Source organism: Propionicimonas sp. T2.31MG-18, assembly GCF_964266745.1.
In the GTDB taxonomy this organism is placed as follows: Bacteria; Actinomycetota; Actinomycetes; order Propionibacteriales; family Propionibacteriaceae; genus Propionicimonas.
In genome coordinates this window covers 512,197-567,784 of the sequence record NZ_CAXWGX010000023.1, presented here as the reverse complement: position 1 = coordinate 567,784, position 55,588 = coordinate 512,197, and the positions used below count along the sequence as shown (strand labels likewise).

Sequence of the window (55,588 nt, the reverse complement as noted above, 5' to 3'; positions counted from 1 at the left end):
CGGATGTGCTGCACGGCCTGGTCACGGGTGATGCCGAACGGCAGGACGGCATCCGGCACCGCGCCGTTGGGCACCTGTTCGTTGATGGTGAGGACGTGCCGACACCAGTGGCAGCGCGACGACATCGCCGCGGCCGTGTTCACCACGACCTCGGAGCCGCAACCGGCGCACTTCAGGGTGATGACACCGGAGACCTCCGGGGAGATGTCGGTGGCGCCGGAGGCGACGACCGTCCCGGTGAGGTCCTGCAGCGGCGCCTCACCGGACACCTTCGGCTCGATCATCGCCTCGGACCACTCGTAGCGGCAGAACAGGCAGACCAGCATGCCGGCCGAGACCCGCAGCTGGATGTCGGTCGAGCCGCACTTCGGGCACCGGTTGACGCCGTCGCGCAGGGCCTCGTTCGAGGTGTCGACGGTCTGCGGCCCGGGCGCGTCGGCCGGGGGCTGGGCTGCGGCCGCCACCTCCGCGGGCATCGCCTCGGAGTCGCTCATCCCGCGTCCCTAGAGCCCCAGCGCCTTCGCCTTCGCGGCGTCGTAGTCGGCCTGGGTGATCAGCCCGGCGTCGAGCATCTCCTTGAACTTCGCCAGCTTCGCCACCGGATCCTCCGCCGGAGCCTGCGGGGCGGGCGCCGGCGCCTGCGGGGCGGGCTGCACCGGCTGCTGCAGGGCCCCGATACCGGTCGTGCCGGCCGCCATGCCCATGCCCACCAACCCGCCGGGGCCCTGGTTCTCGCCTGCGGCCTCGAAGCCGGCCGCCACCGAGGCCTGAAGGTTGGAGTTGCCGCGTCCGCCGGAAAGAGCGTCGGCGCGCTGCACGTTGCGAAGCAGCTCGCGGGTCATCTCGTCGTACTCGATCGAGATGATCGCCGTCGACACGATCGCGAGGCCGCGCTCGGCGCGCCACTGGTAGTTCTCCTCGACCGCCGCGGAGAGGCTCCTCGCGAAGCCGTCCGAGTCCTGCTGGATCTTGGTGATCCGGCCCTTCGCGGGATCGTTGGTGTACATCGAGAAGGCGGGCGCGAGTGAGCCGACGACCTCGTTGAACAGTTGGGCCGCCGCGTCGTTCTCGATGTCGGTGAAGTCGAAGACACGTCCAGGCTCGAGGTAGGTCGCGGGGACGAACGACTTGATGAAGAGGATCGGGTCGACGATCTTCAGCGTGTAGGTGCCGCGGGTGATCGCGCCCACCTGGGCGTTCATGTAGGCGTCGTCCCAGTAGATCTCGGACTGGGTGCCGAAGCGGTTGTTGGGCAGTTCCTTGAGCGTGACGAAGTAGGCCCGCTGCTGGGTGCCGGGGCGGCCGCCGAACTTGAATCGCTCCCAGGACGTGACCACGGTCGAGCTCACGATGTCGTTGCCGGCGAAGATCGACTGGGAGTCCTGGGCCTCGGAGTTCCACTCGTAGGCGCCCGCCTGCGCGGCGAAGCCGGTGATGGCGCCGTCCTGCATCAGGACCAGGCCGTAGCCCTCGGGGACGAGGATGCGGCTGCCGTTGCTGATCACACCTTCAGAGCCGTGCGTGTTCGAGCCGCGCCCGGCGTTCTGCCCCTGCGGGACCGCAGCGAACAGTGCTGCCGTCGGGGCCAGACCGCCCGGGACGGTGTAGAAGTCCTTCCACTGATCGGCCAGCGTTCCGCCGAGTGCTCCGATCGCCGCCTGAATAAGTCCCATCAAAGGCTCCTTCGTCTGTGGGTTCCTCGTCTGCCGCCGCTGGCAGGTCCGGGTAGGTGCCGCCTCTCCCGCACACGCTCACCCTACTGACCCTGACGGCGAGCGCGGTGAACGTCGGGCAACCTAGCTGCCCGTCGGCGGGCTGGTCGTCCGGGCAACGGCCGACTCGGGCTCCATCATGAACTCCCACGTCAGGCCATGGGCCATCACCACCAGCAGGATCAGCGCGACCGAGGCGAGCTGCAGCGGCGTTCCGCCGGTCGCCGTCGCCACCCCGGGCACGATTGCGACGAGCAGGATCACGCCGTAGACCACGGCGACCAGCCAGCGGAACCGTCGAAACGGGCCGCGGTAGCCCGTCCCACGCTCCACCGACACCAGCCGGAGGGTGGTGACCGCGCCGGTCAGGGCCGCGACCGCGAAGCTGCTGCGCCAGACCAGCGGATTGCCCGCGTCCACCTGTGCGAACGTGCTCATCAGGCCTGGCAGCAGGAAGGAAAGGTACACACCACCGGCCAGCCTGCGCCGGGTCGGGTCCGCCTTCCACTCGGGGTGCCGCTCGACCACCGTCCACCACAGGCCGACCAGGGTGAAGCACGTGATCGCCATCAGCGAGTAGAAGTCGGCCAGCTGCATCTCCCCACCTTCACCCGAGGCGAACGGCGCGTCCAGACTGCACTCTTGCCCAAGCCCGTCGCCGCACGCAGGCCGGCAGGGAGTTCGCGTGGTCAACTTCTCCGAACCGGTCAGGGCGGATCGGTCTCGAAGCTGCGGTAGTAGGCCTCGAGACCGTCCCTGGTCGTGCCCGAGCGCCGGGCGGCCAGCTTCGCGGCGTCCAGGGAGGGCCCGAGCCGGGCGAAGCCGGGCTGCTGGGCGACGGCGTCCACGCGGGGCTGGGCGGCGCCCCGGCGGACCCCGTCAAGGACCTCGTTCTCCCACGGTCCCGACACCGAGGGTGCGACCGGGCGCAGGTAGAACCGCAACAGGGAGTCCCAGTCGAGCCCTTCGTTGAGGGGCGCGGGCGAGTAGACCCGCTTCAGCAGCGTCGTGACGACGCTGGCTGCCGCGTGCTTCGCGAAACCGACCGCCTCGGCGCGCATCGGGTCGGATCGGCGGGTGTCCTTGGACATCAGCGAGTGCGTTCCGATGTTCTCCGCCGTGGCCCCGTTGGCGCTCCCCTCCTCGTACATCGACGCGGCGCGCCCGTCCAGCCGGCTCTTCGCGCCGGAACTGGCATCGCGTTCGCGCTGCACCTGCTCGAGCATCGTGATCAGGATCGCGCCGGGCCCGGGGAAGGTGACGAAGTTCCCACTGTGCCGGTTGCTGATCGTGAGGTCCCCCGCGAACGCCGCACGGAGGCGGTCGGCGGCGTGCGAGCACAGGAGCCCTGCGCCCTGCCACCTGGCGATCTCCCGCGGATAGTCACCTGCCCGGAGCTGGGCGAGATGTGTGGTCCGCATGGCCTCCAGCGTCCCCCCGCTGATCATCGCCTGGCGCGCGCTCGCGCTCAGCAGCAACCTGATCAACACCAGGTGGGTGGTTCGGGGATCCACGGCACTGGGCAGCGCCGCGATCTTGGCCTCGATGGCCTCCAGTGCCCCGCCGAGGGTGTGCGAGACGTCGGCGTCACCGAAGCCGCCGGTGAAGACGAGGTCGGCGGCGTCCTCGGACGCGGTGGTGGACAGGGCCGTGTTGGTGGACCAGACCGGGTAGCGAAGCCGACGATGAAGGATGCGTCGCAGCGGGACCGATCCTGACGAGAGGCTCGTCCCGGCGAGGCTGCGATCGATCAGGGTGTTCAGCTCGGCCGGGACGGACGGGCTCAGCGCCGGGTTGGCCGCCCGGACGTCGCGCCATTGGTACAGGTCGAGCAGATTGGCGTGGAAGTAGTAGTCCTCGATCGGATGCGACAGGTGTCCCAGCCGGATCAGGAAGTCCTGCCGTGCCGCCGGGGTGATGCCGCCGGCCTTCGCCGTCGCCCACTCCGACTCCAGCTTGGACAACTCCTCCGACACGTACTGCAGGTACCACTCCAGGTAGCCGATCAGACCGCGTGACTGCCGTTGGAAGATGCGGTCGGTCCGGTGGGTCGGCAGGGGCCGGTGCGTCGGCGGGAAGTCCAGGTGCTCGTGCGGGAAGTACTGGGTGAAGTGGGCGGTGATCGCCCTGCTCACGTCGGCCGGGGGGATCCCGTGGGCAGGGATGAGGGCGGGACGGCGTCCCGTTCCGAGCAGGCCGAGGCCGGCACCGAGCACCGGGAGGCCGTCGTCGTCGAACAGGAGTTGGGTGAACGCCTGCATCAGCCCGGCCATCAGGTCGGCCAGCCCCCCGTTCACCGGGCCACTGCGCCGCCCGAAGACGTCCCTCACCCAGTCGTCGGCGCCTGCCATGCCGGCGAACACGCTCTGCGACTGCGCCTGCGCCCTCGCCCGGTCACGGGCCCGGTGGAAGGCCGGAGGGTCCCTGAACTGGGAGACGTCGGTGAGGAAGTTCCCCAGCTCAAGGAAGGTGTACTCCGCGTCGGGAATGTCGGTCGTGCTGATGAACCGCTTCGCCTCGGCCACCGTGTGCTCGGTGATCTCGGCGTGCGTCGAGATGTCCCCCATGGCTCGGCTGCCCTACCCGTCGTCATCCTCGGTGTCGTCCTCGTCATGGTCGTGGTCGGTCTCCTCGTCCTGGCACGGACACGGGAGCCCGGTGCCGGGGACGCAGCCGGACTCGCACTGCAACACGGTCAGCGTGGTCGGGAGCTTGATCTCCCATGGTTCGATGTCGGGGTCGACCACCCCGACCGGCTCCTTCAGGTCGTTCTCGATGGCGACGTACATCGGGTCGTCCACGCCGGGGGTGGCGCCGCCGTCCCAGATGCTGCCGTCGGCGAGGAACCGGAGCGCTGCCTTCTCGTAGCCGGGCCGCACGGGCACGACGACACGGGCGAACCCGGAGCGCAGGAACGACCGGAAGATCGGGTCGACGTCATCGAGGTGATACAGCTCCACCCACTTCGCCTTCCGGCCCCAGAAGTACGGGTAGAACGAGTAGGTGATCAGCGGCCACTCGAACAGTTGCTGGAAGAACTGCACGATGCTGCCGTCGCGGATCGCCTCGCAGCAGTCGAACTCGGGGTACCCGTACTCCCCGCCGTCCTTCATGGCGTCCGAGGGCAGGTCGACGCAGCTGGTCAGAAGGCGAAGGCACCCCTTCTGGAGTTCCTCGGCTTCGGTCTGGCGGTTGAACGCGGGGTTGTTGCCCTGGATCTCGACTCCGGCTTGGGCCTTCAGCTGTGCCAGGGCGGTCTCGTAGGCGGCGAGCTGGGACGTGTAGCCGTCGATGATCGCCCGGAACGTCTTCTGCTTCCACGCCAGGTACGCCTCGGGACGCCGGGTGCAGTTGACCTCGACGTTGAGGGCGTAGAACCGGGTGCGGCCGACGGTGTTGACCGGCACCAGGTCGTCCTCGCCGTCCAGGAAGCCGGAGAACGACCCGCCGGTCGTCGTGAACTTCGACTGCCGGCCGATCATGGTGGTGATCCAGTTGTTGCCGCCGCTCTGGTTCTCGCTGTGCAGCGCGTAGCTGCAGAAGAAGGTCGACGCGTCGTAGCCGGCGGGCATCGCGAGGTCGGTCTTGGAGTCGGCGAACTGGACGGTCTGGTCCATGTCCGCACGGCTGTACGCCTTCGAGGTGGTGACCGTGATCGCCGGTGGCGGCTCCACCAGGGCGCCATAGGTCGCTGCCCAGAACGCGTAGTTCGTCTCGCTCACCACGCTGAAATCGGCCAGCTTCGGCCGGCCGTAGGCCGAGGCCGCCTCATCGGAGCGCGGGTCGATCGGCTTCACCAGGCCACCACTCGCGTCGCTTCCCGGATCGGTCTGGGCGTACAGGTGGAAGGCTGCCGGCTCGGGTACCAGGAACTCGAACATGAGCCGCTTGCCGTAGTTGACCACCTTGGCCTTGTAGATCTTGTCGACCCAGCGGTACAGGCCCACGACATGGTCGTCGACGGCCTCCAGCTTGTGCAGGTTGCGTTCGGAGAACTCGGTGGTGGTTCGGGTGGACCGCTCCTCCTTCGTCCGGCTGATCACCTTCTCGACGGTCTTGTCGGTGACCTCCTTGGCGAACTTGGTGGCCTGCTTGTCGGCCTCCTTCGTGGAGACCGAGGTGGCGAACTTCGTGTCCGCCACGATCTTCACCGGCCCGTAGCTGGCACTCACGTTCACGCCGATGTCGAACTTCAGGCTCTGCTCGAGGGTCTTGGCAACCTCCTTCTCCATCTCGAAGCGGTCCGTGGTCTGGGTGTCCTTCTCCTTGTTGGTCTCCTCCTCCAGCGTGACCGAGGAGAACACCTCCGTCGTCGTCCTGCTCTCGGTGGTGCGCTCCTTGGTCTCGCCCTTGAGCACGTTCTCGATGTGGGCCACCTCCCCCGGCACCCAGCAGCACGGCTCCTGTTCGACCCGGCGGAAGTCGCCGATCCCGAGCGGACGGACGCGGCACCGGAACCGTTCGACGGGTTCGAGTTCCGCACCCCAGAACGTGCCGTACTGGTCGGCCGTCCGGTCGTCCGCGACCCGCCAGCGTTCGGTGGCCGCCGACTGGCGGGCGACGTTGGCCACCCAGACCGAGCCGCCGATCCGGGCGACCCGTTGTGGGGGTGCGAGGGCGGCCTGCTCGGCGCCGACCCGCGCGCTCTCGGCCACGATCCGGTTCACCGCGAGCGACACCGAGTCGCCGACACGCACGTCCAGCTCCGTGAGCACCTCCCTGCTCGCCTCGTCCAGACGACTCATCGCGTCCTCGTCGAGCACCAGGCGGGTGGGTTCCACCGGCTTCGCCGCGTCCGGCCCGGGCCGTGTCGCTGCCTTCTTGCCCGGCTTGGTGGGTTCACTGGCGACCGGTCGCTGCGACGCGTCATCGACGGATTCGTAGAACGGGACGAACGGCGGCTGCACGGCGGCGGCACGGGCAGTCTCCTTCGCCCGCTCGATGATGGCGGCGAGCCGGGCGTGGGTCGCCGCGAGCTTCGCCGCCCGCTCCGCATGGGCGTCGCTGCGACCCGTCCCGGGCTCGTCGGCGGGGTTGTCGACAGGGGTCTTCACGAAGCTGGTGGTGCCGTGGACGGCCGCCGTGAACAGTGGTGTCGCCTCGGCGAGGCGGCGAGCCTCCTCGTCGGTGGCCGGCTTCTCGGCCGTGAGCACGTGGTGGGCACGCAGGGCCGCGACCAGCTGCTCGCGCAGGTCGGGCGAGCCGCCGACGTAGGTGAGGATGGCGAGGTTGTCCCAGATCCGGCCGAGCGTCTCCCCATCGAGCGGCTCGTGCCGCGACCGCAGCTCCTCGAGACTGCCCACGGTGAGGTTCGGGCCGTTCTCGAGCATCCAGGCGGCGGCACGCCCCGCCGTGTGCTCCCGCTCGGCAAAGGCCTCCACGCTGCCGTACGCGACCTCGGTCCCCCGCGCTCGCAACAGGCGGCGTCGGGCCGCTCCGCCGCCCTTGGCGCGGGCTTCCGCGACCTCGTTCAGCAAGGCCGTCCCGCCATCGGGAGGCTTGAAGAAGCCCGTGACAAGCTCCTTCTCGGTGGGCGTTCGTGGATTGCGGATCGTGACGAAGTTGAACAAGGTGACCATTCCGGTGTACCCCCGGGCTAGTGGTGGGATGGGATGTCGAGGCCCGCGGTGGTGGGCCCGTGGCGCGGCGAGGTCGCTCTCGGCAACCCGGCCGCCTGTCGAGCTAGCAGAAGGACGGTGCCGGCGACCCACCCCAGACTCGGCCACAGGTAGCCGACGAGGGAGGGGTTGCTCACACCAATGATCAGGATCGACGCGCCGACGAGGACGCCGAGGATGGCTTCGAGCGTCCTCGTCGCGCGCCGCGGACGCCGACCGGCCGACTCGTCCGGCATCGGCGTCCCCCCGCCCCCACCCGCCTTGGGCGTCCGCTCGAAGCCGGCCGGGCGTCCCGTCCAGCCGGCCGCGACAGCCAGTGCGTTGTGGATCGCCAACGAGGCCGACACCAGGAGGAACTGCAGGTAGCGCCAGACCCGGAGCCCGGGGCTCGGGATTCTGGGACGCAGGGAGAACAGGTACACCGGGAGCAGGCCGGCGAACGCGACCAGCAGTGGGAGGTTCCAGCCCACCCACGCCGGGATGGCCCCGGCGCCGACCCGCCAGGCGACCAGGGGTGAGAGGAGGACCACGGCGCCGACGGCGGCGAAGGTGCCCGTCTCGAAGACCTGGCTCGCCAGGTGCAGGCGCGTGCGCAGCCGGAGGCGGGAACCGGCCAGCCGCGAGAGGAACCGACGGGAGTTCTGCGCGACACCACGCATCCAGCGGTGTTGCTGCAGGCGCATCGCCGCCGGGCTCGCCGGCACTTCGGCCGGCACCACGATCGACGGGTCGTACCGCACCCGCCAGCCGGCCAGCTGAAGCCGGAGGCTGAGGTCGAAGTCCTCGGTGAGGGTGTCCGACCGCCAGCCGCCGACGGCCCGAATCGCGGCCACGCTGATCACCCCGGCAGTGCCGTTGAACGCGAGGAACGAGCCGGACGCCTGGCGTCCGGCCTGCTCGAGCTGGAAGTGATTGTCCATCATCACCGACCCGGCGATCGTGAACAGGTTCTCGTCGGGGTTCAGGTGGCCCCACGCACCCTGTACCACGGCGACGTCGGGTGCGAACCGCGCCACGCACCGGCGCAGGAAGTCGACGGGGACGACGAAGTCGGCGTCGAGGATCGCGACGTAGTCAGCCTGCGGCAGCAGCGCCAGGCCTGCGGACAGCGCGCCCGCCTTGAACCCGTCCCGGTGCCGGCGGCGCACATGGCTCACCGGAACGCGACCGTGACGGGCGATCCACGCCTCCACCAGGTCGGGAGTGTGGTCGGTGGAGTCGTCGAGCACCTGCACCGCCCAGCGTCCGGCCGGGTAGTCGAGCCGGGCGACAGCGTCGAGCAGTCGCTCGACCACCTGGGGCTCGTTGTACAGCGGCAACTGCACGACCACGAACGGAGCCGGGCTGGGCAGGCCGGGCTCGGGTTCGACCGTGCGGCGACGTGCGGCGCGGGCCCACCGGAGGAGAGCCAGTTGATCGACCGTGTGCCAGACCGCAGCCACGCCGGCGACGAGGTAGGCAACTGCGATCATGAAGTCCATGTCATCGGCCTCCGGGGTGGCGACAGCGTATCGCCGTGCCGGAGGAGGGGGCATTACGCACTTTCGCCATGTGCGCCGCTGACGTCGGCGGCGGCGCCGCCGGCGATCCCCCACCGGGTCCGGCGACGTCGGGCCTACTTCGGGTTCGACTGCCAGTTCACCAGGAAGCTCCGGGTCAGCAGCACCGCGTTGGTGGCCTTGTTCCTCACCGTCACCGTGAAGGTCGCGTGGTAGCCCCACTGGCTGGGCGGGGTGAAGTCCCGCGTCGAGGTGAGCAGCTCGCCGGACGCACCGGGCATCGTCGTCACCGCCCCGCTGCCGGGCTGGTAGCTCCACGCGTAGGCGGGCGTCACCTTCGCCTCGTCCCGGTTGAGGTAGGTCAACGTGAGGCGGATGGGCTGCTGGCCCTGCAGCCAGCCGCCCGGGACCACGTGGACGCCGCCCGCGGTCACGTCGATGCCCTCGAACTGGGGCGCCACCACCGACAGTCACGGAATACCGCCGCCGCATTCGGACGTCCGATTCGGAACCGGGCCATCCCTCCCATTGTGGACAACTCTCCCCCCAACCGATTCCTGTGGATATCTGTATGAGTATTTTGAGGAATGGGAGAAGGGCGCCCCGAGTGGGGAAAAGTGTCAGTGGCGGTGTTTAGCGTGGAGTCATGAAAGAGGGGTTCGACGAGCTGACCGATGGCCAATTGCTGGCCATCGCCGGTGCTGCTCTCGACGCCCTCACCGATGACCGGCTGCGGCTGCCGTCCGACGCGGAGCAGCTCGCGCTCCTGAAGGACGCCCTGCGGCTCGATGCCCGCCTCCAGGCCTGGCAGCAGCAGCTGGCCGCCCGCATCGAGGCGTCCGACGCGGCCTGGCACGAGTACGGCACGTCGACGACGACCTGGCTCGCGGACGCTGCCCGGCTCACTCCTCGCGAGGCGCGGCGGCTGGTCAGGACCGGGCAGGGGCTGGCGCGATTCGAGGTCGTCGGACGGGCTGCCGCCGCAGGAGCTCTCCTGCCCGGCCAGGCCGAGGCGATCACCTCCGTGCTGGCCGACCTGCCCACGGAGTTCGACCCGACCACGGTGGTTCGGGGCCAGGAGTTGATGGTCGGCTTTGCCGCCACTCACGATGCGGCGGCGCTCCGCCGGCTCACCAGCCACCTTGTTGAGGTGCTCGACCCGGACACCGCAGACACGCTCACCGCCGCACGGCTGGAACGGCAGGAGCGGGCAGCCCGCGCCCGCCGCCACCTCGAGTTCGTCGGCGACGGGCAGGGCAACGTCCAGATTCGTGGCAGCCTGCCGGTGGCTGACGCCGAGCCGTTCATCCGGATCATCGACGCTTACGCGGCAGCAGACAAGCGGGCCGCGCTCGAGGCCCGCGACCCGCTGTCCGAGCTGGTCACGCCGGCGATGCGCCGGGCAGACGCGCTCGTCACGATGGTGAACCGCCACTGCCAGGAGTCACTCGCCCCGGCCAACGGCGGCGACCGGCCCCGCGTCGTCGTGACCCTCTCCTACGACTCGCTGGCGAAGACCGCCGCGGACGCCGGATTGCTGGCCGGGCACCTGGTGGGCAGCCAGGAGCCGCTGTCGGCCGGCGTCCTGAGGCGGCTGCTCTGTGATGCGGACGTGTTGCCCGCGGTACTTGGCGGACAGTCGGAGGTGCTCGACGTGGGTCGCTCCCAACGGCTCGTCACGGCCCCGATCAGGGCGGCACTCGAGCTGCGGGACGGCGGATGCGTGTTCCCCGGCTGCGAGAAGCCCCCGCAGGACTGCCACGCTCACCACCTGCGGCCGTGGTGGGCGGGCGGTCCGACCTCGTTGGGAAACCTCGTCCTGGTGTGCGCGCACCACCACGGCATCGTCGAACCCGGCCACGACCCGACCGCGGACCGCTGGCGGGTGAGACTGCGGGACGACGGCCGGGCGGAGATCGTTCCGCCGCTGCGCGCCGACCCGACCCAGCGGCCACGGGTGCACGCCCGTTTCCTCACCCCCATTCGGGAGTGAAATCGGCCGACAGCGCTGGTGTGGCAAACAGCGGCAGGAATCGGCGGAAATCCTTCCGCGTGCGCGAGCAGGTCACAAGCTGTCACGAAAGCCTCGCGCCGATCGCGGAAAAGCCACAATGGCCCTCGCCAAGATGCTGACGCCGTCTTCCGGTACGAATGCGGAGTGCCGCGCGGGGCCCCTCCGCCCGACTCACCGCACAGCTGGCTCGCGCTCGGCCAACGCCGTCGCTCCGTCGGTGGGAGGATGGGACCGACGGATGAAGGTGACCGGGGATGTCCACCTACAACAGCGCCGCATTCGCCGGACTCCTGTGCCAGCTGTGCGGCACCCTCGCCGGGTTTGCGGTAGCCGGGCTGATCTTCGTTGTGGCGCTGCACCCTCGTGAGGACAGCCAGGACGCGCCCAGCGGGCTTGTGCGCGGCCCGGTCCGCGGTGCGGGCGACCGGGACCTTCCCGTTGCACTACTGACGTCCAGCTTCATCGGGCTCATCCTCTCCGCGCTGGCCTACGCCCTGATGGCCGGAGAACCGGCAGGCAGCGCGCGTCTCGCCACCGACCAGATCATCGCCGGCGCGGGCTTCGGCACGGGGGCGCTCGTCCTGCTCTTCGCCGTGCACCGGCTGGTCTGCGGGGCCTCACCCTCGCTCGATCGGTGGACCCGCCACGTGGTGGGCATCGGCGCGCCGTGTGTCGTCTGGCTCTACTTGGCGGAAGGCACCCGCTATGTGGGCTCACTCTGCAAGGCCGACCAGGGGGTGCTGTGGCTCGTCCTGGGGTCGACCGCGGCAGTCCAGTTCCTGGCAGGCGTGACAGCGTTCGTCCGGCCGCGCCGGGCACCGATGCCGGCGGGCGGGGTGATGCGCGTCGCCTCAACTGGCGTGGCCGTGCCGACGATGACCACCCTCGCGGTGGCGCTGACACCGACCCTGCTGCCCAACGACGCCGCCGCTCCGACGGGGGTGCTCTACGTGCTGCTGGCGGTGAGCACCGTCGGACTCGCGTACTTCACCCTGCAGGTGGGACGGGCCCCGCGCTCTGAGGAGTCGGCCGTCCTGGACTGAGCGCTACTTCGGGTTCGACTGCCAGTTCACCAGGAAGCTCCGGGTCAGCAGCACCGCGTTGGTGGCCTTGTTCCTCACCGTCACCGTGAAGGTCGCGTGGTAGCCCCACTGGCTGGGCGGGGTGAAGTCCCGCGTCGAGGTGAGCAGCTCGCCGGACGCACCGGGCATCGTCGTCACCGCCCCGCTGCCGGGCTGGTAGCTCCACGCGTAGGCGGGCGTCACCTTCGCCTCGTCCCGGTTGAGGTAGGTCAACGTGAGGCGGATGGGCTGCTGGCCCTGCAGCCAGCCGCCCGGTGCCACGTGGACGCCGCCCGCGGTCACGTCGATGCCCTCGAACTGGGGCGCCACCACCGACGGCGCGTCCCGCACGCTGAGGGTCCGGGTGCCCGAAGCGGTCGTCTGGTAGGAGTCGGTGATCGTGGCGGTGACGCTCGCGGTCCCCGTCGCGGTCAGCTTCAGGTGCGCACGACAGGTGCCGTCGCCGGTGACCGTCCCACCGGTCGCCGTCCACTGGAGGGCCGAGCAGGGCGCGTTCTGCAGCGCGCTCCCGGTGATGACGGCGTCGACGAGCGCGGTCGCACCTACGGCGAAGGTCGGCTGGCCCTTGACCAGGTCACCGGCGATCGTCCGCACCTGGAGGGTGACCGAGAGCGTCGGCGGCGCCACCGTCACGTGCAGGGTCTTCGTGGTGGAAAGCCCGGCGGAGTCGGTCGCGGTGACCGTGATCGTGTGCGACCCCAGGGCCTTCCACGGCAGGGTCTGCAGGGAGCCGGTCACGGTGACGTGGTCGGTCTCGTCGGTCCACGTCACGGGCACCGGTGCGTCCTTGTCGTCCAGGGCGCTCGCCTCCACCTTCGGTGGCAGCAGGCCGCCCACCCGGATCACGGCGCCCTCCGTCGGCCAGGTCACGGTGATCTTCGGCGGTGCGCTGGCGTAGGTGTCGATCACGAACGGCTGCTTGAGGTGGTAGGCGATGTACGCGCTCAGCTCGGCGACCCCGAACAACCCGAGGAAGACCTTGACGAAGATCCCGGCGTTGCCGGAGATCCGCCAGCGGGGGTTCTGGTTCGGGCCGCCGGCGAGCGTGACGCTCGCGTCCCCACCCACGGAGAAGCCGAGGCACCCGTAGGCGGAGAGCCGGAGCTCCGCCCGCCCCAGGACGGTCACCGAGGCGTCGGCCTTCACCCCCGCCTTCTGGCTCGACCCGGACACCTTCACCCCGCCGTCGTGGTCGAGGCCGTCGGTGACGCTGAAGCGCAGCGAGCCGTAGACCTCCGCGGTCTGGGTGGCCCCGTAGTGCATGTCCGCGTGCACGATCCCGTCCACGTCGACTGTGATCATGATGTCCACGAGGACGACGATGATCACCGGCCCGATCGGGATCGGGAAGGCGGCCATCGGGAAGTCGGCCAGGAAGTAGCGCTCTGCCTTGCGGGCACCCGTCTGGGTGGCGTTCACCGTCAGCCCGGTCGACTCCCACGCGTGGCAGCTCGCCTCGACCCAGGCGATGTCGCTGCCGTTCACTCCCCCGTCCAGCCCGCAGCCGGCACCGAAGTCGATCGTGCCCGTCACGTGCAGCCCGTCCGCGGGCTCGACGTCGATGCTGAGGGAGCCTGGCAGGCTGATCTGGTCGAAGGCCGGCACCCGCGGGGCGTCCGGCAGCAGGCGACGGTTGCCCTTCTTCCCGGGCGGGAGGAGCGTCACGCCCTCGGCCAGGGTGGGCTTGCCGCGGAGCTGGTCGGGGCTGAAGGTGCGCTCGATCCAGAACTCGCCCTGCACGAGTGCGTCCTGGAGTGTGGCCTGGACGGCCTCGACGGTGGTGCCGCTGATGCCCGTGACCTTCACGAGCAGCCCGCTGGGCGTGGACGGCGTCACGCCACTGTTCAGCACAGACCCGACGGCCACACCGGAAGGGAGCGCGGAGAACTCGAGCCGGTAGCTGCACATCGGGTGCGCATCGGCGTCACTGAGGCACTCGTCGGGGTTGAGGACGGTGATCCCGGTGATCCTCGACGCGTCGGACGCCGACAGCACACGGGTCTCGGGCCGGACGACCGGATCGATGCCCTTGCGCAGGTGGAGGCCGAACTGCGAGTCCGGGTCGAGACCGGTCGACCAGGTGGGCGAGGTCTCCCCCGGGCTGCCCGACCACACCGGGGCGGCGGGCGGCGACGACGGCGACGGGGAGGCCTGCGGCGAACAGCCGGACGCCAGCAGGGCGAGGGCGACGAGCAGTGCCAGCGTTCTCCGGGTTGGGGTGGTCATGACTCTCCCCTGGTGTGCACCTGCGCCCAGCATCCTCCTGCGCGGCACACCCCGCGCGGGATTGCGGCAAAAGCCCGGCGGCGCCCACGTCCCGGCGCTCGGAACCACGGCGGCCGGACACGGCAACACCCGGGGAGAACTCGGCGACCGTCTCCCCGGGTGTTGTCTCGCTCCTCCGCTACTTCGCAGCGAAGGCGGCGTCGAACGCCGCGGCGGGGGCATCCCACAGCTGCGAGCGGACGAACGCCAGCGCCTCGGGGGCTCCGCGCAGCCGGTCCATGCCCGCGTCCTCCCACTCCACCGAGATCGGCCCGGCGTAGCCGATGTGGTTGAGCATCCGGAAGCACGCCTCCCACGGCACGTCACCGTGGCCCACCGACACGAAGTCCCACCCGCGGCGCGGATCGGCCCAGGGCAGGTGCGAGCTCAGCCGGCCGTTGCGGCCGTTGAGGTTCTTCTTCGAGTCCTTGGCGTGGACGTGGTAGATCCTGTCGGGGAAGTCGGCCAGGAAGCCCGCCGGGTCGATGTCCTGCCAGACCATGTGGCTGGGATCCCAGTTGATCCCCAGTTCCGGCCGGTCGATCGTCTCGAGCATCTTCCGGGTGGTCCAGTAGTCGTACGCCAGCTCGCTGGGGTGCACCTCTGCGGCGAAGCGGACGCCGCACTCGGCGAACACGTCGAGGATCGGTTCCCAGCGCTTCTTGAAGTCCACCCAGCCGGCCTCCACCAGCTCCTCGCTGGCCGGCGGGAACATCGCCACGTACTTCCAGATCGACGAGCCGGTGAACCCGACGACGGTCTTCACGCCCAGCCGCTGGGCGGTCCGGGCCGTGTTCATCATCTCCTCGGCCGCCCGCTGCCGGACGCCCTCCGGGTCACCGTCGCCCCAGACGATGTCGGGGACGATGCCACGGTGCCGCTGGTCGATCGGGTCGTCGCAGACGGCCTGTCCCTTGAGGTGGTTCGAGATGGTGAACACCTTGAGGTTGTACTTCTCGAGGATCGCGAGGCGGTCGGCGATGTAGTCGTCGTCGGTCGCGCCGCGCCAGACGTCCAGGTGGTCGCCCCAGCAGGCGATCTCCAGTCCGTCGAACCCCCACCCCGACGCCAGCTTCGCGACCTCCTCGAAGGGGAGGTCGGCCCACTGGCCGGTGAAGAGCGTTACGGGTCGTGCCATCGGGAAAGGTCCTTTCGTTCGTGTTGGGGTGCGGGACGGCGCTCAGACGTCCAGCCAGGCGCCATTGCCGGCGGCCGAGCGTTCCACCGCGTCCAGCACCTTCTGGACGTGGAGGCCGTCGGCGAACGACGCCCGGGGCTGCTCGCCCGCGGAGATCGCCGTCACCAGGTCGCGCACCTGGTGGGTGAAGCCGTGCTCCCAGCCGATGATGTGGCCGGCCGGCCACCAGGCCGAGTAGTAGGGCGTGTCGGGCTCGGTCGCGAGGATGCGGCGGAACCCCGCCTCCACGGCCGGGATCCGGTTGTCGTAGTAGTGCAGGACGTTCAGCTCCTCGAGGTTCCAGACCAGCGAACCGTCCGAGCCGTTGACCTCGATGGACAGGGCGTTCTTGCGGCCCGTGGCGAACCGCGTGGCCTCGAACGACCCGATCGCCCCGCCGGCGAACCGGCCCAGGAACCAGGCAGCGTCGTCGACGGTCACCTCGCCGAAGCCCTCTCCGGCCTGGGCGCCGGCCAGGCCGGTACCGTCCGCCTGGATCGGACGCGACTTCACGAACGTCTCCAGCGTCCCCGACGCCGCAACGATGCGGTCGTCGAGCAGGAACTGCGCGAGGTCGGCGATGTGCGCGCCGATGTCGCCCAGCGAGCCGGAGCCCGCCTTGTCCTTCTGGAGCCGCCAGGCCAGCGGCACGTCCGGGTCGACGATCCAGTCCTGCTGGTACGCGGCGCGAACCTGGCGGACGGTGCCCAGGCGACCGTCGGCGATCAGCTTCCTGGCCAGGGCGATCGCGGGAACCCGACGGTTCGTGAACCCGACCATGGCGAACACGCCGTGGGCGGCTGCCTCGACCGCCGCCGCGTTCATCGCCTCCGCCTCGGCCACCGTGTTGGCCAGGGGCTTCTCGCACAGCACGTGCTTGCCGGCCCGCAGCGCCTCGATGGCGATCTCGGCGTGCGAGTCGCCCGGCGTGCAGATGTCGATCAGGTCGATGTCGTCACGGGCGAGCAGGGCGCGCCAGTCGGTCTCGACCGATGCCCAGCCGAACCGTGCTGCCGCCTCCTCGGTACGCCCGGCGTGGCGTCCGCAGAGAGCCGTCATCCCGATCCGGCGCGGGAGGTCGAAGAAGCGGGGGGCGGTCGACCAGCCCTGCGAGTGGGCCTTGCCCATGAAGGCGTAGCCCACCATGCCCACGTTGAGGCGGGGTTTGTCGGACATCACATCTCCGTTCGAAGTGGGTGCGTGCCGGGGCGCTGGCGGACGCCCCGGCACGGCGTCGGTCAGGACTCGAAGGCCGTCGGCAGGTACCGGTCGACGTTGTCCTTGGTGACCACGGGGGCGAACAGGGTGATCTTGCGGGGCACCTCGACCTCGACCAGGTCGGACAGCGACTTGCCCTGCACCAGCAGGCGGGCCAGGCGGATGCCGTCGGCGGCCTGGGTCGACGGGTAGACGACGGTGGCCTTCACCACGGAGCTGTCGGCCTGGATGTCGCGCATCACGTTCGCCGAGCCGGCGCCGCCGACCATGATGAACTCGCTGCGTCCGGAGTTCTTGATGGCCTGCATCACGCCGACACCCTGGTCGTCGTCATGGTTCCAGATGGCGTCGATCTTCGGGGCGGCCTGCAGCAGGTTGGAGGCAGCCTGCTCGCCACCCTGGACCGTGAAGTCGGCGGCGACCCGGTTGGAGACCTTCAGGCCGCAGTCGGCCAGCGCCTTGGCGAAGCCCTCCGAGCGGTCCTTGGTCAGCGGGAGGTTGTCGATGCCGGCGATCTCGGCGACGACGGCGTCCTTCTTGTCGCCCAGCTTCTCGCAGACGTAGGTGCCGGCGGAGATGCCCATGCCGTAGTTGTCACCGAGGATGGTCGAGCGGGCGGCGAACGGGGAGTCGAACTCGCGGTCGACGTTGATCACCGGGATGCCGGCCTGCATCGCCTTGAGGGCCACCGGGGTGAGCGCGGCACCGTCGTAGGGCAGGATCACGATGGCGTCGACCTTGTCGTTGATGAAGGTCTCGACCTGGCTGATCTGGAGGTTCACGTCGTTGGTGCCCTCGGCGACCTTCAGCTCCACATCGGGGAACTTGGCTGCCTCGGCGATCGCGGCCTTCGTGATGGCACCCATCCAGCCGTGGTCGGCGGCGGGGGCCGAGAAGCCGATGACGACCTTCTCGCCTGCGGCGTTGTTGCCGTCACCCGGCGCGGCGCTGGTCGTGGCCGCGGGAGCGGACGGGGCGGCCGTCGGGGCCGCGCCGGTGCAGGCGCTGAGGGACAGGCCCGCGGCGAGGGCGAGGCTTGCGCTCCAGAGGACGCGCCGTGAGAGGGAGAGAGACACCATTGTTCCTTTCGGTTTGCGTTGCTTCGACTGTGGGACGTCTGAACGGCTAGGCCGTCTTGCGGGAGGCGATGTACTGCTGGAGGAGCACGGCGGCGATGATGATCGCGCCCTTGGCGATCTGCTGCACCGACAGCGGCAGGTTGTTCTGGGTGAAGATGTTGGTGAGCGTGGTGAAGATCAGGACGCCGATCACGGTGCCGAAGATGGTCCCCCGTCCGCCCCTGAGCAGGGTGCCGCCGACGACGACGGCGGCGATCGCGTCCATCTCGTAGAGGCTGCCGTGCGTGGACGTGCCGGCCATCGTGCGGCCCATCATCATCACGGCGGCGATCCCGACGGTCAGGCCGCTGAGCGCGTACAGCATCACGATGTGGCGATCGGTCTTGATCCCCGCGAGCCGGGTCGCCTCGACGTTGCCGCCGATGGCGATCGTCCGGCGCCCGAAGGTCGTCCGGTTGTACAGCACCCAGCCGCCGGCGGCGACCAGGGCGAAGATCCAGACCAGGACGGGGATGCCGAGAGGGTCGTTGCTGAAGAACTGCTCGAAGCCGCGGACCTTGATGATCTGCGTCTGGCGGTTGGCGATCCACTCCGCCAGGCCCTTGGCCGCGACGAGCAGGGCGAGGGTCGCCATGAAGGGCACGATCTTGCCGTACGCCACCATCACCCCGTTGAGGATGCCGCCCACCACGCCGACGGCGAGCGCGACGAAGACCATCAGGAGCCACGTGGTGGAGTCGGCGTAGTACTGGGTCGCCCCGGTGGTGGCCCACACCGTCGCCAGGCCGAGCATCGACCCCACCGACAGGTCGATGCCACCGGAGGTGATCACGAAGCACTGCCCGATCGAGACCACCCCGATGATCGCCGCGAGGCGCAGGATCGTCATGGTGTTGTCGATGCTGGCGAACCGCGCGCCGGCCGTCAGGTAGCCGATCAGGCAGATCACCAGGAAGGCGATGACCAGGCCGAGGTTCCTCGTGACGCTCGGTGGCAGGCGCCGCCGGGAGGTGGCGGGGACAGCAGGGGCCTGGGCGCTCATGCCGGGGTTCCTTCCACGATGAGGTCGAGAATCTGGTGCTCGTCGATCTCCGCTGCCGGGGCGGCGTGGACGACCCGTCCGTCCGAGATCACCAGCACCCGGTCGGCGAGGCCGACGACCTCCTCCAGTTCGGAGGACACGATGACGATGGCGACGCCGGTGGCCGCCAGCTCCCTGATCAACTGGTAGGCCTCGGCCCTGGCCCCCACGTCGACGCCGCGCGTGGGCTCGTCCAGGAACAGGACCTTCGTGCCGTGCGCGAGCCAGCGGCCCAGGAGGATCTTCTGCTGGTTGCCGCCCGACAGCGTGCGGGCCTCCCGCTCGGGCCGCGCGGGGACGATGCCGAGCCTGCCCACCTGCTCGCGGGCGATGCCGAGCTCCGCCGCGTCGTCGACGAAGCCGAGCCGGGCCAGGCGGGCGAAGATCGACAGTGTGATGTTGCGCGTCACCGACTCGTCCAGCAGCAGGCCCTGGCTCTTCCGCTCCTCGGGGCAGAAGCCCATGCCCTTCGCCACGCTGGCCGCGACGTTGCCGCGCCCGACCGGCACGCCGGAGACGCGCACCTCGCCGGACGTGGCACGCCGCGCCCCGTAGACGGTCTCGAGGATCTCCGAGCGCCCGGAGCCGACGAGCCCGGCCAGCCCGACGATCTCGCCGGCGTGGACGTCGAAGCTGACGTCGCGGAACACGCCGTCGAGAGCGAGATCGCGCACGCTCAGCACGACCTCGTCGGACACCTCCGCAGTGCGGGGCGGGAAGTCCAGGGTGCCCTCGTGCCCGGTCATCATCGCGACGACCTGGGACGTCGTGGTGTCGCTCACCCGCAGGCCGCTGGCCACCGTCTTGCCGTCCTTCAGCACGGTCAGCCGGTCGCCGATCTGGCGGATCTCCTCCAGCCGGTGCGAGATGTAGATCACGGCGATGCCGTTGGCGACCAGGTCCCTGACCACCCGGAAGAGGTTCGCCACCTCCTCGGAGTCGAGGACGGCGGACGGCTCGTCCATGATGATCAGCTTCGCGTCGTGGGAGAGCGCGCGGGCCATCGAGACCACCTGCTTGCCCGCGGCGGAGAGTGACTCCACCTCGGTTCCGGGGGCGATGTTGGCGTGGCCCAGCCGCTGCAGCACCTCCCGGGTGCGGGCGTGGGCGGACGTGCGCTGGATGAAGCCGCCGGCGCTGACCTCGTTGCCCAGGAAGATGTTCTCCGCCACGGTGAGCCCGTCGACGACGTCCAGCTCCTGGTACATGGTCGCGATCCCGGCACGGAGCGCGGCGACCGGGGTGGGGAACGAGACCTCCTGACCCTGCCAGGTGATCACGCCCGCGTCGGGCCGGTGGGCCCCGGCCAGGACCTTGATCAGCGTGGACTTGCCGGCGCCGTTCTGTCCGAGCAGGCAGTGGACCTCCCCGGGGTAGACGTCCAGGTCGACCCCGTCCAGCGCCTTGGCGCCGGGGAAGTGCTTCACCACACCGCTCGCGGTGAGCAGTGGAGCTCCCTGATGATCGTCCGTGACCATGGTCCGAGGCTAGCCCACTTTTGACATCCGTCAAGCAAAAGTCGGTTCGTTACCAACCTGTTATCGCTCGACGCTGAGCATCCAGTTGTCGAAGGGATGCAGAATTCGAGGGTGAGGGGTGATTAACTTCTGCCATGGAAGAGCTGCAACGGATCCTCCCCCGAGCCCCCGGCATCGGTGAGGTCTTCCAGCTCCTGCGGTCCGAGCCGCGGACGCGCGCGCAACTGGTGGCGATCACCGGCCAGGCCCGCTCGACCATCGCCGCGCGCCTGGACACTCTCTCCGAACTCGGACTGATCGGGCAGATCGGCGAGCGGTCGGCCGCGATGGGCAGGCCGGCGGCGTCCTTCTTCTTCCTTCCCGACGCCGGCGCCGTCCTCGCTATCGACATCGGGGCGAGCCACGTGCGCGTCGGGCTCACCGACCTGTCGGTGCACATCCTTGCCGAGAGGCACCTCGCGCTCAGCGTCGACCTCGGGCCGGAGGCCGTTCTCGGACGGGTCGTCGAGGTGTGCCGCGAACTCCTCGCCGAGGCCGGGATCGACCCCGCCCGCCTCAGGGGTGTCGGCATCGGCGTGCCGGGCCCGGTCACCCACTCGACCGGACGGCCCTCGAGCCCCCCGATCATGCCGGGCTGGGACGGGTTCGACATCGTCGGCCGGCTCCGCAGCGCCTTCGACGTGCCGGTCTACGTCGACAACGACGCCAACATGATGGCGATCGGTGAGCACGCCCACGCGTGGAAGGACGTCGCGGACCTGCTGTACGTGAAGTTCGCCACGGGCGTCGGCCTGGGGATCATCCTCGACGGCCAGATCCGGCGCGGGGCCCAGGGCTCCAGCGGCGACATCGGCCACGTCCGGGTGCCCGGCGGACCGCCCAACCTGTGCCACTGCGGCGGGACGGGCTGCCTCGAGGCGGTCATCGGCGTGCCCGCCCTGCTGGAGCAGCTGGAGCGGGCGGGACGGACGGCGACCTCCGGCGCCGACATCGTGGCCCTCGTCCGCTCGGGCGACAAGACAGCCATCCAGGTGATGCGTGACGCGGGACGCACCGCCGGAGACGTCCTCGCCGGTGTGGTGTCCCTGCTGAACCCCTCTGTGATCGCGGTGGGCGGGATCCTCGCGCAGGCCCACGAGCAATTGATCGCCGGCATCCGGGAGTCGGTGTACGCGAAATCGCTCCCGCTGGCGACCCAGAACTTGCTGATCACCGCTTCCCTTGCGGGACCGCGGGCCGGAATCATAGGTGCCAGCACCCTGGTGTGCGACCAGATCCTGTCACCGGCCGCCATCGAGGCCCTGGTCGACGGCAGCGAAGCGCGCGAAGGAGAGTCATGACGACGGGTGAATCCGTGCGGCGGGCCCTTGTCGTGCGTGGCGGCTGGGAGGGCCACACCCCTGAGGCCTCCACCGACGAGTTCACCGGCTTCCTCGCCGCGTCCGGGTTCGAGGTGATCGTCGAGGACTCCCTCGAGGCCTACGCCGACGCAGAACTGATGGGCTCGCTATCGCTGATCGTCCAGTCCTGGACGCAGGGCGACATCCTGCTCGACGAGTTCCGCGGCCTGCGCGAGGCGATCACCAGCGGCGTCGGCTTCGCCGGCTGGCACGGCGGGGTGCTCGACGCCTTCCGCCAGACCGTCGAGTACAGCCAGATGCTCGGCGGGGTGTTCACCGCCCACCCGCACGGCATGGTTCCGTACCGGGTGACGTTCTCGGAGGAGGGCGCGGCCCACGCGCTCACGGCCGGCCTGCCCGACTTCGACATCACCTCCGAGCAGTACTGGGTGCTCTGCGACAGCCTGTCGACGGTGCTGGCGACGACCGACATCGTGCCGCGCCCGGGCGACCCGTGGCCCCGTCCGTACCGCGCCCCGGTCGCGTGGACCCGCCAGTGGGGCGCGGGCCGGATCTTCATCACGACCCTGGGCCACGGCGTGGACGACCTGCGCCACCCGACGCTCCACGAACTGATCACCCGGGGCATGCTCTGGGCCGCTCGCTGACGAGGACGGCGCGGCACGGTCACGCCTGACCCGTGCGTGCTCGCGGCGCATCCCGGCCGCTCCGTCAGCCTCCACGACGCCTCGGTGGCGTGGCCGTGCCCGGTGGCGGCGAGGTCGAGCACCCGGTCGAGGGGGGCGCGTCCACCCTCGCCACCGCGACCAGCGCGATGCCGAGGTCCCGCAGTCCGGTCAGCAGGCCGTGCAGCTGCGCCTGGTCGGCCTCGGGGGCGGTCAGGGAGGTGGTGCCGTCGGGGTGGCGTTCCAGCGCCCACCCCCCGGGCCGGCCCGCGTGGTGGTCGTCCAGGTGCCCTTCGACGCGGACGGTGAAGCCGCCGCTCCCGCTCATCGGAGGCCTCCCGTTCCCGTGAGGGCCGCGGCCCGCCACATCCGCGGCCCGCACCGGTCGGTGCTCGCGGTCGGGATCATCACACGGCCTGGGCGACCCGAACCGGCCGTTCCTCCGCCGGGGCGGACGCCCGGCGCCACGCCGACCAGCCCAGACCCATCAGCGCGATGCCGGTCGGGATCGCGAACGGACGGTTGAACGCCTCCGGCAGGACGGCCAGCGCGAGGGTGCTGATGGTGGCCACGGCCAGCAGCGCACTCGCCCAGCGGGCGACGACGCCGCCGCGGAAGAGCGCGATGCCGAAGACCAGCCCACCGACCATGTAGCCGATGCCGGAGACGCTCAGCAACACCTGAACGTTGCCGATGTCACCGGCCGGGGTGCCGCCGAGGGCGGCGGTCAGCACGTCCTGGACGTAGCCGGGCGAGGTCCGCACGATCGCGGGGAGGACGTAGCCGGCGATGATCTCGACGCTGAACATGGCCAGGTAGCCGGCGCTGAACAGCAGGGAGCCGACCAGGCCCAGCACGCCCAGGCGGCCCGCGTGCCTGGTGTACAGGGCGGCGACGCCGACGAGGACCAGCACCGTCATGACCGCCTTCAGGGTCTGCCGGACGAGGAACTCCGCCGTGCCCACGAACTCCAGCGTGAGCGGGGGGTGGTTGATCTGGATGCCGATGAAGATGGCGCCCGCGGCGCCGAGGCAGGCTCCGGCGATCTGGCCGAGCCGGCGGTTCGAGAGGGTCATGGTGTCGCTCCTGGTGTGGGTCTCCGTCCGGACGGGCGTCCGTGATGCCAGGGACGCTAGGGCCGCAGGTGGTGAGTCCACATCGCCAGATGATGTGATCGCCGGTGGTGAGGCGGCCGCCTAGAGGAGCCCGCGTTCACGGGCGCGGCTCACCGCGGCGCGCCGCGTCCTCACGTCGAGCTTGGTGAAGATGTGCCGGGTGTGGGTCCGAAGGGTGTTGATGGAGACGAACAGGTGCGACGCGATCTCGGGCCCGCTGAGGTCGCTCGCCAACAGCCGGAGGACGTCCAGCTCCCGTTCGCTGAGCGGTTCGCCCGGCAGGCCCAGGCGCAGGTCGGGCAGCCCGGCCCCGGTCCGGCCGAGGAGGTGCCGGGCCAGTGCGGCAGAGGGTTCCTTCGAAGCTGAGACGCCGGCAAGGAGCTCGCCCATGGCGGCGCCCTCGTCGAGGAACAGCCGCACGTAGCCGGCGGGAGCGCCGTCGGCCAGGGCCTGTGCGAGGGACGCCTGCGCGCGCCGCTCCTCCCCGAGCGCCTGCAGGGCCAGCGCCCGCACCATCCGTGCCTCCACCAGGCTCCCCCACCGGCCCGCTGATTCCGCCGCGGCGACGACGCCGTCCAGGACGGTGAGCACCCGGCGCAGCCCCGCGTCCGCCCCGGGGACGCCGGATCGCTGCTCCGCGACCACCAGCCGCGCCAGGGTCAGGAGGTCGTACTCGCTGAGGTACGCCGCGGGGTCGGCATCGGCCACCCCTCTCTCGGCCGCCCACTCCCGCGCCTCGCGGAGACGTCCACCCGCGATCAGCAGCCGCGCCCGTCCGGCCGGCAGCGGCCGCGTGTCGGGGAAGAACCCCGGAAGGTACAGCCGCTCGGCGGCGGCGAGTTCCTGCAGCGCGGCTTCGACGTCACCGCCGGCCCGCAGCAGGCCGGCCCGCACCGCGTGCCAGCGGAACCGGTTCTCCTGCAGGGAGGCCGCCTCGCCGAGGTCACGGGCGTCCGCCAGGTGCCGCGCCGCCGCGTCCAGGTCGCCCTGCTCGCGGAGGACATCGGCCAGGCCGACGTGGAGGTCGCCGACCACCATGGCGCCCGCCGCCGGATTCTGCCCGGCATCCGCGAGCGCCCGCTCGTAGAGTTGCCGGGCCTCGAGCGGGCGGCCGTTCGCGAGGGCCATATCGGCCAGGACGACCGTGCTGCCGAGCCCGTCGCTGAGGCTCCCCGCGGCGACGAGGTGGCCGACAGCCCCCCGGAAGGTCTCGATCGCCAGGCCCAGCTCGCCCCCCGCCCAGGCGGCGAGCCCGAGGAAGCCGGACGCGGCTCCCTGGACGAGGTGGTCGCCCGGTTCCGCGAGCGCCTGCGCGGCCCGTGCGTGCCGGACGGTCCCGACCACGTCGCCGGCCGCCTGCGCCAGCGCGGCCCGATAGACCGCGATGCTCGCGGGCGCGGTACGGCGCTCGTCGTCACGGGCGGCAGCGAGGTCGTCGGGCACCGGGGAGCCCGCGTCCGGGGGCGGGGTCGGCTCGAGGAGGACGGCTTCGGCGACCTCCAGCCACTCACCCGCCGCGGGCAGGTCGCCGGCGACGAGCATCTGCCAGGCGCGGGCCGTGGCCAGGACCGGACGGCGCCGCGCGGCATCGTCCGGCAGGCCGCTCACCAGGCGGAGCAACGTCCGGTCGCGGCGCCGCCGCCGCAGCCCGGGAAGCGCGTACTCCACGAGCCCGGCCACCCACTCGGGCTCGCCACCGGCGCTCGCGTGGGCCAGAGCGTCCTCGAGCAGGCCCTGCGACGCGTACCAGCGGCTCGCCGCCAGGTGCAGGCCGGGCACCGCGTCCGGGCGCTCGGCGCCGAGGCGGGCCCGGACGGCCTCGGCGAACAGCTGGTGGTAGCGGAACCAGCGGCGGTCGTCGTCGAGCGCCGTGAGGAACACGTTCGCCGCCTCGAGCTGAACGAGCCGTTGCTGCCCCCCGTCCGTGCCGGTGACCGCCTCGCACAGCGGCCCGCTCAGGCGTTCGAGCACAGAGGTGAGCAGCAGGAACTCGCGGGCGTCGGCGGGCTGCGTGTCGAGCACCTCCTCCACCAGGTAGTCGAGGACGAACCGGTGGCTCCCGGTGAAGTCCCGGACGAAGCCGTCGACCGCCGCTGCGCCGGAGGCGGTGCGCGAGCGCGCCGACAGCGCCGCCAGCTGCAGGCCGGCCAGCCAGCCTTCGGTCCTGGCGGTCAGCGCCGTCACCTGCGCGGTGTCGAGGTCGAGCTCCATCACCGTCCGCAGGAACGCCTCCGACTCCTCCGTGGTGAGGCGCAGGTCGGCCACGCGGACCTCGACCAGCTCGCCCCTGGCCCGCAGCCGGGTGAGCGGGAGTGGCGGGTCGGCCCGGGTCGTGGCCGCGACCACGACGTGGGGTGGCAGGTTCTCCAGCAGGAAGGTGACGGCCTCGTGGACGGCCGGTCCTGCGGCACGGTGGAGGTCGTCGAGCGCGATCACGGTCCGGCCGGCGAGGGCGTCGAGGTCATTGACGATGCTGACCAGCACGTCCTCGGGCGCCACCGGCCGATCGGAATCGAGCAACGCCCCGGCCTCGACGGCCACGCCGTCCGCGGCCACGGCGAGCGCGGCCACCAGGCCGGAGAGGAACTGCGTCACGTCCGTGTCCGACTCGTCGAGGGTGAGCCAGGCGACCCGGATGCCGGCCTCTCCGGCCGCGTCGACCCCGGCGGCCTCTGCCAGCCACTGGACGAGCAGGGTGGTCTTGCCGAACCCCGGCGGAGCGGCGAGCAGTACCAGCCGCGGCAGGGGGCCCGGTGCGAGGAAGGGGTTCGCCAGGCGCGCGCGGGCCACGAGGGTCCGGCGCGGGAGCGGGACCCGCAGCTTGGCACCCGGCGGCATGGCCACACGGTAGCGGCCGGACCGGTCGCCCGGCACGCCCGCACCCCGCCGGTGCCGGCACTCTGGGCGATGACCGGGGACGCCGCGTCCTACAGGTCGTTGCCCGCGTAGGACATGTTGAAGCTCTTGTTGGCCAGCGGGAAGTCCGGGACGATCGTGTCGGCGAGGGCGACCCCCAGCGCCGGCCAGGTGCTGAACGACGGGTCGACCACCTTCGCCCTTGCCAGGTGCCCCGCGGCGTCCACCTCGACCCGGTGCACCAGCGTGCCCCGCCAGGCCTCGACGACGCCGAGCCCCGCCCCGGGGCCGGCCGAACCCGAGGACGCCGGCTGCAGCCCGGACTCGGCGATCCGCGCCGCGAGGTCCGCCACCAGTCCGGCCGACACGGCGACCTCGCCGACGCGCACGTCGAACCGCGCCCGGACGTCACCGCTGACGGCCGTCACCACACGGAAGCCCGGCCCCAGGTCGACGAAGGGCTGGTCGGCCCGCGCATCGACCTCGACACCGGACGCCCGCGCGACGTACCCCAGCACGCCCATGCTCCGCGCGCTCGCCGCGGGCAGGACGGCCGTCGTGTCCAGCCGGTTGGCCACCATCGGGTGGCTGGTCGAGATCTCGGCCAGTTCGGCCACCTCGCCCGCGACCGAGGCCACCAGGGCGACGTCGGGCGCGGCGAGCAGGTCGGCCCCGCCGATCCGGATCGCCCCGCGGAGGAGCCGGTGGCCGGTGAGCCGGGCATTGTGCCTCAGCAGGGCCTCGCGCAGGCGCCCGGCGTGCTGGTTCACGATGCCGAAGCCGGTGTCGTTGACGATCGCGCCGAGGTCGTTGACGTGGTTGTAGAGCCGCTCGCACTCCAGCAGCAGCGCCCGCACGAGCCGGTCGCGCTCGGGCACCTCGATGCCGAGGGCGTCCTCGACCGCCATCGCGTACGCGAGGCTGTGCCCGACCGCGGTGTCACCGCTGATGCGCTCGGCCAGGGGGAGCCCGTCCGCCACCGCCCGTCCCTCGAACAGCTTCTCCACCCCGCGGTGCACGAAGTACAGGCGCTGGTACATCCGGACGATGGTCTCCCCGACCACGGAGAACCGAAAGTGGCCCGGTTCGATCAGCCCGGCGTGCACCGGACCCACCGGGATCTCGTAGACGCCCTTTCCGGTCACCTCGTCGAACGGGAAGCCCGCGCTGCCACCGAAGTCCGGCGCAGCGTCGGCGTCACTGAGCATCGGGTGGTACCCGGTCGGCCAGTGCCCGTGCCTCACCAGCCGGTACGGCTGGGGGTGCTCGCGGGGGACGATCCCGTAGAGGTCGCGCATCTCGCGCTCGAACCGGCCGGCGGTGTAGGAGACGCCGGCGAGGGTCGGCAACCAGGCGTCGTCGCGCGGCACCTCGACGACCACCTCGACGCGCTCCCCCGCCCTTCCGAGCAGCACGTGGACGACCCGGAAGAGCGCCGGTCCCCCGACGGGACGGTCCTCGTGCGCGGCCACCAGGGCGAGGCGGAAACCGCGGTCGAGCACGGCGGCGACGGTGGCGACCAGGTCGTGCCGGCCGACCGCCAGCACCTCCGGGGCATGGAGGCGGCTCATCGGACGCCTCCGAGGGCCGCGACCGCGGCCAGCAGCGGTCCGGAGAGCGGCCAGGCGGCGAACCCGAGGACGGCGGCGGCGGCGAGCGCGATGCCGATCGGCACCTGCCGGAACCGGGCGGGACGGTCGGGTGGGGCGGACGACGTCCGGGCAGCGTCGCGGTCGGGCTCGGCCCCGACGGTCATCGCCACCACGTGGCGGACGATGCCGGCGAACACCACCAGGAGGAGCGCGCAGGCCACGAGCATCTGCCAGCCGAGGCCGCGCTGGAAGCCGGCGACGATGATCGCCACCTCCGTGAAGAACGTGACGAACGGCGGGAACCCGAGCAGCCCGGCGGCGCCCAGGAGGAACGGGCCGCCCAGGTCGGGCCGGCGCCGCAGCAGGTTGCGGACGTCGGCGATGTGGTGACTGCCGGCGAACCCGAGGATCCGCCCGGCGAGCACGAACATCGACGACTTGATCAGCCCGTGGCCCAGCATGTGGAGAAGGAGCGCGGCGATCGCGAACGGCCCGCCGGCGGCGGCGCCCAGCGCGAGCAGGCCCATGTGCTCGATGCTGCTGTAGGCGAGCAGCCGCTTGAAGTCCTTCTGGGTGATCACCAGCCCGGCCGTCACCGCCAGCGACAGCAGCCCTGCCGCGCTCAGCAGGCCGCGCATCAGCTCCGGCCCCAGGGCGGCGTCCGCGATCGCCTGCACGCGCAGGACCGCGTAGAAGGCCACCGAGAGCAGCACGCCCGACATCAGCCCGCTGACCGTCGACGGCGCCTGGCTGTGCGCGTCCGGCAGCCAGGAGTGCGTGGGTGCGAGGCCCGCCTTCGTCGCGAACCCGAGGACGGCCAGGGCGGCACCGGCCCGGGTGAGCGCCGGGTCGAGGCCCGCGGCGTGGGCGACCAGTACCGTCCACGACAGGGACGGCTCGCCGGTGCCGTGGCTCGCCGCCGACAGCAGGACGATCCCGAGGAACGCGATCGCGACGCCCACCGAGCCGAGCACGACGTACTTCCAGGCCGCCTCCAGCGCGCCGCGTCCACCCCGCGCGCCCACCAGGAAGGCGGTGGTGATGGTGGTGAGCTCGATCGCCACCCACATCAGCCCGACGTTGTCGGCGACCACGGCGAGGCTCATCGCGGAGAGGAAGAGGCACAGCAGCGTGGCGAAGGTGCCGATGTTGCGACCCTGGTGCGTCCGGTGCGGGATCCCTCCCCACAGGGCGACGACCGCGACCGCCCCCACCACGGCCAGCATCCAGGCGCTCAGGGCATCGACGCGCAGCAGACCGCCCGCCGCCGTCAGCGGCCCGGCCGAGCCGACCACGGCGACCAGCGCCACGCCCACGCCGAGCAGGACCACGGCGGCGCTGACCGGCAGCCACAGCGTCCAGCCGCTGCGCCGCCGCAGGGCGCTCGCCGCACCCAGCAGCAGCGGGAGGACCACGGGAATCCAGATGAGGACGGCCATCAGTCGTGCAACTCCCTCAGCTCGGGGACGTCGATGTGGCCCTGTTCGGCTTGCATCCGCACCAGCAGGGCCCCGAGGATCAGGACCACGAGGAGGACGTCCAGCGTCGCCCCGAGCTCGACCACCAGCGGCAGCCCTCCGGAGATCAGGAACGAGACCGTCGCGATGCCGTTGTCGAGCATCAGGAAGCCGACGAGCTGGGTGATCGCCGACCCCCGGATCAGCAGCTGCCAGAATCCGAGCAGGATCAGCGAGAAGCCGACCGGGACGGCGCGCAGGGCCGGGTCGGCAGCCTCGCCCACCAGCGGCCCGCTGACGGCGTAGGCCAGCACGGTCAGGCCGGCCGCCCCGATGAGCTCGACGGCCGGCTTCGCCAGCGCGGCGTTGTCCCTGGTGGCACCGGCGCGGCGAGCGCCGCGGGCCATCGCCCAGGGCAGCACCCCCGCCTTCACCACGAGCACGAGGGCCGCGACGAGCGGCGCCGTCGGCTCCCCCGCCCGGACGCCGACGGTCAGCACCAGCCCGGCGAGCGCGACCCCCTGGACCACGAGCAGCCCGATCGCGCGGATGATCGTCCGGCCCCACACCTGGAGGACGGCGGTGAGCAGCAGCAGGCCAGTGGTGGTGGCCAGCAGTTGCTGATACAGCTGTGTGGACATCGGCGGCCTCCTCTAGAACACCAGGTAGGAGGCGCTCACCGAAAGGAACGCCAGGACGAAGGATCCCGCCAGCAGCTCCGGGACGCGGAAGAGCCGGAGCTTGGCGATGAAGACCTCTGCCGCGGCCAGGACCGCGCCGAGCACGACGAGCTTGGCGAACACCGCGCCGACGCCCACCAGCAGGCTGAGCGGGGCCGCGTCCGGCGCCACGCCCCACGGGACGGCGAGGTTGGCGACCAGCCCGAGGAGGGCGGTCAGCCGCAGCCAGGACCCCAGTTCGAGCCAGCCGAGGTCGCGGCCGCCGCTCTCCAGGATCATGGCCTCGTGCACCATGGTCAGCTCCAGGTGGGTGGACGGGTTGTCCACGGGCAGCCGTCCGGTCTCGGCGATGACGACCACCACCAGGGCGAAGATCGCCAGCAGGCTGACCGGGTTCAGCAGCGAGATCGGATCCGCCACGCGCGCCTGGACGATCGCCGCGAGGTCGGACGTGCCCGCCGGCACGCTCAGTGCGTACACGCTCAGCAGCACGGTGGGCTCGACCATCGCGGCGATCACCATGTGCCTGCTCGAGCCCATGCCGCCGAACGCCGTGCCCGACTCCAGGCCGAGCAGCGCGAGCGACACCGTCCCCACCAGGAGCACGGAGACCACGACGAAGAGGTCGCCCGGCACGCTGGCAAGGGCCACGGTGCTCACCAGCGGGATCAGCGCGCACAGCATCAGGCTCGACGCCATCAGCACGATCGGCGCGAGGGTCAGCACCGGCGTGGAGCCGGGAGCCCGGGTCGGTTCCTTGGCGAGCAGCTTGATGAGGTCGCGCCACGGCTGCCACACCCCGGCGCCGACGCGTCCCTCGAGCCGTGCGCGGACGGTGCGCATCACGCCGATCAGCAGGGGCGTGACGAGGACGGCCACCACGAGGTGGACCAGGATCACGGCGAACGAACCGGGGGTCACAGCGCCACCACCACCAGCACCAGCACCAGCGCGGCGAAGGAGATCCCGATGTAGCGGTGGATGCTGCCGTTCTGGACGCGCCGGGCGAGGTCGCCGGCCCGGGCCAGGGCCCGCGTCGCCGGCAGGTAGAGCCGGCTCTCGACCACGTCAGCCGTCTCCTGCGTGAACGACATGTGCTCCACGATCATCGGCGCGCTGTCGGGGTGCACCACGTCCACGGCCCTCCTCGCCTGCAGGGACGCCCGGAAGACGCGCACCACCGGCTCGGAGTAGCTGGTGGCGTTGTACTCCATCCGCGGGCTCGTCCGTTCGCCACCGCAGCCCCATGCCAGCGCCACCTCGCGCCGGGGGTGCCGGCGGGCGAGCACCACGTTGACCGCGACCAGCGGCACGAGGACGGCCGCGGCGAGCACGGTCAGCGCCACGGGGTCGAGCACGGCCGCCGCGGCCCCGACCGCCAGTCCTGCCCCGTTCACGCTCGCCACGCCCGTTGCCGCCACGGCGGCGGCCAGCGCCTGCGACAGCGGGCCGGGAACCAGTCCCAGACCGACCACGAGCACGGCTCCGGCCACCATCGCCGTGCGCATCGCGACGCCGCTCTCGCGGGCGTCGGCCGCGGCGCTCGTGCGCGGGCGGGCAAGGAAGCCGATGCCGTACGCCTTGACGAAGGTGAGCAGGCCGAGGCCGATCGTGAGGGCGACGATGCCCATCGTGACCGGGATCACGATCGCCAGCAGGCGGTCGGTCCTCGCGTCCACGTGAATGAGTCCCTGCAGCAGCACCCACTCCGCGACGAAGCCGGAGGTGACGGGCAGCGCGGCGGCGCCGAGCGCGCCCACACCGAACGCGCCGGACGTCCACGGCATCCGGGCGGCCAGCCCGCCGAGCAGGTCGAGGTCGCGCGTCCCGGTGGCGTGCAGGACCGAGCCGGCCCCGAGGAACAGCACCGACTTGAACGCCGCGTGGCTGACGGCCAGCAGCAGCGCGGCGACCAGCGCCACGTCCGCCACCGCCGACTGCCCCGAGTCGCGCAGCAGCAGCCCGACCCCGACGGCGGTCGTGATCAGGCCGATGTTCTCCGTGGTCGAGTAGGCGAGCAGCCTCTTCAGGTCGGCCTGCACGGACGCCTGGAGGATGCCGTACAGCGCCGAGACCACCCCCAGGGCGACCAGCACCAGCGCCCACCACCGGGGGCCCGCGGGAAGCAGCCGCAGCGTCAGCAGCAGCATCCCGTACACGCCCATCTTCACCATGGCAGCGCTCATGGCGGCCGACATGTGGCTGGGTGCCTCAGGGTGCGCGCGCGGCAGCCACACGTGCACGGGGACGAGCCCGGCCTTGGTGGCGAACCCGGTGACCAGCAGGGCGAAGGCGAGGTCGGCGGCGGGCCCGGCCACGCCCGCCGTCCGCATCGCCGCGAAGGAGGTGCCCGAGCCGGCGGCGACCAGCACGCCGAAGCCGGCCAGCAGGAGCAGGAAGCTGAGGTGGGTCATCACCGCGTACCAGACGGTCGCCCGGCGCACCGGGCCGCGGGCCGCGTGGTCGGCGAGCAGGAGCACGGTCGAGCCGAACGCCATCAGCTCCCAGGCGAGCAGGAAGCTGATCGCGTCGGCCGCAGCGGGCACGAGCTGGAGTCCGACGGCGAAGACGGCGAACGCCGTCCAGCCGGTGCGCGACGCCGCCGCGCCGTGGGCGTAGCCGATGCCGAAGAGCGCGGCCAGCGCGACGACGACGCCGGCCAGGGCCATGAACAGCCCGCCCAGTGCGTCCGGGGCGAGGACGAGGGCGTCCAGCGGCGCGGTCAGCGGGAGGGCCACAGGAACGGGCACGCCCCCGGCCTCCACGCCCAGCAACGCGGCCACGCCGGTGACGGCCCCCGCGAGCCCGGTGGCGACGAGCGCTCCACCGGCGGCGAGGTTCCGCGCGCGCGGCGGGGCGAGGACGGCGGCCACAACGGCCAGCGCGCCGACGGCGAGCTGGGCGAGCAGCCCGGCGTCCACGAGAGTCGGTGCGAGCAGGGCGCTCACCGCCCGGTCACCGCCCGCAACGCCGCCACGATGGCGCGCGGGTCGGGAGGGCAGCCGGGCACGTGGACGTCCACCTGGACGACGTCGTCCACCGAGCCGGCGACGGCGTAGGAGCCGGCGAACAACCCGCAGCCGCGGGTGCAGTCCCCGATCGACACCACGACGCGGGGGTTGGGGGTGGCGTCCACCGTGTTGCGCAGGGGTTCGGCCATGTTCTGGGTGACCACGCCCGTGACGGCCACCACGTCGGCGTGCCGGGGGGAGGCCACCAGCCGCGCCCCCACGCGCTCGGCGTCGTAGACAGGGCCGAACGCCGCGCCGACCTCGATCTCGCAGCCGTTGCAGGAGCCCGCGTCGACGTGCCGCACCTGCGCGCTCCCCCGCAATGCGGGGGGCACGTCGAAGCCGTCACGGACGACGAACGCGCCGTCCGCGGGCGGCTCGAGCGGCTCGGCGACGCGTCCGGTCCGGGTGATCAGGCGCAGGAGGCGGGCCGTGCTCATCGGTCACCACCGCCGACGGCGACGGCCTCCTCGTCCAGGTCCGCCTGCAGTTGGGCCTGGTCGGCGAGGAGCTCGCCCAGGGTCGTGCGTGCCGCCGCCAGCAGGCCCGCGGCCGAGGGGATCATCAGCGAGTAGCGCACCTCGCCACCGAGCCGCTGCTGCCGGACGATGCCGGCCCGCCGCAGCACGGCGAGCTGCTGGGAAAGGGTGCTCGGCTCCACGTCCATGTTGGCCAGGAGCTCGTGCACGGCGTGCTCACGTTCGCAGAGGAGCTCCAGCACGCGGATCCGCACCGGATGTCCCAGCGTGCGGAACAGCTCCGCCTTCGCCTCGTGGCGCGGTACCGGCATGCAGACTCCTATACTTGACGATTTTCAAAAGTACAGGACTTCGGACGCGCCGTGCCGCCCGCCCGACAGATGGACGCCCTCTACGCCCGCAGCCCGCCCGCGCCCCCAGCCCAGCCCGGCCGCGCACCCAGCCCTCCCCGTCCGCGCCCCCAGCCCAGCCCGGCCGCGCTCCCGAATGCAACGGTCGCTGCCGGAATTCCGGCAGCGACCGTTGCATTCGGGGGCAGGAACGGAGACGGGGGGCCGCCTATGCTCCGGCGCGGAGGGTGTCGATGATCGGCGCGGTCGGCCGGCCAAGGATCCGGGACAGGTCGCCGGTGTCGATCGCCAGTTCGCCGGCGGCGATGGCGGCGTCCACCCCGACGGCGAAGCCGATCGTCCCCTCGTCGAGGCCGAACGACGCGAGGATCGCGGCCTTCTCCTCGCCGCTCACCCGACGTACCGCGACGGGGCGTCCCAGGACGGCCGAGTAGTCCGCGGCCAGGTCGTCGACGCTCCACGCCACGTCGCCGCCGAGGGTGTACGTCCGTCCCACCTCGTCGCCGGCCAGGACGCGGGCAGCAGCTTCGGCGAGGTCGTTGCGCGAGGCGCTCGACACGAGACCCTCGCCGGCGGCAGTGAGGATCTCGCCCGCCTGCCCGGCCGACGCGAGGTCGCGCAGGTAGTTCTCGTGGTACCAGCCGTTGCGCAGCACGACGTGGGGGACGCCGGACTCCGCGAGCGCCTGCTCGGTGGCGCGGTGCTCGGGGACGACGGGGTTGACCGAGGTCGCGGACATCGGTGCGCTGGTGTAGACGATCCGGCCCACGCCGGCCGCCTTCGCCGCCTCGATCACCGCCCGGTGCTGGGCCTCCCGGCTTCCGAAGGCGGTGCCAGACACGAGGAGCAGCGAGTCCACTCCCTCCAGGCCAGCGGCGAGGGTCTCGGGCCGGTCGTAGTCGAACGCCCGGACGGCGACGCCGCGTCCGGCGAGGTCCGCGACCGCGTCCGGACGGCGGACCAGCGCGACGATGTCGCCCGGGGCGACGCCGAGCGCGAGCAGATGGGTGACGACCAGGCGGCCGAGGTGGCCGGAGGCGCCGGTGACGGCGAGGGTCATGACTTCTCCTTCAGGTTACTTACGAATGATTAGCACTATACTCCTGATAGGACGTTGCCCAAGAGAGGACGCAGGATGGACCGCCCGTTCGACGCGTTCAGCGCACTGTGCCCGTCGCGTTCGGTGGTCGACGACGTGACCGACCGCTGGCCGGCGCTCGTGCTGATCGCCCTCCTGGAGGGCCCGCTCCGCTTCGCCGAGACCGCCCGCGCCGTCAGCGGCATCAGCGACCGGATGCTGTCCCGCACCCTGACCACCCTCGTCGGCGACGGCCTCGTCGTGCGCGACGACCGCGGGGAGCAGCACGTGGAGTACGCCCTCACTCCCTCCGGGCACCGCATCGCCGTCGCCCTTCGAGGCGTGGTCGACGCGGTCTACGACGTGATGCCCGAGGTTCTGGCCGCGCGCGCCGCGTCCGACTGACCGGAGGGTGTCGCCGCCAGCGGGTGGCGCCGCGGCCTACGCTGACCGGTGATGAGCGACGCACCGATCCCCGACCCCGGCCCGACCGGGCAGAGCCGACTGCCGTCGCTCGGCCGCCGGGGCGGCGGCTGGGTGGGGTTGCAGGTCGTCGTCTTCGCCGTCGTCGCGCTCACCGGCTGGCTCGGGCCCGACTGGCCGCCCGCGGCCACCCCGTGGTTGTGGGCGGTCGCGGGTGTCACCCTCGTCACGGGGGTGGGGCTGCTGCTGGCCGGCGGTGCGGGTCTCGGACGCCAGCTGACGCCGTTCCCGCGCCCGGTGCCGGACGGCGTCCTGCGCCAGGACGGCATCTACGGCCACGTCCGCCACCCGATCTACGGGGGCGTGCTGTTGTCGATGCTGGCGTGGGCCCTGGTCACGTCGCCGCTCGCCCTGGCGCCCTGGGCGCTCGGCGCGGTGTTCTTCGACACCAAGCGCCGGCGCGAGGAGGCCTGGCTGCTGGCGACGTACCCCGAGTACGCGGGGTACCGGCAGCGCGTGCGGCGGGCCTTCGTCCCGTTCGTGTGGTGAGCCGGCCGAGCGTTCAGCGCGCGATCCGCCGGCTCCACCAGAAGGCCAGCGCGGCCTCGATGATCCCGATCACCACGATCACCGGCTGGAGGAAGAAGTAGATGCCGAGCAGGGTGACCTGCGCTCCGATCCAGACCAGCAGCGACCCGCCGGCGAGGTAGCCGGCGAGGATCCCCAGGCGCGGCCGCCGGGGCAGGAAGACGACGGGGATCGCGGCCAGCAGGTGCGGCAGGCCGACCAGGGCGATCAGCACCCACCCCGGGCCCACCCACGTGTCGAACGGCGTGCGGGCCAGCCACTGGGTGGGCAACTGCCAGCTGTCGGTGATCAGGCCCACGCCGCCGTAGACAGCCTGCCCGGTGATGAACAGCTCCGTCACCGCGAGCGCCCAGGCCTGCCAGGGCCGGCGGACGCTCCCCTCTTCCACGCTCATCAGTTCCTCTCCTTCTCCACGGTCATCGAGTCCAGGGACAGCCCCAGGTCACGCAGTCGGTTGCACACCGAGTGCACGGCACTCTGGTCCGGGAGCACGCCGACCAGCTCGGTGGCACCGCCGGGCAGTTCCACGGCCGACAGCGGCTCCAGCCACTCGGCCAGCTCGGCCGACAGCCGGCCCGGCACCACCACTCGCATCGTCATCCTCTGGCTCATGTCTCTCCTGATCCACCGACGGCACCAGCCTCTCGCGGGCGGGCTCACCGGGCCTCCATCGGGGGATGGAGTCACTGGTTGATACGCGGCCGGCGAACCCTGCGACGCCCCCACGCCGGAGGCAGCGTCCCGGCTAGCATTCTGCGCAGTGCCGGGGCCCGGGCGGGCGGCGTCGGCCCTGGTGAGGTGGCCATGGATCTGCTGCGCGGCAAGGTGTCGACCCCGCGGGTCGGCCCGGGCCTGGTCTCCCGTCCCCGGCTCACCGAACTGCTGTCTGCGACGCCGGCCCGGCTGGTCGTCGTCTCCGCCCCGCCGGGGTTCGGCAAGACGAGCGCCGTGGTCGACTGGGTGACCACCGCGGGACGGCGGGCCGCGTGGATCTCCCTCGACGAGTCCGACAACGACCCGGGACGGCTGGTGCCCTCCCTCGTTGCCGTCCTCTCCGGCGGCCAGCCGGGAGCCCTCGTCCACCTGGGCGAGGTCGGCGAGCCGGTCGACGTCGCCGCAGGGCTGGCCCGCCTGCTGGAGGAGCCGGACGCGCCGGAGGTCCTCGTGCTCGACGACTACCAGGTGATCTCCGACCGCACCGTCCACGCGGTGGTCGAGGCGCTCCTCGCCGCGCTCCCCCACGATCGGCGGCTGGTGATCAGCACCCGGGAGGACCCCCCGCTGCGGCTGGCCCGGTTGCGGGCAGCGGGCGAGCTGGTCGAGGTGCGCGCCGAGCAGTTGCGCTTCACCGAGGCCGAGGCCGACCAGTTCCTGCGCCGGCGGATGGGCCTCACGCTGCCGCTGGAGTCGGTGGCCGTGCTCACCGAGACCACCGAGGGCTGGCCGGCCGTGCTGCAACTCGTGGCGCTCACCCTCTCCGGACGCCCGGACGCGGCGGCGAGGGCGGCCGCCCTCGCCGCGGAGCACCGGTTCGTCCTCGACTACGTGACCGAGGAGGTGCTCGCCCGCCTCGACCGGCCGACCATCGACTTCCTGCTGCGCACAGCCCATCTCGACCGGCTCACCGGTGAGCTGTGCGACGCGGTCACCGGGCGGACGGACGGCGCCGAGACCCTCAGGGAGCTGGAACGGGCGAACCTTCTGCTGCTGCCGCTGGACGACCAGCGCCGCTGGTACCGGTTCCACCGCCTGTTCGCAGAACTGCTGCGAACCCGGGCCGGCACGGTGGCGGGCGACGTGCACCTGCGTGCGGCCCGCTGGCTGCTCGACCACGACCTGCCGCTGGAGGCCATCGGCCAGGCGGTGCGGGCCGGCTACCCGGCGAGCTACGAGGTGATCTGGCGGGCCGGCGCCCTGCTCATCCACTCCGGCGAACTGCGTGCGCTCCAGGCTGCCCTCGACCTGCTGCCGGACGACGTCGCGCACCACAGCGTGCTGGTGTGCCTGCTCCAGGGGTGGGCCGGTGCCCTGCGCGGTGAGGGTGCCGCGGCGCGGGGGTGGCTGGACCACGCAGCGCGGGCCGCCCGGGACGCGGCCCCGGGCACCGACCCACTCGCCGTGGTCCAGCCCGGGCTGAGCGCGCAGATCAGGTCCACGGCCGCCCGCGCCGAGGGTCGGCACGCCGAGGCGGTCGCCCAGGCAGAGGCCGCCCTCGGGCTCCTGCCCCCGGGGCTGCCGCCGGAGCGCGAGGTGCTCTACCGCGGGGACGCCCTGACGGTGCTCGGACACGCCTTGCTCGCGGCCGGCGAGGTCGACCGTGCCGTGGCGGCCTACGAGGAGGCCCTGCCGCTGCTCGCCTCTGTGGGCAACCGGCTGGCGGTGGCCGAGATGATCCGCAACCTCGCCCGCATCGAGCTGGGACGCGGCCGGCCGGAGGCGGCCCTCGCCGCCTGCGACCGCTTCCCGGCGTCGGCGGGCGACGAGCCGTCGGCCGCGTTGGTTCGGCTGGCGCGCGCGGAGGCGCTGCTCGCACTCGACGACCCGGACGCGGCCGCGGTCGCCCGGTCGGCCATGGAGCTCGCCCGCAGCGGCGGCGACCTGACGACCCTCACCGAGGCGCGGACCCTCGCCACCACCCGGCGCGCCGGCGCGCTCCCGCTCCCCGACGGGCAGACGCTGAGCGCCCGGGAGCAGGAGGTGCTCGCCCTGATGGCCACCGGTCGTTCGAACGCGCGGATCGCCGCAGAGCTCTACGTCACGGTCGGCACCGTGAAGACGCACGTGCACGCGATCGCCACCAAGCTCGGCACGGCGAACCGGGTGGAGGCGGTCGCCCGGGCCCGCGAGCTGCACCTGCTCGCCTGACCGGGCGCCGCTCGGGCCCCGCCGGCAGGACGCGCCGGATCGCCGCTGCGGCCCGGACCGCGGCCGGTCAGCTGCCCGGCGCTGGCACGGGACAGGCGATCTCGCCCTTCAGCCGCACGTGCAGCGCCCAGGCCAGCAGGGCAACGCCACCGACGGCGAGCAGGGGCTGCACCGGGGCGAACCACGTGAGCGCTCCCGTGTAGCCCAGCGCCAGCAGCGCGAGCTTGTTGCACACCGGGCAGCCGACGGCGAGGTAGCTGAGCAGTCCCCCGGCCAGGCCCGCACGGGAGGCCGGCTCGGCGACCGCGTCCCCGCGCACATAGGTCGCGCTGAGCAGCCCGCCGAGGACCGCCGTGACCAGCAGCGCGGGCCAGGCCCACCAGGTGGTCGGTACCGCGCGCCCGAAGACCGGGTTGGGGATCATCGCCGTGGACACCCCCATCAGCACCACCGTCGCGACGGCGGCCAGGAGTGAGACCACCCGTCGGCGACGCGGCCAGGACACCACCGCCCCCCACGCCCGCGCCGCGCTCGGGCGCGACGACGGTCGCACCGGTCCCTGCGGGATGGTGGGCAGGCTCGGCGCGCTGGCGTCCATGGCGGTGCTCCTCACGTCTGCGGACGCTCGAAGCATACCTCCCGGGGTATCGCTCTGCGGGTGCGCAACTGTGCGGCCGACCGAGCTCCGGCCGGAAATCCTGTGCGCAACAGACAAGTCCCGACCCCACGACGCCGGACCGTCCCACCGACGCGCGCGGCGGGACGCGACCCGGGCGGCGCCCTCACTAGGGTGTGCGGCGTGAGCGCAGCCACCGGACCGCACTACCGCTGGGTGGTGCTGGCGGTCTCGGTGCTGGTGAACATCACGATCCAGCTCCAGTGGATCGCACTCTCCCCGGTGAGCGCGACCGCCGCGGCCTTCTACGGCGTCTCCACCACCCAGATCGGCTACTTCTCCATCGTCTTCATGGTGGTGTTCATCCCGCTCTCCATCCCCGCGGCCTGGCTCGTCGACCGGTACGGCATCCGGCTCGCCGTGGGGCTCGGCGCCGTCGCGGTGGCGGTCGGCGGTATCGCCCGCGGGTTGGCGGGCACGTCGTACGCTGCGGCGATGGCGGCGACCGTCCTGGTCGCGGCGGCGCAGCCGCTGATGTTCAACGCGTGGACGACCGTCGCCGGCAAGTGGTTCCCGCGGCGCCGCCGCGCGACCGTCGTCTCGGTCCTCACCCTCGCCATGATGGTGGGCGTCGCCCTCGGCACGGCATTCACCCCGGCGCTGCTGGACGCCGGCCTCGCCCTCGACCAGGTCCTGCTCGCCTACGGCCTGGCTGCGGCCGTCACCGCCGCGCTGTACTGCCTGTTCGCCCGCGACGCCGACCGCGCGATCGTGGACGCCGACCAGGCCCGCGCGCTCGAACTCACCGGGCTGCGGCACGCGCTGCGGCTGCGTCCGTTCCAGGTGTTCCTGGCCGCCCTCTTCGTCGCCCTCGGCGTGTTCAACGGGCTCTCCACCTGGGCCCTGCAGGTGGTGAGCGCGATCGGCCTGCCCGAGTCGGCCGCAGAACTGCTGCTCGAACTGCTGCTGGTGGGGGGCGTCCTCGGCGCCCTCGTGCTGGGCGCCGCCTCCGACCGCACCGGGCGGCGGGTGCCGTGGACGGCCTGGCCGATGATCGTCGCCGCTCCGCTGATGATCGCTTTCGTGGTGCCCCAGGACTCGCTCCTGGTGCTCGGCGCCTGCGCCTTCGCCGTCGGGTTCCTGCTCACCGGCGCGATGCCGGTCGGCATGCAGTACGCCTCCGAGATCGCCGCGCCCACCCCGGAGGGCGCCTCGTCCGGGTTGTTCCAGCTGTGCGGCCAGGCGTCGTTCGTCGTCGTCCTGTTCATGGACGCCGCCCGCACCGGCGACGGCGGGTTCGTGGTGAGCTTCGCCGTCCTCGGTGTCCTGCTGGCCGTGATCGGGGCGTGGATGGCCCGCCAGCCCGAGCCGTCGATGGACGTCGCCATCCCCGGCGACCTGGACTGAGGGTCGCGGGAACGCGCGCCGCGGCCCGCGTGGGGCGTCAGCGGCGCCGGGCGAGCCGCCGGTACAGCGGCCCGAGTCGCTTGTGCAGGTCGACGAAGGTGGCGAACGCGTCGTCGTAGACCGCACGCACGGCCGGGTCGGGCTCGCGCACGTCCGCCACGGCGACCAGGTCGGTGAGCTCCCCGGCGGTGACCGCGCCCACGCCGAGCGCACCGATCAGGCCCGCCCCGCGCGCGTTGGCCGCGACCGGCTGGTCGACCCGGTGCACCGGGACGCCCAGCACGTCGGCGAGGATCTGAGTCCACGAGTTCGAGCGCGCCCCTCCGCCGATCAGCCGGATCGAGCGCACCGGGCGGCCCAGGAAGCCGTTCACCGGCCCCAGCATCCAGCGCGTGTTGAGCGCGATCCCCTCGAAGACCGAGCGCAGCAGGTCGGCGCGGGTGTTGTGCAGCGACACGTTGAACAGGCCGGCACGCAGCGACAGGTCGTCGACCGGCACGCGCTCGCCGTAGATCCACGGGGTGAAGATGACGCCGTTGGACCCGGCGGGCACCCGCGGCACGATCTGGTCGGAGAGCGCGAAGAACTCGCCGCGGACGTCGGCGGCCACGAGCGGGTCGTCGCTGCCGACGACGTTGTCGCGCAGCCAGTTCAGGTTGCCGGCCGCGGTCGCCTGGAGGGCGATCATCAGGTAGCGGTCGTCCAGCGCGCAGGGCACGGACGCGATCCCGTGCAGCGGGTCGGTCTTCTTGCCCGGGACGTGGCCGGCGATCCAGGACGACGTCCCGAGGTAGAGGTGGCAGTCGCCGTTGTCGATGGTCCCCGCGCCGATGGCTGCGGCCGTCACGTCGATCGCGCCGGCCACCACCTGCACGGAGGTGGGCAGTCCCAGGTGGGTGGCGGCCGCGGGGGTGAGGGTGCCGATCACCTCTGTGCAGGCCACGATCGGCGGGAGCTTGGCGGCGTCGATCCCGCACCGGGAGACCAGGCCGGGGTCGTAGGCGACCTTCCCCGGGTCGCGGTTGTCGGTCACCCAGGCGGTGAGGATCGAGTCGACCGTCGCGACCGCCCGTCCGGTCAGGCGCAGGTTGAGGTAGTCGAGGACGTTCAGGAACGTCGCGGTGCGCTCGTACACCTCGGGCAGCTCGTCGCGCACCCATAGCATGTGGGCCGCCTGGTCCTTCCCGGTGGGTGAGGGTCCCCCCCGGTGACCCTCACCCACCGGGCGTGACGGGCCGCGGAGAGCCCGTTGATCGCCGGCCGCCCCCCGAACTGCCGTCGCAGGTTCGGAGCGCCGCGCATGTCCATCCACAGGATGCAGTTCGACAACGCCTCGCCGGCCGCGTCCACCGGGATCGTGCCCTCACCCTGCGTCGAGCAGCAGACCGCCGTCACTGCCCGGAAGTGCGCCGGGTGGGCGGCGGCCAGGCGCGCCGCGCAGCGGCCGAAGGCGTCCCACCAGTGCTGCGGAACCTGCTCGGCACCGCCACCGGGCAGGATCAGCAGCTCCACCGGCTCGGTCTCCCAGCCGACGAGCCGCCCGTCGTGGCCGACGAGGGCGAGCTTCATGCCCGAGGTCCCGAGGTCGGCAGCCAGGACCTGCGGCGGGACGGCGCTCACCCGCACCATCCTCGCGCATCGGCCCCCGGCGGGGACGGAAGCACGCTCAGACCCCCTCGACCAGCGCGAACACCTGCTCGAAGCGCTCCAGCGCGTCATCGACCACCGCGTCGGTGGTCGCCATCGACGTGTAGAGCCGCGAGCCGGCGAGCGTGATGATGCCGTGGGCCGCGTAGGCCGCGCCCATGCGCTCCATCGCGGACTTGCGCACCGGGCTCTCCTTGAACAGCTTGGCGGGGTTGCGCATCGAGAGCATCAGCACCCCGGTCGACTCCAGGTGCACGATCGAGCCCTGGTTGTAGACGACGTACGGCAGCCCGTAGGTCGCGACCAGCCGGTTGAGGCCGGCGGTCAGCCGGTCACCGGCCCGCCCGGCGATCACGGGGGCGTTGGTACGGGCCATCTCCTCGATCGCGAACACCCCGGCCGCACACGACAAGGGGTTCGCGGAGAGCGTCCCGCCCACCTGGACGTGCGCCCCGGACTTGCCGTCCAGGCCGGAGCCGAAGACGGCCATCACGTCGGCCCGGCCGCCCACCCCGCCGGCCATCGGGTAGCCCCCGGAGACCGCCTTGCCGAGCACGGTGAGGTCCGGCTTCACGCCGAAGTAGCCCTGCGCGCCGCCGAGGCCCAGCCGGAAGCCGGTGACGACCTCGTCGAAGACCAGCAGCGCCCCGAACTCGTCGCACAGCTCCCGGATCCGGGCGTTGTAGTCCTCCGGCACCGGACGGGTACCGCTCTCCGGACCCACGGGCTCGACGACGACCGCCGCCGTGCCGCCCCTGGCCCGGTTCTCGATCAGCTTGCGCTTCAGCTCGCCGAGGGACTCCGGGAACACCTCGCGGGTGTTCGCGGTCGCCCCGAGGGGGATGCCCTTCGCGTTCATGCGCCACGTGCCGGGGACGCGGAGGCCGACCACCATGGTGTCGGACCAGCCGTGGTAGGCCCCGCCCATCTTGATCACCATCGGCTTGCCGGTGAAGGCGCGGGCACCGCGCACCGCGGCCATCACACCCTCGGTACCGGAGCCCAGCGCGCGGTACACCTCGATGCTGGGCAGGTAGCGGTTCACGAGTTCGGCGAGCTTCAGCTCGTACTCGTGGAACAGCCCGGTGACCGGCCCGCTCTCGCGGATCACCTCGTCCACCCGCTCGCGCACGGGGGCGTAGTTGCTGCCCAGGATCGTCGGCCCGCCGGCCTGGAGGAAGTCGATGTAGGTGTTGCCGTCGGCGTCGGTGAGGTGCGCGCCCTCCGCCTTGGTGATCGCCAGCGGGAAGGGGTAGTTGAACGCCAGGTTGTGCTGCACCCCGCCCGGGATGAACCGCTTGGCGCGGGTGGTGATCTCCTTGCTGGCCCGGCACCGGGTCTCGAAGTAGTCGAGCACGCCGAGCATCGCGTCGTGGCGCGGGCCGCGGACGGGCTGGTCGACGAGCGCATCGAGGCGCCGGTAGACGTCCTCCACGTCGGGGTAGGTGGAGATCGCGTACCCCAGGCGCGCAGCCTCGGCCCCGGGGACGGCCACGGGTTCGGCGGGCGTCACCTCCTCGCGATCACGGGACGCAGCGATCCGGGCGGCCTCCGCGTCCGCGCTCGGCAGCGGCTCGTCCACGACGTCCTCCACCGGGAGGGCGTGCGTGACCTGGGCGGCGATGCGCTTCTGCTCGGCGCGCAGCTTGCCGATCGCGATCTCGCGGATCGGAGCGGGCACCGTGTAGACCTTGTCGGGCTCGGTCACCAGCGCCATCAGATAGGCGATCGACACCTTCTCGAGCAGGCCCATCGCGAAGACCGCCCGCTCCGGGTCGGCCCCCAGGACGACGACACCGTGGTTGGCCATGATGAACGCGTTCCCGCCCGCGAGGAGCTTCTTGCGCACGTTCCGCGCGAGGAACCCGGTACCGGCCGGCGCGTAGTCGATGATCGGCACCTCCCCGCCGAGGAAGCGGCTCTGCTCGTCCGAGAGCGACGGGATCGGCCGGCGCAGGTAGGCCAGCGCGGACGCGAACGGCTGGTGCGTGTGCACGATCGCGTTCACGTCGGGGCGCTCGCGGTAGATCGTCGCGTGCATCGCTGCCTCCACGGACGGGACGAGCTGCGACGCGCCCTCGACGGCCACCACCTTCGCGTCGAAGTCCACGATGCAGATGTCCTCGGCGCGCATCCTCTCGTAGCCGTAGTTGCTGGGCGTCACCGCGTACCGGCGGCGTCCGGGCACCCGGACCGACACGTTGCCCTCGGTGGCCTTCAGGAAGCCGCGCTCGAGCATGGTGCGACACATGGACACGACGTGCTGGCGGCTGGACGCATACTCCATGCCGCCATTCTTCCTCATCTCAGGCTGCTAGTTCTTGACCCTGCCGGGGGAACCTCCTGGGGGAATACTGTTGTTCCGTGACAACGCAGGAGTTCGCCCCCTGGTCCCGCCTCCCCCGGCACCTGGCGACAACGATGGCTCCCCAGGTGGGCAGGATGCGCGCCGAGATCCTCCGGCTGATCGACGCAGAACGGGGCTGGAGCGAACGTGCGACCAACCCCAAGGTGCGCGCCGACCTGGTGGCCGTCACCGGGACGCTCGTCACCCGCTTCGTCGAGCTGATCGGCACGTCGGCACCCTCCTTCACCGGCCCCGACCGTGCCCTGTTCCGGGAGCTGGGCGCCGGCGAGGCCCGTGAGGGACGCGGGCTGGAGGACCTGCTGGCCGCCTACCGGATCGGTACCCGGGTGCTGTACAGCCGCTTCGCGACGGCCCTCACCGACATCGATCCGTCCCCCCGCGCCCAGGTGGCCCTCGGGGAGGCGGTGTTCGCGCTCATCGACGCGCTCCAGGCCGAGAGCGCGGACGGCTACGCCCACGAGGTCGCCACGCACACCGGCGAGCGCGAGCGGCGCCTGCGCCGGCTCACCGACGCCCTGCTGTCCGGGGACGAGGACGCCACCCGTGCGGTCGCGCCCCAGGTGGGCTGGCCGGTGCCGGGGTCGGTGGCCGTCGTGCTGCTGCCGGTGGAGCTGATCTCGGAGGCCCGCGGCCTGCTCGCCACGCAGGGCGTCGTGGTCGAGCGGGAGGGGTCCGCGGTGGCGGTCCTCGCGGCCGATCACGGCCTCGGCGACCTCCCGGAGCGACTGGCGGCACTGTCCGCACCCCGAGCGCTCGCGGCGCCCCGGGTGGGACCGAGCGTCCCGCTGCTGGAGGCGCGGCGATCCTGGCTGACCGCGCAGCTGCTCGAGGAGGCGCCGGGGGACGGCCCGGCCTGGGCGGTCGACCGGCTGCCGACCCTGCTCACCAGGGGTGCGCCGGACGTCGCCACCACGCTCCGCGACCGGCGCCTGGCGCCGCTGGCCGCGCTGCGCCCGTCCCAGCGCGACCGGCTCACCGCGACGCTGGCAGCGTGGTTGCGGCACTGGGGCCAGCGTGCGGAGATCGCCGCCGAGCTGTCGATCCACCCGCAGACCGTGGCCTACCGGGTGAACCAGCTGCGCGACCTGTTCGGCGAAGACCTCGACGACCCCCGGTGGCGACTGGAGATGCAGCTGGCGCTGCTGTGACCCGGTTAGCCCAGGTCGTGGTTCGCCAGGAAGCGCCCCTGCGGGTCGGCGGACGCCCGCACCGCGCGCAGGCGGGCCAGCACGTCCGGCTCGAACGCGGACGCCGGATCGATCGCCTCTTCGCTGAAGTTGAGGAAGTTCGCACCGCAGCCCCAGGGTGACAGCGCCTCGACCGCCCGCGCGGCGTCCGCACGTCCCCGCGCGCCGAGCTCCGGCGTCGCGGCCACGGCGACGAAGAAGCCCGCGTACTCCCCGCGGAGCCGGTCGAGCGCTCCCCCGTCCGGGTCCGGACGCCCGAGCGCCCCGCCCAGGTGGCGGATCTCGGCGCTCAGCAGCGTGGTTCCGGACTCCGCGCCCGCCGCCTCCACCAGCGCGGCGGCCGCCGCCTCGTCGAAGTCCTCCAGCAGCAGGTGGCCGGAGACGGCCGGCGTCGGGCCCTCGGGATCCATGTGGATGCGGGTCAGCGCCGCCGCGGGGATGCGCGCGAAGGTGTCCAATTCCGGGCCGAGCGCCCGCAGCGGCGCCAGCAGGCCGGCGGCCCGGTCGTCCTCGGCGAGCACGGCCCCGTCCACCACCACCAGCTGGCGTCCCCGCAGGAAGTCGGGCAGCTCGGGCAGCGGCGGCAGGCTCAGCAGCCGGAACGCGGTGGTGACCTCGGGCGCCAGGCCGTGCGTCCAGCGGGCCCAGGCCGCGGCCACCTCGGCCGCGCGGGTGCCGTCCCACAGCAACATGCCGGCGTAGGCCGTGGCGACGGGGAGCAGGCGGGTCTCCAGCGCGGTGACCACGCCGAAGCCGCCACCACCGCCGCGCACCGCCCAGAACAGGTCCGGATGGTGGTCGGCGTCGGTGCGCACCAGCGTCCCGTCGCCGAGCACGACCTCGGCGGCGACCAGCTGGTTGCAGGCCAGGCCGTGCGCCCGGGCGTACCACGACAGCCCGCCGCCGAGCAGGTAGCCGGCGGCCGCGACGTCGGGCGAGCTGCCGTGCATCGCCGCCAGGCCGTGGACCGCGGCAGCCTCCGCGACGTCCTGCCACAGGGTGGCGCCGAGGATGCGGGCGACCCGGCGCTCGGCGTCGATGGTGACGCCGGTGAAGTCCGACAGCCGCAGGAGCACCGCGTCGTCGAACCGGCCGGCGAGCGGTCCGGCACCGTGGCCGGTGCTCTGCGGGACGACCCGGAGCCCGGCCTCCGCCGCCGCCCGGACGACGAGGACGACCTCGTCCGCGCTCGTCGGCACGGCGACCGCTGCCGGGCGTTGGTCGACCGCGACGTTCCAGGGGGTGCGGGCCGCGTCGTAGCCGGGGTCGCCGGGCAGGAACACGCGTCCGTCGAGGAGCCCGCGCAGCGACTCTGCAGTGGCGATCGCGCGGGGCAGGGTGGATTCGATCATGTCTCTCCTTCGTTGGTGGCACCACCGTGCCGCCCCCGCCGCCGGACCGCGATCCCAGCCGCCTGCGGACTTCCGTCCTCAGGGTCGTGGGTGGTAGGAGTTCCCAGCTTTGTGGGATGTCGGCGGCGGGCCGCCTCGCGCGAGACTGGAACCCATGGGGAGGGCACTGGCTGCGGAGCGCGTCCGCAGGGATGTGGAGGTGCTCGCGCGCGCCGGGCTCGACCTGCCGACGTTCGTCGAGGAGGCGATGGCCTCGCTGCGCCGCGCCGTCCCGTTCGACTCGGTGTGCATGGGCACGATGGACCCCAGCACGGGCCTGCTCACCGGCACGCTCAAGTACGGCAGCCTCCGCGGGGTGGACGAGCACGACCACGAGTGGGGGCTCATCGAATACGGCTCGGAGGAACCCACCTCGTTCGCCCGGCTCGGGGAACAGGGCGTGCTCGCCGCGGGCGTCCGCGCCGGCACGGTCGCGCCGCCCGACGGCTCACCGCGCGTGGCGGATTTCATGCTCCCGCACTTCGGGTTCGGCGACGAGTTGCGCGCGCTGTGCCGCGACGACCACGGGCGCCGGTGGGCCGGGATTGCGCTGTTCCGGCTCAGCGACGAGACACCGTTCGACGCCGACGAGGTCGACTACCTCAGCTCGCTCAGCGGCAGCCTGGCCCTGGGCGTGCGTGGCGGCCTGCTGGCCAGCCTCGCTGCGATCGGCACCAGCCCGCTGGCCGGGCCGATCGTGCTCATCGTGGACGGATCGAATCGGGTGACGCGGACGTCGGTCGGCGCGGACGAGCGGCTGGCCGAGCTCACCTCCGGCCCCCTGTCCGGCATCGCCGGCGGCCTGATCGGCTCCCTCGTCGGTGCCGCCCGCCGCTACGCGCAGGGCCTGACGCCGCACGCGCCCCGCAGCCGCGTGCGGGCGGCCAACGGGATGTGGCTGGTGCTGCACGCCTCGCCGCTGAGCGGTGGGGACGGCGGCGGCACGGACGTGGCGGTGACGATCGAGGAGGCGCGCCCGCCGGAGATCGTGCCGCTCGTGGTGGCCGCCTTCGGGCTCACGCCGCGCGAGCGCGACATCACCCAGCTCGTGCTCCAGGGCCTCGACACCAGGGACATCGCGGGGCAGCTGCACCTGTCGGCGTACACGGTCCAGGACCACCTGAAGTCGGTGTTCGACAAGGCGGGGGTCCGCAGCCGTCGCGAACTGATCGCCCGGGTCTACTTCGACCAGTACGTCCCCCGGATGAACGCCGCGCTGGACCCGTCGGGCTGGTTCCTCGACCGCGCCGGCTGAGCGGAGCGCTACCGGGCCGCGGCTGCGTCGTCGTCCGGCGTGGCGAGCAGCCGGCGGACGCCGGCCCGTGCCACCAGCAGGACCAGGATGAGGCCGGTGACGGCGAAGAAGCCGCCCAGCTTCACCTGGCCGGCGAACAGTAACGCCACGATCTCGAGCACGACGAACTTGCTGCCGACCAGGACAGCCCACAGGGCCAGCCCGCCGGCGATCTTGCCGACCATGGTCGTCGCGGCCTTCATCCGGCCCTTCACCCGGTTCTTCACCCACACCACGGCCTCGAGCACGAGCTTGAGCACCACGGCCGTGAGCAGCGAGAGCGTGAACGTCTCCGAGATCACGGCCGGCAGGTACTGCGCCGCGAGATTGAGCACGACGACGTAGACGAACACGTCCACCACGTCGGCAGGCGTCACCCAGCCCGCGCCCGCCGGACCGCGGCCCGCGCCCGCCGCGTCCCGATCGGGCGTGGACGCCGGGTCGGACGAGGTCATCGCCCGATTCCGGCGGCGATGATGCTGGTCACGACGACCGAGGTGATCGTCACCGTGGAGAAGCCGGCCACGATCATCTTGGGCAGGATCTCGCCCTCGATGGCGGCGACCTCCTCAGGGGTCTCGCCGGCCGCCTTCGCCGCCTCCTGGGAGAGGATCATCGTTCCCGGGAAGCCGTACAGCGAGGTGAGGCCGATCGCGATCGACATGGGGATGCTGTAGCCGAGCAGCTTGCCCACCACCAGCGAGAACACCGCGATGCCGATCAGGCCGAAGACGAACGCGATCGCCAGCGGCCCCGCGAGGTTGGCCAGGTCGGCCGGCTTCAGCGTGGCGAGCGGGCCGAACACCATGATCATGATGGCGAGCATCATCAGCCCGAACGAGTCGATCCCGGTGAGCACCGACGGCTTGAACACCCCGGTGGTGCGCAGCACGATGCCCAGGATGAGCGCGACCACGAACGTGTTCAGCGCGCCGTTGGTCAGGTTGTTGATGCCGATGCTCACCAGCACCACGACGCCGACGCTGAACAGCGTCCCGGGCGTGGTGCGCAGGAAGGACGGCAGCAGGCCCTCGCTCGCCGCGCCGACCTCGGCGACCACCGGGGCCTCGATCCGGCCCGCGCGGAACTCGTCCTTCAGCCGGGACGCCTCGCGCCGCAGGAGCAGCGAGGTCAGCGGGAACCCGAACAGGCCCTGGAGCGCGGCGATCAGCACAGGGAACGCCGCAACCGTGGTGAGGCCCACGCCGAGCGCTGCCTCCTGGACGATCAGCACGGAGATCGTGCCGCCGGACAGGGCTCCGATCCCGGCGATGGCGTAGTCCCGTCCGACGGAAATCAGGTCGCCGTAGTCGTTCACGCTGCGCGGACCGCCGCCGAAGATCGCCGCGGCGGCCAGCAGCAGGACGCCGATGCCGACCACGGTGGCGATGCCGATGAGCAGCGTCTTCCACTGCTTCTTGAAGTCGTCGAGGCTGATCATCGTGCCGAGGTGGACGATGATGAAGCCCACCACCACTCCGGCGAGCCCCAGCAACGAGGACGCCTGGAGCAGGTCCTCGGGGAAGACCCCCGTCATGAACCCGATCAGGAAGATGATCGACGCCACGAACAGGCTCGACAGCAACGACTTGGTCTTCTTGGCGACCCAGTCGCTGACGGTCCAGACCAGCATGACCACCACGAATGCGAGCACCGCGTTCATCGGATTCCCCCTGTCTCGGCCGCGTCGGGCCGTCCTTCGTACCCCTGGACCGCCTCCGGGTCGGCGGCGAGGGGTTCGTTCGGTGTGCTGTCCGGCCCGGGTTCACCGGGGTGGATCCGGGAGAGCAGCACGACGCCGGCGATCGCGATCGCGGCGAAGACCACCATCAGGGCCACGGCAGGGCCGGTGAGCATCATGCCCTCACCCAGCACTGCCACGCCGTAGGCCACACCGGCGACGGGCCCGGCGGCGTTGAGCGTCCCGACCACGATCTCGGCGGGCCCGGACGCGTAGCCCTGCTGGATCCACATGCCGGCCAGCACCATGCCGGCGACGATGGACGCCGCCAGCATCCAGAACACGGGTGAGCCGAGCCACGGGCGGCTGGTGGCGTAGTGGCCCATGGCCTTGACCACACCGGACTCCGCGCCGTAGATCACCGCTGCCGCCGCGGACCATGCCAGGCAGCGCCAGCCCAGCGGACCGCGGGCACCGGCCAGCGCCAGCAGCCCTGCGATGCCGAAGCTCACCAGGGTGCCGGTGACCAGCCAGGCGTCGTTGAGCACCGGGTAGGGCGCGGCGTGGCTGATCGCCACCCAGGCGAAGGCGACCGTCCCGGCCATCGTGAGCGCCGCTGCTCCCCACATGGCCGGGGTGATCGGACGCCGGCCGACGCGGGCGGCGAGCAGGATCGTCCAGGGCACTGCGAGGACGCCGATCGGCTGCACCACGGTCACCGGGGCGAGCAGCAGCGCAGTCATCTGGAGCACCGCGCCCACTCCGGTGAGCGCCAGCCCGCCCAGCCAGCGCGGGTTGCGGATGACCGCCAGCAGCTCCGATCCGGACAGCTTCCTGGCCGCACCGCCGCCGCCAGCGGTGTCGCCCACCGCGACGTGCTGCACCACGGAGGCGACCGCGAGGGCGATCGAGGCCAGCACGGTCAGCACGACCGCGAGGGTGATGTTCTGGGTCACGGGAGGGCCTTTCAGAAGCGCCAGATCAGAGGGACCCAGAACACCGCGACGAGCAGGAACAGCAGCAGGAGCGGCAGCCCGAGCTTCCAGTAGTCGCTGAACCGGTAGCCACCCGGCTCCATCACCATCGTGTTGGCTGCGGTGGCCACGGGGGTGAGGAAGGACGCGGCGCCCGCCACGGTGAGGGCCATCATGAACGGGAGCACCGAGACATGCAGGTCGGTCGCGAGGACGGTGGCTATGGGCGCCATGATCAGCACGGTCGCAGTGTTGGAGATGAGCTGTCCGAGCACCATGGTGAGCACGACGAGGGCCGTGAGCGCCAGCGTCGGCGAGCTGTCTCCGACCACGGACAGCAGGCCGTTGGCGATCAGGTCAGCGGTGCCCGTGGCGGTGAACGCCGTCGACAGCGGGATCATGCCGCCGACCAGCACGACGGTCGTCCAGGACACCGAGCGGTACGCCTGCGCAGGGGTGAGCACACGGCTGAGCACGATGGCCCCTGCGGCGAGGAGCCCCGCCACGGCCGGGGGCACCAGCCCGGTGGCGAGAAGGAGCACCATGGCGGCCAGGATCCCGATCGCGCGCTTGGCGCCCACGCCGAGGGGGACGCCGCGGCGCAGCCTCGCCGGGTCGTCGACGACCAGGACGTCCGGGCCGGAGGTGTGCTTCTCCAGGTGCTCCCACGTGCCGCCGAGCAGGAGCGCGTCACCGGCCTGGATGATGGTGTCAGGGCCGGTGAGGTCCTCCCCGCCCCGCTGCACGCCGAGCACGACCAGGTCTCCGCTGGGGGTCGTCATGCCGGGGAACATGTGCATGCCGACCAGGTCGGAGCGCGGCGGCACGAGCACCTCCGTGAAGCCGGTACGGGCGCCGACGAGCTCGGTGTCACCGGGCACGGCGTACTGCTCGCGCAGGACCTTCGCCTGCATCCCGAGGTCGGGCGGCAGGGTGGTGGGCGCGCGGTCGGGCAGCAGCCGCTTGCCGAACAGGACGATGATCCCGAGCGTCCCGACCACCAGGGGGACGCCGGCCAGCCCGAACTCGAGGAAGCTGAAGGGGCGCGCACCCGCGTCAGCCGCCGCTTCGCTGACGATGATGTTCACCGGCGTCCCGGTGAGGGCGAGCATCGATCCGGCGTGCGCGGAGAACGCCAGCGGCATCAGCATCTGGCTGGGCGTCAGGCCCGCGCGGACGGCCACCACGACCACCACGGGGATGAGGGCTGCGACCGCGCCGTTCACGCTGATCAGGGCCGTCAGCACAGCGACCAGCAGCCCGATGACCACCAGAAGGGACGTGCGTCCCGTCCCGCCCCTGCTGACCACCTCCTGTCCTGCCCAGGCCGTGACGCCGGTGGAGTCCAGCGCCTCGGACACGATGAACAGGCTCGCGATGAAGATCACCGTGGGGTCGCCGAAGCCGGCGAGCGCCTGCGGCAGCGTCAGGATGTTCGTCGCCCACAGCGCCAGTGCCACGCCGAGCGCGACGATCCCGACCGGCACCTTGTTGGACATGAAGGCCACCACGGCCAGGACCAGGATGGTCAGGACGATGGCCACCGGGCCAAGACCGAACATCTACGCCTCTTCCCTTGCGTCGAGGCTGTGCGGCTAGTCCGTTCCGGTCGGAGCGCTGAAGCCGGCGGCGAGCTGCGCGAGGAGCCGCGCGCCGAAGCCGGTCGCACCCGCGGAGCGCCACGCGTCGTCGGCGTCGGACGCCATGGTGCCCGCGATGTCGATGTGCGCCCACGGGACGCCGGCCACGAACTCGTCGAGGAACAGCGCGGCCGTGGTGGCACCCGCGTGGGGGCCGCCCAGGTTGGAGATGTCGGCGATGTCGGAGTCCAGCTGCTTGCGGTACTTCCGCTCCAGCGGGAGCTGCCACACCGGCTCGTCGGTCGCCGCGGCGGCCGCCTTCACCCGCTCGATCATGCCGTCGTCGTTGCCGAGGAGCGCAGCCCGGGACTTGCCGAGCGCCATCAGCGCCGCGCCGGTGAGCGTGGCGATGTCGACGATGGCGTCCACGCCAGCCTCGACGGCGAGCGCGAGCCCGTCCATCATCGCCAGGCGACCCTCGGCGTCGGTGTTCTTCACCTCGACGGTCTTGCCGTTGCGGCAGGTGAGCACGTCCCCGAGCTTGTAGGCCGAGCCGGACGGCATGTTGTCGGTGCAGCACAGCCAGGCCGTGACCGCCGCCGGGACACCGAGGTCACGCAGCGCGGTGAAGGCGCCCATGACGGCCGCCGCGCCGCCCATGTCCATCTTCATCAGCAGGTGCATGGGGTCGGACGGCTTGAGGCTGATGCCCCCCGAGTCGTACATGATGCCCTTGCCGACCAGCCCGAGGTGGCCCGTGACCTCGCCCTGCGGCGCGTAGGTGAGCACGACCAGACGGGGCTCCTCCTCGCTGCCGGCGTTGACGCCCAGGATGCCGCCGCAGCCCATCTCGATCAGCTGGGCCTTGTCGTAGGACTCGACCTCGAACCCGTACTCCGGACCCAGCTCGGCGGCGAGGTCGGCGAGGTCGGTCGCTGTCAGGTGCCCGGGCGGGGTGTTGGCGAGGTCACGGGCGACCGTGGTCGCCCGCACACCGACCTGGCCGACCGCCACGCCGGCCGCGACCTCCGCGGCGTCCGCGCCGGCGACCTTCAGCTGGAGGACCGCGAGAGGCACCTCCTTCGCCTGCGCTTTGAGCGCCGAGTAGCGGTAGCGGGCGAGCAGGGCACCCTCGGTGAGCACCTGGCCGGCCACCCGGGCATCCAGGCCCAGCTCTCCGACCTCGATGCCGATCCGTCCGCCCTTCTTCGCGGTGGCCCGGGCGGCCGCCGCGGCGGCGTCGCGCACCTTGTCCGCGTCCAGGTCCCCGGCCTTCCCGATGCCGACCAGCACCAGCGGGTGCCCGTCCTGGGCGACGACCAGGCTGCTGCCCGGCTCGGCGTCGAAGCCGGCGGCGGCCAGGGCGTCGGACCCCAGGCCCACCAGCGGGGTCAGGTCGGTGCCGCTGGCGACGAGGACGGCGACGGCGTCGACGTCGGAGAAGTCATCGACCACGCGCACGTCGCAGCTGTTACCCAGCGAGGGCACGGCGGTGAAATCGGCGGGAATCAGCTTGTTCGCGCTGCGTGACATCGGTGCTCCACTTCCTTTGCTGAGGCACGGCGAAGCCGGCCAATCAGCACCCTAGCGGTCCGCCCTCCGGGCGCTCCAGAACACGCCAGTGTCCAAAGTGGTCGCGTTCTCAGTAGGCTCCCCGAAGACAGCGTCCGGCGCTTCAGGCCGGGCCGACGATCGAAAGGCACTACTCCATGCCGGATTTCTGGCTCAACCTGGGCAGCGTGATCTGGTACACGCTCACCATGGTGATCTTCATCTCCTACCTGTTCGCCCTGTTCGCCATCGTCGGCGACCTCTTCCGTGACCGCGAGCTCAGCGGCGGCCTGAAGGCCGTCTGGATGTTCTTCCTGATCTTCGTTCCGGCCCTCACCGCCCTCATCTACGTGATCGTGCGCGGCGGTGGCATGGCGACCCGGGCGCAGGCCCAGGCCGAGCAGGCCAAGGCCGCGACCGACGACTACATCCGCTCGGTCGCGGGCAGCCCTGCCGACGAGATCGCTCGCGCCAAGGCCCTCCTCGACGCCGGCACGATCACGGCCGAGGAGTACGCGGCACTGAAGGCGAAGGCCCTGGCCTGAGCCCTGGCCGGTCGCCCGGCACACGCTGCGCAGCGCCCCGTCCCGTCACGAGAGTGAACGGGGTGGGGCGCTGCGTCGTCCTCCCGGCGACCGTCGCCGGACGTGGCCGTGGACCCTGCTGCGAGGTGGCGTCCCACCGCTATCGTGGGGCGCGTCGGGTGCGCCCCGACCGACCCGAGAAAGGCCCGCCGTGGACGGTCCCGCAGATCTGGACGACGTCCAGCCCGATGCCGACGAGAACCTCCGCGCGTTCATCGACCGGCTGGTCGAGCAGGGCTACACGGTGGCGGACGGGGACAGCCCCGACCCCGTGCTGATCGACCCGCTCGGCCGGGCTGTGGAGACCTGGCGGGAGGACTACCCCTACGACGACCTGCTCGACCGCGACGAGTACGAGCACCAGAAGTACCTGCTCCAGATCGAGCTCCTGAAGCTCCAGTACTGGGGCCAGGACCACGGGATCCGCCACATCGTGGTGTTCGAGGGCCGCGACGCCGCCGGCAAGGGCGGCACGATCAAGCGCTTCACCGAGCACCTCAACCCCCGCGCCGCGCGCGTCGTCGCCCTCACCAAGCCGTCCGCGCGCGAGCAGGGCCAGTGGTAC

At 72.0% G+C, this 55,588-nt stretch carries 48 protein-coding genes (2 of these 48 running past the window's edge); 12 read left to right on the top strand and 36 right to left on the bottom strand.

Features of this window, described 5'->3' with window-relative positions:
- The 7 genes from ACFQQJ_RS10615 to ACFQQJ_RS10585 form a co-directional block, all read right to left on the bottom strand.
- Positions 1–494: the 5' end (the start) of a hypothetical protein gene (locus ACFQQJ_RS10615; RefSeq protein WP_377106308.1), read on the bottom strand. It extends 742 nt beyond the left edge of the window; 494 of the gene's 1,236 nt are visible here — the first part of the coding sequence; it begins with the start codon at positions 492–494; the stop codon falls past the left edge of the window.
- 9 nt (positions 495–503) lie between these two features.
- Positions 504–1,673, bottom strand: a complete 1,170-nt coding sequence (locus tag ACFQQJ_RS10610) for an SHOCT domain-containing protein (protein WP_377106307.1) — start codon at positions 1,671–1,673, stop codon at positions 504–506.
- A 123-nt stretch (positions 1,674–1,796) separates the two neighbouring features.
- A complete protein-coding gene (locus tag ACFQQJ_RS10605) occupies positions 1,797–2,309 on the bottom strand; it encodes a hypothetical protein (RefSeq protein ID WP_377106306.1) in 513 nt (170 codons plus the stop codon).
- A 110-nt stretch (positions 2,310–2,419) separates the two neighbouring features.
- Positions 2,420–4,279 (bottom strand): hypothetical protein, encoded by a 1,860-nt coding sequence (locus ACFQQJ_RS10600; protein ID WP_377106304.1) that lies wholly within the window; start codon positions 4,277–4,279, stop codon positions 2,420–2,422.
- 12 nt (positions 4,280–4,291) lie between these two features.
- Entirely contained in the window at positions 4,292–7,291 is a 3,000-nt protein-coding gene (locus tag ACFQQJ_RS10595) for a hypothetical protein (protein ID WP_377106302.1), read from the bottom strand.
- 17 nt (positions 7,292–7,308) lie between these two features.
- Positions 7,309–8,802 carry a glycosyltransferase family 2 protein gene (locus tag ACFQQJ_RS10590; protein ID WP_377106300.1) on the bottom strand — a complete coding sequence of 498 codons (1,494 nt, stop codon included), beginning with the start codon at positions 8,800–8,802 and terminating at the stop codon, positions 7,309–7,311.
- A gap of 143 nt (positions 8,803–8,945) precedes the next feature.
- On the bottom strand, positions 8,946–9,290 hold the full coding sequence (locus tag ACFQQJ_RS10585; protein ID WP_377106298.1) for a hypothetical protein: 345 nt from the start codon (positions 9,288–9,290) through the stop codon (positions 8,946–8,948).
- A 185-nt stretch (positions 9,291–9,475) separates the two neighbouring features.
- On the opposite strand from ACFQQJ_RS10585, the gene ACFQQJ_RS10580 reads away from it, so the two are divergent.
- Both ACFQQJ_RS10580 and ACFQQJ_RS10575 read left to right on the top strand, forming a co-directional pair.
- Positions 9,476–10,822 (top strand): DUF222 domain-containing protein, encoded by a 1,347-nt coding sequence (locus ACFQQJ_RS10580; protein ID WP_377106297.1) that lies wholly within the window; start codon positions 9,476–9,478, stop codon positions 10,820–10,822.
- Between the two features lie 275 nt (positions 10,823–11,097).
- Positions 11,098–11,886 carry a hypothetical protein gene (locus ACFQQJ_RS10575; protein ID WP_377106295.1) on the top strand — a complete coding sequence of 263 codons (789 nt, stop codon included), beginning with the start codon at positions 11,098–11,100 and terminating at the stop codon, positions 11,884–11,886.
- A gap of 3 nt (positions 11,887–11,889) precedes the next feature.
- Here ACFQQJ_RS10575 and ACFQQJ_RS10570 read toward each other — a convergent pair whose 3' ends face one another.
- The 6 genes from ACFQQJ_RS10570 to ACFQQJ_RS10545 all read right to left on the bottom strand — a co-directional run bounded on the left by ACFQQJ_RS10570 (position 11,890) and on the right by ACFQQJ_RS10545 (position 20,223).
- Positions 11,890–14,151 carry a hypothetical protein gene (locus ACFQQJ_RS10570; protein WP_377106293.1) on the bottom strand — a complete coding sequence of 754 codons (2,262 nt, stop codon included), beginning with the start codon at positions 14,149–14,151 and terminating at the stop codon, positions 11,890–11,892.
- A gap of 178 nt (positions 14,152–14,329) precedes the next feature.
- On the bottom strand, positions 14,330–15,328 hold the full coding sequence (locus ACFQQJ_RS10565; RefSeq protein ID WP_377106291.1) for a sugar phosphate isomerase/epimerase family protein: 999 nt from the start codon (positions 15,326–15,328) through the stop codon (positions 14,330–14,332).
- A 42-nt stretch (positions 15,329–15,370) separates the two neighbouring features.
- Positions 15,371–16,543, bottom strand: coding sequence for a Gfo/Idh/MocA family protein (locus tag ACFQQJ_RS10560; protein WP_377106289.1), 1,173 nt, complete (start codon positions 16,541–16,543; stop codon positions 15,371–15,373).
- 62 nt (positions 16,544–16,605) lie between these two features.
- Positions 16,606–17,661 (bottom strand): substrate-binding domain-containing protein, encoded by a 1,056-nt coding sequence (locus ACFQQJ_RS10555; protein WP_377106287.1) that lies wholly within the window; start codon positions 17,659–17,661, stop codon positions 16,606–16,608.
- 49 nt (positions 17,662–17,710) lie between these two features.
- Positions 17,711–18,706 (bottom strand): ABC transporter permease, encoded by a 996-nt coding sequence (locus tag ACFQQJ_RS10550; RefSeq protein WP_377106285.1) that lies wholly within the window; start codon positions 18,704–18,706, stop codon positions 17,711–17,713.
- Positions 18,703–20,223, bottom strand: coding sequence for a sugar ABC transporter ATP-binding protein (locus ACFQQJ_RS10545; RefSeq protein ID WP_377106284.1), 1,521 nt, complete (start codon positions 20,221–20,223; stop codon positions 18,703–18,705). The genes ACFQQJ_RS10550 and ACFQQJ_RS10545 overlap by 4 nt, the downstream gene beginning before the upstream one ends.
- Before the next feature lie 134 nt (positions 20,224–20,357).
- On the opposite strand from ACFQQJ_RS10545, the gene ACFQQJ_RS10540 reads away from it, so the two are divergent.
- Positions 20,358–21,563 (top strand): ROK family protein, encoded by a 1,206-nt coding sequence (locus ACFQQJ_RS10540; protein ID WP_377106282.1) that lies wholly within the window; start codon positions 20,358–20,360, stop codon positions 21,561–21,563.
- Entirely contained in the window at positions 21,560–22,231 is a 672-nt protein-coding gene (locus ACFQQJ_RS10535) for a ThuA domain-containing protein (protein WP_377106280.1), read from the top strand. The genes ACFQQJ_RS10540 and ACFQQJ_RS10535 overlap by 4 nt, the downstream gene beginning before the upstream one ends.
- A gap of 64 nt (positions 22,232–22,295) precedes the next feature.
- Here ACFQQJ_RS10535 and ACFQQJ_RS10530 read toward each other — a convergent pair whose 3' ends face one another.
- From ACFQQJ_RS10530 to ACFQQJ_RS10480, 11 genes are all read right to left on the bottom strand, one after another.
- The gene (locus tag ACFQQJ_RS10530) at positions 22,296–22,577 is read right to left on the bottom strand and encodes a hypothetical protein (protein WP_377106279.1); all 282 of its coding nucleotides are present in this window, start codon (positions 22,575–22,577) and stop codon (positions 22,296–22,298) included.
- 79 nt (positions 22,578–22,656) lie between these two features.
- Positions 22,657–23,325, bottom strand: coding sequence for a hypothetical protein (locus ACFQQJ_RS10525; protein ID WP_377106278.1), 669 nt, complete (start codon positions 23,323–23,325; stop codon positions 22,657–22,659).
- Between the two features lie 120 nt (positions 23,326–23,445).
- Positions 23,446–26,202 (bottom strand): LuxR C-terminal-related transcriptional regulator, encoded by a 2,757-nt coding sequence (locus ACFQQJ_RS10520; RefSeq protein WP_377106277.1) that lies wholly within the window; start codon positions 26,200–26,202, stop codon positions 23,446–23,448.
- An 89-nt stretch (positions 26,203–26,291) separates the two neighbouring features.
- On the bottom strand, positions 26,292–27,791 hold the full coding sequence (locus ACFQQJ_RS10515) for an NADH-quinone oxidoreductase subunit C (RefSeq protein WP_377106275.1): 1,500 nt from the start codon (positions 27,789–27,791) through the stop codon (positions 26,292–26,294).
- Positions 27,788–29,251 carry a proton-conducting transporter membrane subunit gene (locus ACFQQJ_RS10510; RefSeq protein ID WP_377106274.1) on the bottom strand — a complete coding sequence of 488 codons (1,464 nt, stop codon included), beginning with the start codon at positions 29,249–29,251 and terminating at the stop codon, positions 27,788–27,790. The genes ACFQQJ_RS10515 and ACFQQJ_RS10510 overlap by 4 nt, the downstream gene beginning before the upstream one ends.
- Positions 29,251–29,910 (bottom strand): hypothetical protein, encoded by a 660-nt coding sequence (locus tag ACFQQJ_RS10505; protein ID WP_377106272.1) that lies wholly within the window; start codon positions 29,908–29,910, stop codon positions 29,251–29,253. Before ACFQQJ_RS10505 ends, ACFQQJ_RS10510 begins: the two co-directional genes overlap by 1 nt.
- Before the next feature lie 12 nt (positions 29,911–29,922).
- Positions 29,923–30,870: a respiratory chain complex I subunit 1 family protein gene (locus ACFQQJ_RS10500; RefSeq protein ID WP_377106270.1), complete on the bottom strand. Its 948-nt coding sequence runs from the start codon at positions 30,868–30,870 to the stop codon at positions 29,923–29,925.
- Positions 30,867–32,897, bottom strand: coding sequence for a proton-conducting transporter membrane subunit (locus ACFQQJ_RS10495; protein WP_377106269.1), 2,031 nt, complete (start codon positions 32,895–32,897; stop codon positions 30,867–30,869). Before ACFQQJ_RS10495 ends, ACFQQJ_RS10500 begins: the two co-directional genes overlap by 4 nt.
- Entirely contained in the window at positions 32,894–33,400 is a 507-nt protein-coding gene (locus ACFQQJ_RS10490) for an NADH-quinone oxidoreductase subunit B family protein (RefSeq protein ID WP_377106268.1), read from the bottom strand. The genes ACFQQJ_RS10495 and ACFQQJ_RS10490 overlap by 4 nt, the downstream gene beginning before the upstream one ends.
- Complete coding sequence (locus ACFQQJ_RS10485; protein ID WP_377106267.1) at positions 33,397–33,750, bottom strand: ArsR/SmtB family transcription factor; 354 nt, start codon at positions 33,748–33,750, stop codon at positions 33,397–33,399. Before ACFQQJ_RS10485 ends, ACFQQJ_RS10490 begins: the two co-directional genes overlap by 4 nt.
- Before the next feature lie 247 nt (positions 33,751–33,997).
- On the bottom strand, positions 33,998–34,849 hold the full coding sequence (locus tag ACFQQJ_RS10480) for an SDR family oxidoreductase (protein WP_377106265.1): 852 nt from the start codon (positions 34,847–34,849) through the stop codon (positions 33,998–34,000).
- 75 nt (positions 34,850–34,924) lie between these two features.
- Here ACFQQJ_RS10480 and ACFQQJ_RS10475 point away from each other — a divergent pair, with 75 nt between their 5' ends.
- Positions 34,925–35,272: a winged helix-turn-helix transcriptional regulator gene (locus ACFQQJ_RS10475; protein ID WP_377106264.1), complete on the top strand. Its 348-nt coding sequence runs from the start codon at positions 34,925–34,927 to the stop codon at positions 35,270–35,272.
- 51 nt (positions 35,273–35,323) lie between these two features.
- Positions 35,324–35,839: a methyltransferase family protein gene (locus ACFQQJ_RS10470; RefSeq protein WP_377106262.1), complete on the top strand. Its 516-nt coding sequence runs from the start codon at positions 35,324–35,326 to the stop codon at positions 35,837–35,839.
- Between the two features lie 13 nt (positions 35,840–35,852).
- Here ACFQQJ_RS10470 and ACFQQJ_RS10465 read toward each other — a convergent pair whose 3' ends face one another.
- On the bottom strand, positions 35,853–36,272 hold the full coding sequence (locus ACFQQJ_RS10465) for a hypothetical protein (RefSeq protein ID WP_377106261.1): 420 nt from the start codon (positions 36,270–36,272) through the stop codon (positions 35,853–35,855).
- Positions 36,272–36,490: a hypothetical protein gene (locus tag ACFQQJ_RS10460; protein WP_377106259.1), complete on the bottom strand. Its 219-nt coding sequence runs from the start codon at positions 36,488–36,490 to the stop codon at positions 36,272–36,274. Before ACFQQJ_RS10460 ends, ACFQQJ_RS10465 begins: the two co-directional genes overlap by 1 nt.
- A gap of 192 nt (positions 36,491–36,682) precedes the next feature.
- Between ACFQQJ_RS10460 and ACFQQJ_RS10455 the strand changes: the two genes are divergently transcribed.
- The gene (locus tag ACFQQJ_RS10455) at positions 36,683–38,743 is read left to right on the top strand and encodes a LuxR C-terminal-related transcriptional regulator (protein ID WP_377106258.1); all 2,061 of its coding nucleotides are present in this window, start codon (positions 36,683–36,685) and stop codon (positions 38,741–38,743) included.
- A 67-nt stretch (positions 38,744–38,810) separates the two neighbouring features.
- On the opposite strand, the gene ACFQQJ_RS10450 is transcribed toward ACFQQJ_RS10455, so the two are convergent.
- The gene (locus tag ACFQQJ_RS10450) at positions 38,811–39,341 is read right to left on the bottom strand and encodes a hypothetical protein (protein ID WP_377106256.1); all 531 of its coding nucleotides are present in this window, start codon (positions 39,339–39,341) and stop codon (positions 38,811–38,813) included.
- Positions 39,342–39,542: 201 nt separating this feature from the next.
- Between ACFQQJ_RS10450 and ACFQQJ_RS10445 the strand changes: the two genes are divergently transcribed.
- Positions 39,543–40,766: an MFS transporter gene (locus ACFQQJ_RS10445; RefSeq protein ID WP_377106254.1), complete on the top strand. Its 1,224-nt coding sequence runs from the start codon at positions 39,543–39,545 to the stop codon at positions 40,764–40,766.
- Between the two features lie 37 nt (positions 40,767–40,803).
- Here the strand turns inward: ACFQQJ_RS10445 and ACFQQJ_RS10440 are convergent, their stop codons facing one another.
- From ACFQQJ_RS10440 to ACFQQJ_RS10430, 3 genes are read right to left on the bottom strand one after another with little or no spacing between them, the layout of a single operon-like run.
- Positions 40,804–41,931, bottom strand: coding sequence for an FGGY-family carbohydrate kinase (locus tag ACFQQJ_RS10440; RefSeq protein ID WP_377106253.1), 1,128 nt, complete (start codon positions 41,929–41,931; stop codon positions 40,804–40,806).
- Positions 41,874–42,386 (bottom strand): FGGY family carbohydrate kinase, encoded by a 513-nt coding sequence (locus tag ACFQQJ_RS10435; protein WP_377106251.1) that lies wholly within the window; start codon positions 42,384–42,386, stop codon positions 41,874–41,876. The genes ACFQQJ_RS10440 and ACFQQJ_RS10435 overlap by 58 nt, the downstream gene beginning before the upstream one ends.
- Positions 42,387–42,432: 46 nt before the next feature.
- Positions 42,433–44,700 (bottom strand): aminotransferase class III-fold pyridoxal phosphate-dependent enzyme, encoded by a 2,268-nt coding sequence (locus tag ACFQQJ_RS10430; protein ID WP_377106249.1) that lies wholly within the window; start codon positions 44,698–44,700, stop codon positions 42,433–42,435.
- A gap of 155 nt (positions 44,701–44,855) precedes the next feature.
- Here ACFQQJ_RS10430 and ACFQQJ_RS10425 point away from each other — a divergent pair, with 155 nt between their 5' ends.
- Entirely contained in the window at positions 44,856–45,929 is a 1,074-nt protein-coding gene (locus ACFQQJ_RS10425) for a PucR family transcriptional regulator (RefSeq protein ID WP_377106247.1), read from the top strand.
- Between the two features lie 5 nt (positions 45,930–45,934).
- Here the strand turns inward: ACFQQJ_RS10425 and ACFQQJ_RS10420 are convergent, their stop codons facing one another.
- The gene (locus tag ACFQQJ_RS10420) at positions 45,935–47,320 is read right to left on the bottom strand and encodes an FAD-binding oxidoreductase (protein WP_377106245.1); all 1,386 of its coding nucleotides are present in this window, start codon (positions 47,318–47,320) and stop codon (positions 45,935–45,937) included.
- Positions 47,321–47,474: 154 nt separating this feature from the next.
- Between ACFQQJ_RS10420 and ACFQQJ_RS10415 the strand changes: the two genes are divergently transcribed.
- Complete coding sequence (locus ACFQQJ_RS10415; protein ID WP_377106244.1) at positions 47,475–48,614, top strand: LuxR C-terminal-related transcriptional regulator; 1,140 nt, start codon at positions 47,475–47,477, stop codon at positions 48,612–48,614.
- A gap of 8 nt (positions 48,615–48,622) precedes the next feature.
- Here ACFQQJ_RS10415 and ACFQQJ_RS10410 read toward each other — a convergent pair whose 3' ends face one another.
- Genes ACFQQJ_RS10410 through ACFQQJ_RS10390 form a run of 5 tightly spaced genes read right to left on the bottom strand, consistent with a single transcriptional unit; the run spans position 48,623 to position 54,421 of the window.
- Positions 48,623–49,108 carry a hypothetical protein gene (locus tag ACFQQJ_RS10410; RefSeq protein ID WP_377106243.1) on the bottom strand — a complete coding sequence of 162 codons (486 nt, stop codon included), beginning with the start codon at positions 49,106–49,108 and terminating at the stop codon, positions 48,623–48,625.
- The gene (locus tag ACFQQJ_RS10405; RefSeq protein WP_377106241.1) at positions 49,105–50,316 is read right to left on the bottom strand and encodes a hypothetical protein; all 1,212 of its coding nucleotides are present in this window, start codon (positions 50,314–50,316) and stop codon (positions 49,105–49,107) included. Before ACFQQJ_RS10405 ends, ACFQQJ_RS10410 begins: the two co-directional genes overlap by 4 nt.
- Positions 50,313–51,290 carry a hypothetical protein gene (locus tag ACFQQJ_RS10400; RefSeq protein ID WP_377106239.1) on the bottom strand — a complete coding sequence of 326 codons (978 nt, stop codon included), beginning with the start codon at positions 51,288–51,290 and terminating at the stop codon, positions 50,313–50,315. The genes ACFQQJ_RS10405 and ACFQQJ_RS10400 overlap by 4 nt, the downstream gene beginning before the upstream one ends.
- A gap of 11 nt (positions 51,291–51,301) precedes the next feature.
- Positions 51,302–52,870: an SLC13 family permease gene (locus ACFQQJ_RS10395; protein WP_377106237.1), complete on the bottom strand. Its 1,569-nt coding sequence runs from the start codon at positions 52,868–52,870 to the stop codon at positions 51,302–51,304.
- A 33-nt stretch (positions 52,871–52,903) separates the two neighbouring features.
- Positions 52,904–54,421: a leucyl aminopeptidase gene (locus tag ACFQQJ_RS10390; RefSeq protein ID WP_377106236.1), complete on the bottom strand. Its 1,518-nt coding sequence runs from the start codon at positions 54,419–54,421 to the stop codon at positions 52,904–52,906.
- A gap of 176 nt (positions 54,422–54,597) precedes the next feature.
- Here ACFQQJ_RS10390 and ACFQQJ_RS10385 point away from each other — a divergent pair, with 176 nt between their 5' ends.
- Together ACFQQJ_RS10385 and ppk2 are read left to right on the top strand one after the other, a co-directional pair.
- Positions 54,598–54,984, top strand: a complete 387-nt coding sequence (locus ACFQQJ_RS10385; protein WP_377106234.1) for an SHOCT domain-containing protein — start codon at positions 54,598–54,600, stop codon at positions 54,982–54,984.
- A 190-nt stretch (positions 54,985–55,174) separates the two neighbouring features.
- On the top strand, positions 55,175–55,588 hold the 5' portion of the coding sequence (gene ppk2 / locus ACFQQJ_RS10380; protein ID WP_377106232.1) for a polyphosphate kinase 2. It continues 516 nt past the right edge of the window; 414 of the gene's 930 nt are visible here — the first part of the coding sequence; its start codon is at positions 55,175–55,177; its stop codon lies off the right edge, out of view.

What these genes read in the sequence shown, in the direction of transcription:
- ACFQQJ_RS10610 (WP_377106307.1), bottom strand. Translation starts at nt 1,673, where the DNA reads ATGGGACTTATTCAGGCGGCGATCGGAGCACTCGGCGGAACGCTGGCC.
- ACFQQJ_RS10605 (WP_377106306.1), bottom strand. Translation starts at nt 2,309, where the DNA reads ATGCAGCTGGCCGACTTCTACTCGCTGATGGCGATCACGTGCTTCACC.
- ACFQQJ_RS10600 (WP_377106304.1), bottom strand. Translation starts at nt 4,279, where the DNA reads ATGGGGGACATCTCGACGCACGCCGAGATCACCGAGCACACGGTGGCC.
- ACFQQJ_RS10595 (WP_377106302.1), bottom strand. Translation starts at nt 7,291, where the DNA reads ATGGTCACCTTGTTCAACTTCGTCACGATCCGCAATCCACGAACGCCC.
- ACFQQJ_RS10590 (WP_377106300.1), bottom strand. Translation starts at nt 8,802, where the DNA reads ATGATCGCAGTTGCCTACCTCGTCGCCGGCGTGGCTGCGGTCTGGCAC.
- ACFQQJ_RS10580 (WP_377106297.1), top strand. Translation starts at nt 9,476, where the DNA reads ATGAAAGAGGGGTTCGACGAGCTGACCGATGGCCAATTGCTGGCCATC.
- ACFQQJ_RS10575 (WP_377106295.1), top strand. Translation starts at nt 11,098, where the DNA reads ATGTCCACCTACAACAGCGCCGCATTCGCCGGACTCCTGTGCCAGCTG.
- ACFQQJ_RS10570 (WP_377106293.1), bottom strand. Translation starts at nt 14,151, where the DNA reads ATGACCACCCCAACCCGGAGAACGCTGGCACTGCTCGTCGCCCTCGCC.
- ACFQQJ_RS10565 (WP_377106291.1), bottom strand. Translation starts at nt 15,328, where the DNA reads ATGGCACGACCCGTAACGCTCTTCACCGGCCAGTGGGCCGACCTCCCC.
- ACFQQJ_RS10560 (WP_377106289.1), bottom strand. Translation starts at nt 16,543, where the DNA reads ATGTCCGACAAACCCCGCCTCAACGTGGGCATGGTGGGCTACGCCTTC.
- ACFQQJ_RS10550 (WP_377106285.1), bottom strand. Translation starts at nt 18,706, where the DNA reads ATGAGCGCCCAGGCCCCTGCTGTCCCCGCCACCTCCCGGCGGCGCCTG.
- ACFQQJ_RS10545 (WP_377106284.1), bottom strand. Translation starts at nt 20,223, where the DNA reads ATGGTCACGGACGATCATCAGGGAGCTCCACTGCTCACCGCGAGCGGT.
- ACFQQJ_RS10540 (WP_377106282.1), top strand. Translation starts at nt 20,358, where the DNA reads ATGGAAGAGCTGCAACGGATCCTCCCCCGAGCCCCCGGCATCGGTGAG.
- ACFQQJ_RS10535 (WP_377106280.1), top strand. Translation starts at nt 21,560, where the DNA reads ATGACGACGGGTGAATCCGTGCGGCGGGCCCTTGTCGTGCGTGGCGGC.
- ACFQQJ_RS10530 (WP_377106279.1), bottom strand. Translation starts at nt 22,577, where the DNA reads ATGAGCGGGAGCGGCGGCTTCACCGTCCGCGTCGAAGGGCACCTGGAC.
- ACFQQJ_RS10525 (WP_377106278.1), bottom strand. Translation starts at nt 23,325, where the DNA reads ATGACCCTCTCGAACCGCCGGCTCGGCCAGATCGCCGGAGCCTGCCTC.
- ACFQQJ_RS10520 (WP_377106277.1), bottom strand. Translation starts at nt 26,202, where the DNA reads ATGCCGCCGGGTGCCAAGCTGCGGGTCCCGCTCCCGCGCCGGACCCTC.
- ACFQQJ_RS10515 (WP_377106275.1), bottom strand. Translation starts at nt 27,791, where the DNA reads ATGAGCCGCCTCCATGCCCCGGAGGTGCTGGCGGTCGGCCGGCACGAC.
- ACFQQJ_RS10510 (WP_377106274.1), bottom strand. Translation starts at nt 29,251, where the DNA reads ATGGCCGTCCTCATCTGGATTCCCGTGGTCCTCCCGCTGCTGCTGGGT.
- ACFQQJ_RS10505 (WP_377106272.1), bottom strand. Translation starts at nt 29,910, where the DNA reads ATGTCCACACAGCTGTATCAGCAACTGCTGGCCACCACCACTGGCCTG.
- ACFQQJ_RS10490 (WP_377106268.1), bottom strand. Translation starts at nt 33,400, where the DNA reads ATGAGCACGGCCCGCCTCCTGCGCCTGATCACCCGGACCGGACGCGTC.
- ACFQQJ_RS10485 (WP_377106267.1), bottom strand. Translation starts at nt 33,750, where the DNA reads ATGCCGGTACCGCGCCACGAGGCGAAGGCGGAGCTGTTCCGCACGCTG.
- ACFQQJ_RS10480 (WP_377106265.1), bottom strand. Translation starts at nt 34,849, where the DNA reads ATGACCCTCGCCGTCACCGGCGCCTCCGGCCACCTCGGCCGCCTGGTC.
- ACFQQJ_RS10475 (WP_377106264.1), top strand. Translation starts at nt 34,925, where the DNA reads ATGGACCGCCCGTTCGACGCGTTCAGCGCACTGTGCCCGTCGCGTTCG.
- ACFQQJ_RS10470 (WP_377106262.1), top strand. Translation starts at nt 35,324, where the DNA reads ATGAGCGACGCACCGATCCCCGACCCCGGCCCGACCGGGCAGAGCCGA.
- ACFQQJ_RS10465 (WP_377106261.1), bottom strand. Translation starts at nt 36,272, where the DNA reads ATGAGCGTGGAAGAGGGGAGCGTCCGCCGGCCCTGGCAGGCCTGGGCG.
- ACFQQJ_RS10460 (WP_377106259.1), bottom strand. Translation starts at nt 36,490, where the DNA reads ATGAGCCAGAGGATGACGATGCGAGTGGTGGTGCCGGGCCGGCTGTCG.
- ACFQQJ_RS10455 (WP_377106258.1), top strand. Translation starts at nt 36,683, where the DNA reads ATGGATCTGCTGCGCGGCAAGGTGTCGACCCCGCGGGTCGGCCCGGGC.
- ACFQQJ_RS10450 (WP_377106256.1), bottom strand. Translation starts at nt 39,341, where the DNA reads ATGGACGCCAGCGCGCCGAGCCTGCCCACCATCCCGCAGGGACCGGTG.
- ACFQQJ_RS10440 (WP_377106253.1), bottom strand. Translation starts at nt 41,931, where the DNA reads ATGCTATGGGTGCGCGACGAGCTGCCCGAGGTGTACGAGCGCACCGCG.
- ACFQQJ_RS10430 (WP_377106249.1), bottom strand. Translation starts at nt 44,700, where the DNA reads ATGGAGTATGCGTCCAGCCGCCAGCACGTCGTGTCCATGTGTCGCACC.
- ACFQQJ_RS10425 (WP_377106247.1), top strand. Translation starts at nt 44,856, where the DNA reads ATGCGCGCCGAGATCCTCCGGCTGATCGACGCAGAACGGGGCTGGAGC.
- ACFQQJ_RS10420 (WP_377106245.1), bottom strand. Translation starts at nt 47,320, where the DNA reads ATGATCGAATCCACCCTGCCCCGCGCGATCGCCACTGCAGAGTCGCTG.
- ACFQQJ_RS10415 (WP_377106244.1), top strand. Translation starts at nt 47,475, where the DNA reads ATGGGGAGGGCACTGGCTGCGGAGCGCGTCCGCAGGGATGTGGAGGTG.
- ACFQQJ_RS10410 (WP_377106243.1), bottom strand. Translation starts at nt 49,108, where the DNA reads ATGACCTCGTCCGACCCGGCGTCCACGCCCGATCGGGACGCGGCGGGC.
- ACFQQJ_RS10405 (WP_377106241.1), bottom strand. Translation starts at nt 50,316, where the DNA reads ATGAACGCGGTGCTCGCATTCGTGGTGGTCATGCTGGTCTGGACCGTC.
- ACFQQJ_RS10395 (WP_377106237.1), bottom strand. Translation starts at nt 52,870, where the DNA reads ATGTTCGGTCTTGGCCCGGTGGCCATCGTCCTGACCATCCTGGTCCTG.
- ACFQQJ_RS10390 (WP_377106236.1), bottom strand. Translation starts at nt 54,421, where the DNA reads ATGTCACGCAGCGCGAACAAGCTGATTCCCGCCGATTTCACCGCCGTG.
- ACFQQJ_RS10385 (WP_377106234.1), top strand. Translation starts at nt 54,598, where the DNA reads ATGCCGGATTTCTGGCTCAACCTGGGCAGCGTGATCTGGTACACGCTC.